This window comes from Streptococcus sp. HMSC065C01, from assembly GCF_001813525.1.
Lineage (GTDB): Bacteria > Bacillota > Bacilli > Lactobacillales > Streptococcaceae > Streptococcus > Streptococcus parasanguinis_V.
The window spans coordinates 134,802-190,461 of sequence record NZ_KV812857.1; the positions used below are offsets into that span (position 1 = coordinate 134,802).

The window sequence follows — 55,660 nt, forward strand, 5'->3', positions numbered from 1 at the left end:
AAAAGTGCCTGAAACAATAACGTTTCAGGCACCCGGAATTATTGAGACCTTAGGCTCAATAATAAGTCTTGGAACTTCGTAGAAGTTCGCTGACGTCCGTACTCACCTAAGGAAAATTTTTAATATGACTTTATCTTCAATTTGAGACCTCTATTCAGAGGTCATTTCTTAAGATTCAAATGCATCCATGCCACCTTGGACGTTGGTCACATCATAGCCTTGCTCTTCCAAAAATTGGCAAGCACGTGCTGAGCGTCTCCCTGACTTGCAGATGACATAATAGGGATGATCCTTCTCTAATTCCTGGTAGCAATTTGCTAACTCAGATAAGGGAAGAAGACGAACCCCATCTAAGTGAAGGGCATCATATTCCTCCTGCTCGCGTACATCAAGAACGTGTATGTTTCCTTTTTGATAAGCTTGGTAAAAGCTTGAAAATGGAATTTCTTTCATGATTTCTCCTTTGTTATGGAAGGGTTAGAATTTCATAATGAAAGCCAATAGCCTCTAAAAATCGGAACAAGTCTTGGGTTTTAATAAAGATCGTTTTTTCGTTGGTATTGGGATGAAAGGTCATGATCTCCTCTGACACAATGTCTTTATCGAAATAGACACGAATATCTTTTTCTTCATTGTTCAATAAACCAAATGGAGAAACCGTACCTGCCGGTAATTGCATTTTTTCAGCTAAAGAATCTGCTGAAGCCATGCGGATCCGGTTGGCTTCCACTTGCTCTTTGAAATCATCCATATCCAATGGCTTCTGGTCATCCATGATGAGCAAATAGTATTGAGTTTTCTTTTTGTTGGTCAAAAACATGGTCTTAGTGCGGACACCTTCTAAGCCTTCAATATAATAATCCGCCTGCTCCGTCGTAAATGCAGGTGGGTGTTCCACCACATCAAATGAAATTCCCAACTCATCTAATTTTTCTTTAACTTGTTGATAAGGATCCATCTTCGCTCTCCTTTATTTTTGAATGATCTCTTGTACTAAGGTTTGCAATTCTGGGACTACTTCTGCCTCAAACCAAGGATTTTTAGCCATCCAGATTTGATTGCGAGGGGAAGGGTGAACAAGTGGAAAATAGGTTGGCAAATAATCTTTAAAATGGTGAACCCGTTCGGTTACCTTGCCACTAACCTTTTCATGAAGGTAGTATGCTTGGGCATATTGTCCAATTAAGAGGGTTAACTCAATATCCGGACACTCCTTGAGAAGTTGAGGGTGCCACTTTTCCGCAAAGCCTTTGCGAGGTGGAAGGTCACCAGATTTTCCATGCCCTGGGAAATAAAAGTCCATAGGAATGACCGCAAACAAACCAGAATTATAAAAGGTGTCTTCGTCAACTCCTAACCATTCGCGCAGGCGGTCACCACTCTTATCCTTCCAGTAAATACCAGCTTCTTGCGTTTTCAGTCCAGGTGCCTGTCCGATAATATTGATGCGAGCAGTTTTTGGTGCTGCAAAGAGTGGCTCGATTCCTTTATCCGTATATGCTTTATTTTGAGGATCTGCCATAATGGCTTGTTTAATGCTTTCAATCGTTGACATAAGTCCTCCTTCTATGGAAAAACTCAGCCAGAAAAACTGGCCGAGTAGTGGATTATTTGATTAGTTCATAGATAGCTTCTGCGTAAATAGCAGCTGCACGATATAGATCTTCGACATCTGCAAACTCATTCGCTTGGTGCATGGTATTGACATAGTCAGGGAACATAGCACCAAAGGCAACCCCACGTTTCAAGAGACGACCAAAGGTACCACCACCGATCACTTGTTCGTGTCCTTTGAGGCCAGTTTGTTTTTCATAAACACGCAAGAGAGTGGATACCAATTCGTCATCCATCGGAACATAGTGAGGAGTGTGACCATGAGCGGACAAGCTTACTGTAGCCACTCCTTCGATCTTTTCAAGAATGGCTTTGATAGTTTCAGGATCTGTACCTTGAGGGTAACGGATATTGAGGGCAATGGTGTTGTCTGCTTGGCTTTCATCAAAATGGAAGACCCCTGCATTCATGCTCAATGGTCCCATTTTAGCATCGGTATAGGCAATACCTAATTTTTCACCAGCAAAATCTTCGTGAAGAAGTGAAGCTGTCACATGAAGATAAGCCTTAGCAGCACCACCAAAATCAAATTGGTTCAACAAGAGAGCCAAGTAGGTCGCACCATTGATCCCATCTTCAGGAGTTGATCCATGAGCAGATTTCCCAACAATCGTCACGGTATAGGTTTCTTCATCGACAGTTGAGATTTCATACTTGAGCTGGTGTTCCTTGGCAAAGGCATCTAAGAGGCCAGCAAGATCTGGAAGTTGACCAGAAACGACTGCAGTCGCTGACTCTGGTACCATGTTTTCACGAAGGCCACCTGTAAAGCTATGAAGATGGGCACTTCCTGTGTTGTCATTTCCAAAATGAAGGTACTCAGTGATGTTTCCTTTTTCCCCATTGATGATTGGGAATTCCGCATCTGGTGAGAAGCCAAAATCTGGCTCAGGAAGTCCGACATGTTTGAAATAATAATCCATGTCGCCCCAGCCTGATTCTTCATCCGTACCGACAACAAAGCGCACGCGCTTAGAAACAGGGAGTCCTAGGTCTTTAATGATCTTCAAACCATAGTAGCAGGCCATTGTAGGCCCTTTATCATCAGACGAACCACGCGCATAGAGCTTACCATCGATAATTTCTGGTTTGTAGGGATCCGTTTTCCAGCCACTACCTGCTGGCACGACGTCCATATGGGCAAAGATCCCAAGCTCTTCTTCTCCTTCACCAAAAATAAAGTGACCGGCATAATTGTCGACATTCTTGGTTTCATAGCCATCACGTTTGGCAATTTCCAAGAATTTTTCAAGAGCTTTTACAGGACCAGGTCCAAAAGGATGCTCTGCATCTGCCTTGCTGTCATCGCGTTCAGAATTGATTTCCAAGAGGCTGTATAGGTCAGCCATCATCTCATCGCGACGTTTTTCTACTTCTGCTTTAAAGTCAACTGTTGTCATGAATTCCTCCTCGATCTTCTATTTGCTAATTGGCTTAGCGTTTGTCAATGATTTCGTCCACTGGTAAGCGATAGCTTGGCTCTACTTTTTCAGCCGCATAGCCAACCGTAATCAAGACTTCCGGACGGAAGCGCTCTTCGATGTCCAATACTTCATTGATTTTTGATTTATCAAATCCCAAGATAATATTGGTTCCAATGCCTTGGTCCGTCAAAGCAAGTACCAAGTTCATCGCCACAAGACCGGCATTCAAAGCCAAGTAATCACTTGTTTGTTGGACATCATAGCGCGCAAATTCAGCAGGAAGATTTTGCATAAAGTATTGCAATTGCTCATCTGTGAAGTTTTTAACTCCACCGACACGCGCAATCTTGCGAGCCCGTTTTTGCAAATCAGTATCTGTAAAGAGGGCGATGGTCACAGGTGCTTCCATGACTTGATCGTAGTTTGCACCATAGGCTAATTTTGCCAATTCAGCATTTTTTTGACGAACGACCACAAATTTCCAAGGCTGGCTATTGTGGGCACCAGGGGCCAAGGTTGCGATCTCAATAGCGGTCCGTACATCCTTTGGATCGACCGGTTGGTCAGTGAAATGCTTGATCGCATGGCGTTTTTTATTGAGCTCTAGAAATTTCATAAGCTTCTTCCTTTTCTATTTCTGTTACCTCTATTTTAACACAAAATGAAAGAGCTTGCAGGGTTTTACAGCCTAAGATTGTGAAAAAAGAAGCGGACATTTTGAAGATCCGCTTCTTTGTTATAGGTTGAATACACAAGAGATCCACCTATGATTCATTGGAAAGATTGAAATAGGCAGCTACTTCTTTGGCATAACCGTATTTCTCAATTAAGCCAGTTAGCAGATCGATGTTATGACCCCGATAGTTATCCTCGCGTCTCAATTCTTCGTACATCTCAATAAAAGGAAGACCTTTGTCCTTAGCATCTTGGAGCTCTGCTTCATAGTCATAGGCCACCTTACGAAATTGCAGGTTGGTCACTCCATCTTCTTCGACATCGATCAGAGCATATTGAGCTCTGTGGTTTTGAATTGGTCCCCAGTCGAAATAAGGCATGCCAATAGTCCCTGGATTAAGGATCTGCTGGCCCTGACTGCCATAGCGAAGCAACTGCTTGTGGACATGCCCGTAGATCGCCATATCCGTCTGATCATCCAGCAGTTGGTCAAAGTTCTCCGTCACATTTGCTGGACGCAAGAATCCACCGTAATTCTTTTCTGGCAAGTTGTGGGTCAGTGAAAAACGAATGCCATTGACCTCCTTCTTCTCTACCAATGGAAGCGAACGAAGCCAATCGATCCGCTTAGGATCTAGTCCTTCCATGAGGTACTGAGTGAGGCGAAGAAGTTGGATCTCCTGCGGATCCTCAAGTCCGTACTCGCCATCCAAGGCCTCTAGGACACAATCGTCCCAATTTCCACGAACAGCCGCTGTAATCGGAATCGCATCTAGCAACTCAAAAAGGTCCTCTCTTCCAGGCCCCGGAAGCAAAATGTCCCCTAAAAGCCAGTATTCCGTCGCGCCTAGAGCACGCGCATCCGCAATCACTGCCTTAAGGGCTGTTGTATCTCCGTGAATATCAGATAATATAGCGATTCTATTGTTCATTATAAACTCCTTATGATTGGTATGGTTCAGAATCCTCCGCCACTTCCACCAAGGGACTTGCTTCTTCTTTCTTTCCTTGATGGAGCTTGGCTTGCACTGCCTCCGCGACTGCCCGTGGGATGCCGACTGTGATGATCTCATCTACAGTAGCTTCCTTGATCTTGGTCAGCGACTTGAAGTGCTTCATCAGCAACTGCTTTCGTTTTGGTCCCAAGCCTTCGATGCCGTCCAGCTGGGAGGAGAAGGAATTCTTGGATCGGAGCTGGCGGTGGAAGGTGATGGCGAAACGGTGGACTTCATCCTGAATTCGTTGGAGGAGGAAAAATTCCTGCGAGGTCCGAGAGAGTTCGATGACTTGGAGAGGATCGCCGAAAAGCAATTCATGGGTCTGGTGCTTGTCATTCTTTTGCAGGCCTGCGATAGGAATGTCCAGCCCCAACTCGTCTTGGATGACTTGCTTAGCGATATTGACCTGGCCCTGACCCCCATCGATGACGATCAGATCTGGTGGCGTCAGGCCATCCCGCATGACACGACTGTAGCGTCTGCGGATGACCTCCCGCATGCTGGCATAGTCATCTGGCCCAACGACAGTTTTAATCTTGTACTTGCGGTAGTCCTTTTTGCTTGGCTTCCCATTAACAAAGACCACCATGGCTGAAACCGGACTGGTCCCCATGATGTTGGAGTTGTCAAAAGATTCAATGCGCACAGGGGTTGGAATTTGCAGAAGTTTTCCAAGGTTTTCAATGGCACCTTGGGTCTTTTCCATTGATTTTTCAAGGAGATTGAACTTCTGCTCCAGACTGACACGCGCATTCTTGATGGCCAGATTGACCAACTGCTTCTTCTCCCCTCGCTGGGGCTTGAGGACCTTGGTATCCACAAGGGCCTTGACCGCTTCCTCATCGATATCCTGAGGGATCAGGATTTCATTGGGGATCAGGTGAGATTTCTCCTGGTAAAACTGCCCCACATAGGTCAAGAAATCCTCGTCTGGATCATTGTAGTAAGGGAAGAGATTGACGTCGCGCTTGATCAGCTTGCCCTGACGGACAAAGAAGACCTGTACACACATCCAGCCCTTGTCCACGTAGTAGCCAAAAACATCCCGGTTCTGCAAATCCTTGGCCATGACCCTCTGTTTGGTCCGCAGGGTCCCGATGGCCTGGATCAGATCCCGGTACTCGGCCGCCCGCTCAAATTCCATGTTTTGCGCAGCGGTATTCATCTTGAGCTTGAGCTCATCGATAATCTTGTCATCCTGCCCTTTGAGGAAATCAGAGACCTCCTGGGCCATGCCCTTGAAATAGGCCTCGTCCTTGTGGCAGACTGTGTGAGCCATGCATTGCCCTAAATGGTAGTAAAAACAGACCTTGGAAGGAGGATTGGTACACTTGCGGAATGGGAAAATCCGATCCAAAAGTCGCTTGATCTCATTGGCCGCTCCCACATCCGGATAGGGACCGAAATAGAGACCGCCATCCTTTTTGACCTGGCGCGTGATGATGAGGCGCGGATAGCGCTCATTGGTAATCTTGATGAAGGGATAGGACTTGTCGTCCTTGAGCATGATATTATACTTGGGCTTGTTCTCCTTGATCAGGTTGATCTCAAGAAGCAAGGCCTCAATATTGGACTCAGTGACGATAAATTCAAAATCCACAATCTCAGATACCAGTGCTTCGGTCTTGGTATCGTGACTCCCTCTGAAATAGGACCGCACCCGATTGCGAAGATTCTTGGCCTTCCCCACATAGATGATGGTACCGTTCTTATCTTTGTGAATGTAACAGCCCGGACTCGTCGGCAAGAGCTCGAGCTTGGATTTAATCAAGTTATTCATACTCTCTATTATAGCAAAAAAGAGAGGGGTTAGCCTCTCTCTAGTATGTTTGTATTATTGTTATCCACCTTCACCAAGTAAAAAATAATTATTAAAAGGTATATCAGATAGTCATCCTCAATCCTTTATCTTCACTTGCCCTTTTTCGTATGCTGAATACCAACTGCTATCTGGACTGACATATTCAGGTAATTCCTTTTGTGGCTGATCTCCTGAAAGAGTTAAAAGTCCATCATATATCATACAAGAATACTTCTCTGAATCTCTTGTAAATTCTTCATTTTCAGGATCATATGAGTAAGTATGCTCTGAACTACCTTCCTTTATGGTGATCTGCTCTCCGTCTATTTTTATCCATGATGTTTTATCTAGTGAGGCCGTTTTAGTTGATTCATTTTTTACTGTCAGATAATAAATTCCATCTTTTGATTTCATCTCATCAAGGGTAGTCGTGATAATCCCTAAAATCATCAGTGCAGGGATTATCAACAGAAACCATTTCCATTTTTTAGATTTATTTTTCATCAGTAACCATTACTCCATTTAATTTTAAATTTCGTTATTTTCATGTTCAAATTTTGCATTTCTACTTTCTCTATTATAGCAAAAAAGAGAGATCTAAGACGATCCCCCTTTACTAGCAATCGATAATCTTTATCCTTTGAGATTTGCCATCTGGAAGAGCGGAATCACATAAGGAACAATAGACATCAGGATAGTGAATAGCACGAAGAACCAGAACCAGAAGGACGCGAGGGCACGCTGGAAAACTCCCGGTTGAGGTTTATTGGCTTGAATATAAGCCTTGATAGTTGGCCATTTAGTCGCAAGAACCACTATCATCACAATGGAACCAATAGCTAAAACACCGATTTGGAGCCAATTCGCTAGTCCTTCATCCACATGATAGGCTACATAATGCAGGCCTTGGGAAATGACAAAGTTATTGAAAATGTGATAGAAAATAGCCCACCAGATATTGTATTCAAAGGCAATGTAGCCGAATCCTAGACCAATGATACCTGCGAAAAAGAGCTGGTCAAAATTAGCATGGAAGAGGCCGAATAAAATAGCCGTCATGACAATGGCAAAGATTTTGCCATACCGTTCCAAGCCTCGCAAGCCAGCCCCACGGAAGAAGAATTCCTCTGTGATAGGACCAAAAAAGCCAGCATACAAGAGCATAGTCCAAGATCGCTCAATCGTATCTCCTAGATCTGGTGTTGGAGAATGAAGGCCAATGGTCTCAAACATGCGCTCAATCACTTGTGTCATCACAGATGAAAAGACTTGAGAAAAGCCAAGAAAGGCGAGAAGAATAAAGAAGACTGAAAGTGTCATCTTACGTCCCTTATGCTTAAGATCATATTTATAAAGGGCCTTCTTGCGATAGGCATTAAAAAGAAAGAGTCCAATGGAAATAGAGATGAGGTAGGGAATACCAGCCCAAACATTCAGGGCGTTTAGTTTCTCCGTTACTTGACTTGGATCTTTTCTGAGAGAGCCTGCTATGGTCAATCCAAGGAGGACTTCCCACAGGACGGTTACTAAGGTCATTACCAAGAGATAAATAGCAAGTGTCCCAGAATACCTTCCTATATCTTTTTTAGGGTCTAATAATCGGTTGTATTGGTTCATTTCTTCCTCCTAGAAAATAGATAAAAACACGCACAGACTCCTTCGTATAAGACAAAGAAAATCAAAAAGGCATGCATAAAGTAGTCTTCTGGTAATGCAAGAATAATCGAATCCACGCGCGGATCAAAGAGCCAAGTATTGTCCCCAGCAAATAAGACTTGATGAAAGAGAGTAAAGAATTGATCAAAGCCAATTATAACAGTCATCACTGCAAGCACTACTGGTAAAACCATCATCCAAAAGAAGAGACTACGGTACAGGGCCAGGTAGCCATTTTTGACGACTGTCCGCATAAACTGGATAAAACCAGGTAGAGTGACCAAGAAAACGACCGTCACCAAATGAAACAGGTACTTGACGGCCTCAAAATGGTGCAAGCCATTTTTGGAAGAGGGGAATTGAGGCATCTTCAACACCCATTGAAAAGGATTGGTCAAGTAGTTCATCAAGACATTAAAATTCTTCATGATGACTGAAGCCGAAAAACCAGTTCGGCTTTGAATCTCCAACCAATGGATCTCCATGGGATAGAGGACCCATGCTAGGCCAATGGTGAGAAGGATTGTAGCTGACAAGATAAAGAAAAATTGGTTGATTGATTTTAAACTTTTAAGCATCAAAATCCCACTCCGCTAAACTGGAAACAACATGTGTCGGTGCAATTGGTAAGGTTGGCACTTCTTCTGGTTTGGTAAAACCAGTCGTCACCAAAAGGGTTGGAATCCCATTGTCAATACCTGCACGAATATCTGTTAGATAATTATCTCCTACCATAACGACTTCTTCTCTTTCAAGACCCAAGTGTTCAATAGCCTTATCCATGATGATGGCCTTTGGTTTTCCAATGATCACAGGCTCGACCCGTGTCGCAGCCTCTACAAGCGCAATCAAGGATCCTGCACCTGGCATCAAGCCACGCTCTGTTGGAATGTTCAGGTCCGGATTGGTCCCAATAAAGTGTGCTCCTTTTTGAATCGCCAAGGTCGCAATAGCAAACTTCTCATAATCCACTTGCCAATCCAGGCCAATCACCACATAATCAGGTGCTTCTTCATCGATGATATAGCCAGCTTCTTCAATAGCGTCTTTGAGCCCCGCTTCTCCGATCACATAGACCTTTTTGCCCAAATTTTGGTCATTCATGTAGTCAATGGTCGCAAGGGTAGCTGTATAGATAGTCGAAACTGGGGTTTTTATATTGAAATGAGTAGCCAGCATATCCCGAACAGTCTCTGGTGTGCGGGTTGTATTGTTGGTCACAAAGAGATAGGGAATCTCACGCGCCTGCAATTCATGAACAAAAGCTTCTCCTGCAGGAATTCGTGATTTTCCTTTGTAAATAGTGCCATCCAAATCAATCAAATAGCCCTTATAGTGCATTTATTCTTCCTTTTCTGTTTCCGTTTCGTCATGTAACTTCTCTGCATCGACTCGTCCACCAGAACCATATAAGAGCAAGGCTCCAGCATAGAGGACAAATTGTAACACCAAACCTGTAAAATTAATCCCTTGACTTCCCGATTGGGTGAACAAGAAGGATGCTACCATGAGGATGACAATGGTCAATAACAAGCCTATCACGGTTGCCTGATCCACACTGATTTGATAAACCGTGCGTTTAGTGCTCCGATTTTTCCCGTCAGACTTAGTTTCTGGTTGCAAATTCTCGACAAAATCCGTCACTAAGGTCGCAGCGAGGCTGACTGTTGTGCTAAAGAGCACGCCTTGAGACAAGCGGTGATAGAAATTGGACCAGAAGGATCCTGATTGGCTAGTAATCCCAATCGAGAAGATCATGACCGGTAAAAGAAAGGCCAAGGTGAAATGGATCCAGACCCGATACCAGCGTATATCTTCTCTTAAAAAGCGATTAAAACTCTCTAAATTCAAGCGATAGCGGAAAAATTTATAAATTTCCTCTACCAGGATGATGCCCAAAGCACAAAGAGTCAAGAGCCAATCTCCCAACATGTACAAAGGGTTCTTTTGACGCTTGGCATAGGCCACAACCCGTTTTTGATAGCTTTCAAGTTCCTGTTTTTTATTTTTTAATCTTCTACTTTCCATAATTCCAACCCTTTTCTTCTACTTCTTCCCACTCAATTTCAGCTTGGGCATTGATCTGACTATCTGAAGTAATTTGGTGCTGAGTTTTCAAGCCCTCTTGTTCATATTGAGAGGTGATGAGACCTCCTGCTAGCACTTCTTTGACATATTTTAGATGAACTTTTTTAGGGATATGATGGGTCAAGAAGTCTGCTCCCATCACCTCAAAAACCCAGTCCAAGTACTTGCTATTGTTGACATGTCCGTTCATATCCAAGTCGTAAAACCGAACTCGGTATTCTTGTTCCACGCCACCTTCTAATTCTTTGAAACGGGGACCGCGGAGCATGGTTTTTGAAAATTCAGAGTCAAAGGCATCCGTGATTTCACTCATAACAGGATGAACCTTGCGTGTATCACGATCCATCAAGACAAAGGTCGCGACCATCTCAATGATAGTATTTCCTGCTTCATCCTTGATATTAAAGGCCCGGTAGCAGAAAAGTCGATTGTGACTCTTGGCATAGGTTTCAATAGTGATTTTCTCATCAAAAACAGGGAGACGCTCAATCTTCATATTGTAATCCGTGATAATCCAGACTAGATTGTAATTCTCTAGAATGTACATATCACTCATGCCCAGCTCAATCGATTGCATGCCTGATACCTGCAAAGACAGCAAGATCAATTGCGGAATTTTTATAAATCCATTGACATCGCTCATATCAAACGGAATTTTCATGCTGTATTCAAATGTTTTTGCCATTTTCTACTCCAAAATAAACTTCTCTGCTACAGTGTCTCCTAAAAAGAGACCTTTCTTGGTCATTCGTACAATGTCCTTGTCAGGTACCAAAAGGCCCTGCTGGATCAATTTCTCAACCACTGATCCATATTGTTGGTCAAAATTCACACCAAACTTTTCTTCGAAACGTTTCTTGGAAACGCCTGTTTTCTTACGCAGTCCCAGAAACATCTCTTCTTCCATCATTTCAGTCTGAGTCAGATGTTCCTCCTGGACACGCGCATTTCCCTCTTCGACCGCCTGCATATAGTGACGGATAGGCCCATGATTCTTGTAGCGAACACCGTTGACATAGCCGGATGCACCAGCTCCTAAGCCATAATACTCTGCATTATCCCAATACATGAGGTTGTGGCGACTTTCAAAACCAGGCTTGGAGAAATTGGAAATTTCGTAATGCTCAAAGCCCGCACGCTCCAACTCCTGAATGATGTATTCAAACATCTCCGCTTCTAACTCCTCTTTTGGTAGAGGAAGCTTGCCCCGTCTCATCCGATTCATAAAGACGGTGTGATTCTCTAGAATCAAGCTATAGAGGCTCATATGGGGAATGTCGAGGGCAAGAGCCTTAGCGACATTTTCCTGGACCTGCTCCATGGTTTGCGTCGGAAGGGCATAGATGAGGTCGATCGAAATATTGTCAAAACCAGCCAGCTTCAGACGATCGATATTGTCATAGATATCCTGCTCTTGATGGCTCCGACCAATCTTTTTGAGCAAGCGATTATCAAAGGTCTGTACGCCTAAAGAAACCCGATTAACCGGTGAATCCTTCAAAACAGCAATCTTATCCGGATCCAAATCACCAGGATTGGCCTCGATGGTCAACTCCTCCATCTGAGAAAGATCAAGTGACTTGGTCAGCTCCTTGAGCAGATACTCTAGCTGATCCGCAGTTAAGGCTGTCGGTGTCCCACCCCCAATATAGAGAGTCCGTAAATTTGTGATTTCTTCCCGACGAAATTCTTGGATCAAATGATCCAAATAAGCATCGACCGGTTGGTTCTTAATAAAAACCTTCGAAAAATCACAATAAAAACAAATCTGGGTACAAAATGGGATGTGGACATAAGCGGACGTTGGTTTTGTATGCATACCTTTAATTATACCATAAAATCCCCCTAAGTCCGAGAAGAAAAGGGTGGATGACGCAAGGATTTCCTTGACAAGAAGGAATGAAAAGAATAGAATAAAACTAATCACATTCGGAGGTAAGGAGATATGAACAACTAAGTTTCGTTAAATAAGATACTTTATTTAGTGGACTGCTTGTTCTATCTCTTTTCGTGTGCCCTCTCGCCTATTGTCCAACTTTTTGTTGGCTTAATAAGGTCTTTTTCTGTTTGGGTTTCACTTGAATACAGCTCTACTAAATAGGTAGAGCTGTTTTTTTGTCCCAGTAGAAAGGAATCTTATGCTAAAACTATCCCACCTCACCATCCGCCACACAAAAGATTTACGCGATTTGGTTCGCGATCTGTCCCTAACTATTCATGAAGGGGAAAAAGTTGCCATTATTGGCGAAGAAGGAAATGGAAAGTCTTCTTTGCTTCATGTCCTTATGTCCCCAAAATCCCTACCAGATTATATGACCATAGAAGGTGAAATCACCACTTCTTTTCACTCCTATGCCTATATTCCCCAGACTTTGCCGGAAGCCTTGAAGGGAAAAAGCTTGGAAGAATATTTTTTTGGAGAGGATGAGCTAGACTATGCCACCCTCTACAGACTGGCTGATCAATTGCAATTTGATAGCGACCGCTTTGCGAGCGACCAAGCTATTGGAAGTCTATCTGGAGGAGAAGCCCTCAAAGTCCAACTGCTTCACGAACTTTGCCGTCCTCATGAATTGCTATTTTTAGATGAACCTTCAAACGATCTGGATTTGGAAACCCTGGACTGGCTCCAGCAGATGATCCAAACGAGCCCCCAAACCATCCTATTTATTTCCCATCATGAGGATTTTTTGACGCAGACGGCGGATACCATTATTCATCTAAGACAGATCAAACACCGCAAGGAGGCTGAAACCATTGTAGAGCACCTAGGCTATCAAGACTACAGTAGCCAGAGGGAGCAACAATTCAAGCAACAGACTCAGCAAGCTGCCAACGATCAACGAACCTACCGAAAAACAATGGAGAAGCATCGCCGCGTCCGTCAGCAAGTTGAAACATCCTTACGAAACACTAAGGATAGCACTGCTGGACGTCTCCTGGCAAAGAAAATGAAGTCCCTCCTCTCACAAGAAAAGCGCTACGAGCGAGAATTCCAATCCATGACTCCCCAACCCTATGATGAGGAAGTCATCAATCTGCATTTTCCTCCCCTCACTCCCTTGTCTCCTCAAAAACGAGTCCTTCTATTAGATCAGGAAGAACTCGCCATTGGTGATCGGGTCCTGGTCAAGAACCTCTCCCTTACTCTTCTAGGACAGGATAAAATAGGGATTATCGGTTCCAACGGTGTGGGGAAATCCACTTTCCTAAAAATGATATGGAAAAGTCTACAGAAGAATGAAAGTATCCGCACTGCCTATATGCCACAAGATTACACTGAAGGCCTCCCTCTGACTCAGACACCGGTTCAATTTCTACAGCATTCAGGCGATCGCGAAGAAATCAACACCATTCAATTGCATTTAGCCTCCCTCAACTTTACCTATTCTGAAATGCACCATCCGATCTCTGAACTTTCTGGTGGCCAGCAAGGAAAACTCTATCTCCTTCAACTAGTGCTCACAAGTCCCCAATTTCTACTCTTGGACGAGCCTACTCGCAATTTTTCCCCCACTTCTCAACCAGAGATTCGACGCCTATTCGCAGACTACCCAGGCGGACTAGTCACGGTCTCTCACGACCGGACCTTCCTCAAAGAAGTCTGCCAAAAGATCTATCGTCTGACCGAAAATGGTTTGGTAGAAATAGAGTCGCTCTAACGTAAAAAAGATTGGCCAAAACCAATCTTTTTTTCTATTTCTTCGCTGCCTCTTGTACCATTTCTTGGGTGCGTTTGTAGGCTGCTTCCACTCCTGCAATGATGTCGCCCCGTAGGCCGACTTGTTCTAAGCGGTTGACTCCTGCGATGGTAGAGCCACCTGGGCTACAAACTGCATCTCGCAAGCGGGCTGGGTGCTCACCTGTCTCTAGGACCATTTGACTGGCTCCTTGGAAGGTCTGTGCCGCCATCTGCAAGGCTTGCTCTCGTGTAAGTCCTAATCCTACTCCTGCATCTGCCATGGCTTCAATCATCTGATAGACAAAGGCTGGCCCACAGCCTGCGACAGCCGTTGCAGGATCCATTAATTTTTCCTCGATCTCGTAGAGAGCCCCCGCTCCTGCTAAGAGCTGCTTGACCTGGGCTATCTGCTGGTCTGTCACTGCTTGGGAACGGGCCAGACTGATAACACCTTGACCAATGGCCACAGGCGTATTGGGCATGATGCGGATGATACCCATCTGGTCGTTCTGGAACACGTCAGCCATCTTTTCTAGTTCCAAGCCTGCGGCCATGGAAACCAGCAAGAAATTAGAGCGTTGAGCCAAGATGCCTTTATACTCTTCTAAAAGTGGGCAAATCTGATAGGGTTTGACCCCTAAAAAGATTACTTCAGCCTCTTGAAAGACTTGTTCAAGCTCAGACGCCGTTCCCCCATACTGGCTGATAAAATCCTGCACCTTTTGTGGAGAACGATTGACCAAGAGCAAGTCTGTGGCAGCCACTTCTTTTGCGACTGCTTTGGCTAGACTAGCTCCCATGTTTCCTAGTCCAATAAATGCTACTTTCATTTCTTACCTCACTTGACCATTTCCACTGACGATATATTTGTAACTGGTCATTTCCCGGAGTCCCATCGGTCCACGCGCATGGAGTTTTTGGGTTGAGATCCCCATTTCACAACCTAAGCCAAATTGACCCCCATCTGTAAATCGTGTCGAGGCATTGACATAAACAGCTGCAGAATCTACCTGCTTGGTGAAGTAAGCAGCAGTCTCAGGATTTTCAGTCACAATGGCATCTGAGTGATGGGTACTATGCGCTTCAATGTGGTCCACCGCTTCCGCGACTCCATCAACGACCTTAACAGCTAAAATATAATCTAAAAATTCGGTATCAAAATCCTGTTTCTGCGCTGCTGTCCCAGAAATGATAGCCTGTGCTTGCTCATCTAGACGCAATTCAACCGATCTTTCCCGTGCATCCACTAAACGCTCTTTAACCAAAGGCAAGAAATCAGACGCGATCGCTCGATCGACCAAGAGGACCTCCATGGCATTGCAGACGGATGGACGGCTTGTCTTAGCATTTTCAATAATGGCGAGGGCTTTCTGGAAGTCAGCCTCCTTGTCCACATAGACATGGACGATCCCAGTTCCTGTCTCGATCACGGGGACAATGGCATTTTCAACCACCGCTTGGATCAATCCAGCACCACCACGTGGAATGAGCAAATCTAGATAGCCCTTAGCCTTCATCATAGCAAGGCTAGAAGCTCGACTCGTATCTTGGATCAGTTGAAGAAGATCTGGATGGAGTCCGCCTTCTTCCAATCCAGCCTTGAGGGCTGTCACGATCGCTTGAGCAGAATGAAAGGCGTCCTTTCCAGTACGAAGGACCACTGCATTTCCACTCTTGATGGCAAGCGCTGCAGCATCTGACGTTACATTTGGACGGCTTTCATAAATGATGCCAATAACACCCATGGCGACTCGAACTTTCTGGATTTCAAGGCCATTTTCCAAGACTTCAGTATCCAGCACTTCCCCAATCGGATCTGGCAGGTCTATTAAAGCACGAATTCCTTGTGCCATACCGGCAATCCGCTCTTGATCAAGAAAGAGGCGATCCAGCATGACTTCAGAAATCTTGCCGCGTGCTGCTTCCATATCGATTTGATTGGCTACTAAAATGGCTTCCGTCGCTTTCAAAAGCTGGCTAGCCATGGCCTCCAAAGCCTGATTTTTAAGAGCTGTACTGGCTGTATTGATGCTTTTCTTAGCTGATCTCGCTAAGGCTAATTGTTCTTGTGTTGTTCCCATACGTTGTCCTCTAGAATTCTGTAAAGAGTAAGTCAATTTCAGGAGTTACCGAGATCCAGTCATCCCGGTGGATGAGGATTCCCTTGGCTTTTTTAGATTGGAGTAGATCGCGCACAGCTGATTGGCCGAGACGGACCTTGCCTTTTCCTAGTAATTGACCAGTCTCTTGATGATAGACGCTGACGATATCATGATAAGAAAAATCTCCTTCTGCCTTGGTCACACCAGAAATCAATAGACTCTTTCCATGATCCAACAGGGCTTCCGCTGCTCCAGCATCCACCCAAACGGCTCCTTTACTTTCTGCATAAAAGGCTAGCCATTGTTTCTGGGTTTTTAAGCCCTTGTCCTCTGCAAGGAAGTAACTGCCATCCGCTTGCTCTTCTGCTGCTTCGATCAAGGCATCAGACTTGAGAGACGAGCAAATATAGACAGGAACCCCTGACTCGGTCGCAAGGGTCGCTGCCTTGAGTTTGGTCAACATACCGCCAGTTCCATTGCTACTGCCAGCACCACCAGCCATCTCGATCATCTCGCGAGAAATGTATTCGATTCGATCCAAGCGCTTAGCTGTTGGATCCTGAGAAGGATTGGCTGTATAGAGACCATCGACATCCGTTAAAAGCACCAAAAGATCAGCTTGAACCATGGCTGCAACCTGCGCACTCAAGGTATCATTGTCACCTACTTTTAACTCGGCAATCGAGACCGTATCGTTTTCATTGATAATCGGAATGGCCCCACGATTGAGCAAGACAGAAAGGGCCTGGTGGGCATTCTTATAGCGGCGTTGATCCGCAAAGTCATCCTGGGTCAACAAAATCTGCGCAGAAACAATGTTGCGTAAGAGCAGGTTGGCTGTATATTCTTCCATCAGTAAGCCTTGCCCAACTGCCGCAGAGGCTTGCTTGTCTGCCACCTTAGTCGGCCGTTTCTTAAAACCAAGGGCGCCAAACCCAGCAGCAACCGCCCCTGATGAGACCAAGATCAACTCATGGCCCGATTCGTGTAAGAGAGCCAACTGCTGGGTAATGACCTTGACCTTCTGTCTGGAGAGACTCCCATCGGGATTGGTCAAAGACGAGGTCCCTACTTTAAAGACGATTCGTTTTGCTTTCATCTCTATTTTTCTTTCTAATACTATTTATTTCGTATGTAATGAAAGTGACTGAATCTCCATTCAGCCATCTTCACTATCCTTTTCGAAGGTCTTCCAGCGTTTTCTCAAAGATCGCTGGCACTTCTGCCGTAAATTCCAAGGTCTCTCCTGTACGAGGATGGGTAAAGCCGAGTGTCCGCGCATGCAGAAACTGTCCTTGTCCTTTGAGTGTCTTCTTAGGACCATAAGCAGGATCTCCAGCTACTGGATGGCCGATATAGGCCATGTGCACCCGAATTTGGTGGGTGCGACCGGTCTCCAGTTGCAACTCTACCAAGGTGTAATTTCCAAAGCGCTCCAAGACTTGAAAACGGGTCACTGCAGGTTTTCCTTTCGCCGTCACTGCTTGTTTTTTCCGGTCCTTTTCACTGCGACCAATTGGTGCTTCGATCATGCCCCGATCGTTCGGAAGATTGCCATGGACAATGGCCCAATACTTCCGGAGAGATTTTTTGTCTTTGAGTTCCTCTGCTAAGGCGACGTGGGCTTGGTCATTTTTTGCGACCATCAAGAGGCCTGACGTGTCTTTGTCAATCCGGTGGACGATCCCTGGACGCAATTCTCCATTGATCCCTGAAAGGTCCTTGACATGGTATAAGAGCGCATTGACCAAGGTCCCGCTGGTATGACCCGCACTGGGGTGAACAACCATACCCTGTGGCTTATTGACCACCACAACATCCTGGTCCTCATAGACGATGTCTAAGGGCAGATCTTCTGCTTCATAGCTGACCTCTTCCACTTCTGGGACTTCATACTGGATGATATCTCCTTCTTTGACCGTATACTTAGCTTTTTTCACGGTTCCATTGACCAGAACTTTTCCTTCTTTGATCTGCTCATTGGCCACAGCTCGTGACAAGGGAGTCAAATCCGCCAAAGCCTTATCCAGTCGCGCACCGGCTACTTCGATTTTAATTTCCATGCGTTTCCTCTTTCAACATCAGGATCAGGAGCAAGAAAACTCCAACTGTCAAATAACTATCTGCTACATTAAAAATGGCAAAATTCATAAAATCCAGGTGGAACATATCGACTACAAAGCCCTGACGCAGGCGATCGATAAAATTCCCCAATCCACCCGCAATCACCAAGGTCAAGCCTGTCACCATCCAAAGCGATCCCTTGAGGTGCTTATAGAGATAGTAAAAGGCCCCCACCATCACGACTAGCGTGATGAGGGTAAAGAACCATTGCTGATTTTCAAGAAGCGAAAAAGCTGCACCTGTGTTTTGAAGATAAGTCAGACTGACCACATGGGGAATAAAAGACTTGACGACACCCAGTGGAATGTTCTTCACCACATACCATTTGACCAGCTGATCCAGTAGGACCAAAAGGACGATCGCTACTGGGACCATTGTTTTTCTCTTCATTTCTTACCTCTTTTGATCAAAATATTCTACCATGACCTCGACAAACTTCTCTGCTACAGGAGAGAGATCCATCTCTTCGCGTTTGACATAGACCATTTTATTGTCTAAGTTGTCTTCCAAAGGAATCACGGTAATGCCATTCACGGACTGGCTATCCAAAAAGCCAGATCCCGTCGCATAAGCATCCGTCCGCTCCAAGATTCCATTCAAGGTAGCCCGGTCGGTCACATTGAACATTTGTGAGCTCGAGCTGGTATCGACAAAGTTCTCTGAATAATAGAGGTACTCATCTTTTTCTTGGGTAAAACGAACAGTTGGCAACTGAGCTAGATCTTCCATAACCAGTTTTTTCTTCTTAGCCAAAGGATGTCCTTTGCGAAGATAAATATGAGTCTGAAAAGGAATCAAATCCACTACTTCAAGCCCTAATTTATCGACCCGTTGCATAATCCCCTTGGTATTTTGACGATTGAGATAAATAATCCCCAACTCACTATGCCCTTGAGCCACTTCGTCCAAAATTTGAACCGTCGTTGATTCAAAGATGCGGAAGTTTTTATTTTCCGGATAGCGGATCGAGAATTCCGTCATCAAAGGTGGCAAGAAGTCATAGTGTTGACTAGAAATAGAGAATTCTTTCTTCTCTTCTTCAGGACTGGCATATTGATTTTGAAACACATCAAACCCTTTGACCACGTCCTGCGCTTTTTCATAAAATTCCATTCCCCGACGGGTCAAAAAAGTCCCAGAACTGGTCCGACGAAAAATCTTGAAGCCCAGTTCTTTTTCCAGATCTCTGACGGAGATGGACAAGCTAGGCTGACTCACATACATTTTTTCAGCAGCCTCACGAAAAGTACCACTATTGGCAATCGCCACTACATATCGTAATTGTTGTATATTCATTCTATTTTCCTTATTACAGTATCGATCTATTATACCATAAATTAGGGGCTGAAAGAAGAGATCCGTTTAAGAGACCTTCATCAAGTGAAAATAAAAAAACTGGAACTAAAACAGTTCCAGTTGATACTTATTCAATCACTTGGCTTTCGGCTACTTTCTTGTACCAATGAGCCGATTTCTTCGGATAGCGCTCTTGGGTTTCAAAGTCTACATAGAAGAGACCATAGCGTTTTTCGTAACCATTAGACCAAGAGAAGACGTCCATGAGAGACCAGATGAAGTAACCTTTGACATTAGCACCATCTGCAATCGCATCAGACAAGACCTCTAAGTGTTGTTTCACATAATCAATCCGTCCATCGTCATAAACCGTATTATCCACAAAGTCATCTTTGTAGCCCAATCCGTTTTCAGTGATGTAGATTTTCTTATAGTTTGGATAATCTGCTTTTACGCGCATAATTTGGTCATACAAACCTTGCGGATAGATAATCCAGTCCCAATCCGTCCGAGGCACATAGTCAGGAGCTACACGACGACCAACACCTTTAATTTGGTACTTAGAGCTTCCTTTTTCCCCTTTACCGTTATGGATGATTTCTGTTTCGCCGTCAAAAGCTTCCATCCAGTCACTCATGTAGTAGTTAATTCCAAGGAAGTCGTTCAAATCTTTTGCTGCTTCAAGCGCTGCAAAGTCTTCGTCACGAAGATCCAAGCTACCACCATTGACAGATAAGATGTGATGAACACCTTCCATGGTTGCATCTGAATAGTGTCCAAGGTAAGTAGCATCCAAGATAAATTTGTTGTGGATGATATCTTCCAACTCAGCCGCCCGAACGTCTGCTGGATTTTCTGGATCCAAAGGATACTTAGTAGGAAGGGCATGGACCACTCCGATTTCACCTGCATAACCTTTGTCTTTGTACAATTTCACAGCACGTGCATGAGAAACCATCATATTGTGGTGAGATTGGAAGACTTTAGCAAGGTCATATTGAATACCTGGTGGGAATTTTCCGACTAAGTACTGACCATCTCCGATAGGTCCGATTTCATTAAAGGTTGTCCAGTAGTTGACTTCTGGAAACTCTTCAAAACAGAAGGCGGCATAATCTACAAAGTGTTCGATATTTTCACGATTCAAGAAGTCTCCATTTGAGTGAAGAGCTTCAGGAGTATCAAAGTGGTGAAGAGTTACGAATGGTTCTACATGACGTTTATGACATTCTGCAAATAAGTTATGGTAGAACTCCACCCCTTTTGGATTCACTTCACCATATCCAGTTGGGAAAATACGCGACCAGGCAATGGAAATCCGAATACCATTGACACCGTATTCTTCAGCTAATTGAAGATCTACTGGATATTTGTGGTAGAAATCACTAGCCGGTTCAGCCGTGTACCAATAGTTGTCAGCCAGGTATTTGTCCCATGCAACAGGTCCTTTCCCATCTGTATGAGTAGCTCCTTCTGCTTGATAGGCAGCTGTAGCGCCACCAAAAATAAAATCTTTAGGAAGTGTTTTTGTCATTTTTTCACCTTTTTCTTGATTGGATCAAAGGAAAAGTGAGTGGAGAGGAGTTAGTGAGCCATCCATCTCCATCTCACTTATTCGTTCTTATTCTTCAAACTGCGCTTGAACAAATGCTAGGGCACCTTGTCCATCACGTGTCAATTTAATGTATTGAGCTCCTTCAGTCTTAGCCAATTTGATTCCAAGTTTATCTGTTTCAGCCTTCATATCTTCATAGTTTGAAGCTACTTGAGGAGCAAGAATAACAAGGTCAAATTCTGGCAACATTTCACGGTGAGCACCGTAACCACCAGCAGCAGCCTTCACAGGAACATTGTATTCTGCAGCAGCTTTATTCAAAGCATTGGCAAGGAGTCCACTGGTACCACCACCGGCACAGAGAACCAAGACGTTTGTTTCTTTTGTGATATTGTTTTGAACTGGTTCGTTTTCAACACCAGCTTTTTCAAGAATCGCATCAGCTTTAGCTGTATTGAAGTTTGCTGCTACTTTTTCTTTCAAGCTGTCGTTTGCTTTACCAGAACGTTCTTCTTCGAGAATTTGTTCATCATAAACTTTCACGAATGGATAATAAATGATTACGTCCACTACCACTAGAAGAGCAGCAAGGATGAAGGAAAGAACTTGGAAGTTTGTACCAAGGACAATTCCGAGAGGACCAGGTGTTACCCATGGAAGGTTAGCGGAGAATGAGTTCATTCCCAAGGTATCAACAAAGAATTTGAAGATCCAGACGTTTGCGATTGGCGCAAAGATAAATGGAATGAAGAAGGTTGGATTCAATACGATTGGAGCCCCGAAGAGAATTGGTTCGTTTACACCGAAGAATGTAGGAACAACAGATGCACGTCCAATCGCACGGTTTCGTTCAGACTTACACAACCACATGAAGAGGAATGGAACAATCAAGGTTGCACCAGTACCACCCATGGTAACGATAAACATTTGAGTCCCAGAAGTGATGACTTTATCAGCATGTTGTCCGGCTTGAAGCAAGTGCAAGTTGTTATCGATATTTGCATATGTGATCGCCGCAATCGCTGGTTCTACGATTGAAGGGCCATGGATACCTACAAACCAGAAGAAGGCATAGGCACCAAAAATAAGGGTAATTCCAAGATAACCATCTGCCGCAGAGAACAATGGAGCTAGAAGTGTTCCAATTGATTCCGCAACTGTTACACCGATAGCACCTTTAACAATCAATTCAAATGCATACAAGAGAACTATTGAAACTGTAAATGGAATCAAGTCTTTAAAAACTTGTGAAATATTCGGTGGAACCTCGTCTGGCATGCGAATCGTCACATTGTTTTTCACACAGACCTTATAAACATTAACTGTAACAAAGGCTGCAATAAAGGCTGTCAACAGACCTTTTGTACCCATGAAGGCTGTAAGAATGCCACCATCTTTACCAGGTTCTGCTGCCATGAGTAGGAAACCAACCATAGTAGCCAGCATGGTAGAAAGGTAGTTAATTTGATTGGTTGCTGGCAGATCCCGGTTCATAGAATCGGTCAACGCTTTAGCAGTTGTTCCTCCAACAAAGAAGGCTAAGATCCCCATTGAGTAGTTGTATGGGGTCATCAAGAAGCTTTCCATGTCTTTTGACCAGTGGAAGCCCCAAGCATTTGGCACGTAAGCAATCAAGATGAAGATAGATGAGAAGAGGATCACAGGCATCCCTGCAATAAAGCCGTCCCGAATCGCTCGCAAATATTTGTTTCGAGAAATCTTTTCAAAGAAAGGTTTCCCTTTTTCAATTAGTTCAATCAGTTTATTCATTATTTTGCTCCTCTTTTATACAGTTCAATCAGATGGTGAATCACGTCTTTTAATAAGATCGTTGTCATGAGATGGTCTTGACCATGCATCATAGTGATGCTATAAGGGATTTCTTCTCCTGCAGCTTCTTGCGCTAGCATAGTCGTTTGAGATTTGTGAGCCTCAGCAATACAGGACCCTGCTTCTTCTACCAAAGATTCTGCTTTCGCAAAATCACCATTTTCAGCAGCTTTTAATGCTTCCATTAATTTTGATCGAGCGTCACCGGCATAAGCGACAATTTCAAACCCAAGTAATTGGACTTCTTCTTTATTCATGTTGGTTCCTCCTTATGATAACCTTATTAAAAATTTTATAATAGACGTTGAATATGCAAGGCTAAATAGACTTTTTCATTAGGAGATATCTTAGCTCCAGTCTGTTCAGCGATGGTTTGGTAGATCTGATGACTAATCTCATAAGCCTTTGGATAACTTAGCTGGATCAGTTGTTCCATCTCGCTCAAGCCTTCAGGATCCTCTCTTCCCTTATCTAGGGAGTCAAGGAAATAATTAAGATGGATCATAAAGCGATCGTAGAAATGACTGTTCTCTTCTTTTCGTTTCAATCCATTTTGAGCTAATTTTTCCTCTACAGCTTTCAAAATCGCTTGGCGATCTTGGACATCAGGATCCTGCTCATGAATGACTTCCCCTTGTGCATTGATGAAGTGATAGGCGATGCGGTTCACTTCGTCATCGGGAAATTGATCCAAGAGCCGCTCTCGAAAGATTTCAATCGCTTCCTTTGCGATTTTATAGGGGATCGGATGCATAGCAGACGCATCAGGTAGATCACTGTGTTTGTATCTTCCCTGTTGAACCGCCTGGTAAGAACAAAAGATGTGATCTGTTAGTGTCACATAGATATATTCTTGAACAGGATAGGCATATTTCTTAGACAAGGTATCAATCACTTCATAAGTGGTTGTGATGAAATCAAGAGGAACATCCTTTAGAAGGGCCATAAAGTTTTCTCTTGATTCATCCGTGTTTAAACGAAATACTTTTTCGACCTTATCATCAGCTACCAGATCATTTTTCTTTTTCCCAAAAGCAATCCCACTCCCAACAACAATTAACTCTTGTTGAAGCTCATTTTGAACCAAAGCAACATTATTGTTCATTGGATGGATAATACGATACATGAGGCTCTCCTTTGCAAAATTTGTTAAAAGCAAATAAAAATGACCACGAAGCAACTGAAAAAACTAGCCTACGCTAATTGTTCAATCTACTTGTGGTCACGCCTAATCTAACTTAGTAACGCTCACTGCTATTTAACTTATGGACTTATTCTATCATAAGTTTTTTATTTTGTAAACCCTTACAGCGAAAATTTTTAAACATTTTTTATAAAAAATAAACAAAGCCTAAAAATAATGAAGAACATTGGAAGGAATTTCTTCCTTCCAATGTTCTAAATGTTGCTTTAGGAGGCAATAACGATTTGTTTCTTACACGCGTTCTGTCCAAGGTGTTGCCACTTTAGCCAAGACCGCATTCAATTCTTCAATATTTTGACGACCTTCTGTACGAAGCCATTCACGAGCAGCTGCTTCTCCATCTTTGATGTAAGCTTCTACTGAACCTGCCCATGTCGCACGTCCACAAAGGACACCGTTGAAGTTAGCACCTGATTCATGAGCAAATTCCAAAGTTTCTTGGAAGAGTTTTGCTGATACACCAGCACTGAGGTAGATGTATGGAAGGTTAGTTGCTTCTTCTTGTTCTTTAAAGAAGGCAGCCGCTTCTTCACGACTATAGACAACTTCACCTTCTCCAAATCCTTCCACGTAGTTGACATTGACAGGAACTTCTACTTTCAATACATCGATATTGAAACGAGGATCTGAGAAGACTTTCATAGCTTCAATGACTTTACGAGGTTTCACTTTTGCATATTCAGCAGAGGTTGCATCTGCAATTCCTTCGTCATAAGCCAAGATTTCAAGGAAGAACGGAATGTCTTCTGCCACACATTCAGAACCGATGCGTTCGATATAAGCTTGTTTTTCTTGGTTGAGTTCATCTGCACTGTCTACATCATAGTAGAGCAAGAATTTCACAGCATCTGCGCCTTGTTCTTTGATGCGTTTTGCTGACCAAAGGTTGAGGCAGTCTGGCAAGCGCTTGGTGCTTGATGTATCGTAACCTGTTTTTTCATAGGCAAGTAAGAGACCAGCATCTTTGTCCAAGGCTTTTGTAGCAGGTAGACCATATTCTGGGTCCAATAACATAGATGAAGCATATTTTGTCAATTCATCAGCTACAAGGACTTTTAATTCTTCCATTTGTGCTACTGTTGGTTCTGTGTCTTGATATTTGGCCATCAAGCGTTTCAAAGCCCCACGTTGGTCGAAGGCCAAAGCTGAAATGACACCGTCTTTTGTACTAAGACGTTCCAAATAGTTGCGTTTTTGTTCTGTTAATACCATTTTATACCTCTTTTACGATTAATTGTTGATACAAGGCATCATAGTGCCCCATGTTGACATGTCCTGTTTGTGCTTCTTGTGCATTTAACATTCCAAGAACATTTGCTTTCTTGAGCAAGTCTGCGTCACTCTCATGATGATAGAGACCAGATGCAATCCCTGCAACAGTCGAATCACCAGATCCAACTGGATTGACGACATCAATCTTAGGAATATCTACCTTATAGAAGACATCGCCGTGCTTCGCAAAAGCACCATTTGCTCCAAGGGAGACAATCACCCATTCGATGCCATCAAAGAGAGCATCCTGAAGAACTTCTTTTAAATCTTCCACATTCTTACTCACTTCTTTTCCTAACAACTGTGATAATTCTTCATTGTTTGGTTTAATGACCGTAGGCTTGACAGCTGCTTGAATGGCAGCTTCTAAAGAAGCTCCCGAGCAATCGAGTACGACTGGTTTTCCTGCTTCGCTTGCAATCTTGACAAGGCTAGCATAGTAGTCCACTGGTAAACCAGCAGGAAGACTTCCAGAGATGGCAACAACCTCTACTTGTTCAACCAAGTGACGATAATGGTCGAGAAAGTCTTGCCCTTCTTTCTCAGAAATGGTTGGACCTTTTTCTAAGATTTCTGTTTGCTTGCCTTCGTGAAGGATGGCGATACAATTACGTGTATCTCCAGCAATTTCAAAGAAACGTTCCTCTATCCCTTCTCCTAAATGATCGAGAATGAATTGCCCCGTTCGACCACCAAGTAGGCCAGTCGCTGCCACTGGATCCTTTATCTCAGAAAGTACACGAGTAACGTTAAGACCTTTCCCACCAGCTGTCTTACTCACCTCAGCCACACGATTGACAGTATCCAACTGGAGTACATCCAAAGGATAAGAAATATCAATCGAAGGGTTCATCGTGACCGTTAATATCATACGTCACCTCTTAGTCGTGGTATTCACCACGGTCCCATTTTTCAAGGAATTCTGTAAAGAAATCAGCATCCGCTTGATGGGCATTATGGGTTTCCACATGTTGGATCTTAGCGATCAATTTTTTATTTTCTTCAGTTGGTTTGTATTCAGCGTGAATAAATGCTTCAATGATATCGCACATGAGCAATTCACCAGTAATTTTACCACCAAAACCGATCACATTCGCGTTCAGTTCTTCTTTAGCATAAAGAGCAGTTGTCATATCGCGTACCAAAGCAGAACGGATACCAGGTACTTTGTTAACAGCATTGTTGATCCCAACACCAGTACCACAGATACAAACACCAAGATCAGCTTGGCCACTTGCTACAGCTTCACCGACTTTTTTACCAAAGATTGGATAGTGGGTACGTGTATGGTCATAAGTCCCAAAGTCGAGTACTTCATATCCTTTTGATTTCAAAAAATCAGAAACAGCCATTTTTTCATTTGTCACAATGTGATCACAACCAATTGCAATTCTCATTTGAATTCTCCTCTCATTAGCACATCTTATTCAACATATCGACACGGATTTGGTGACGGCCACCATCGTATTTACCATTGACGAAGCCTTTGGCAATGTTCTTGGCTAATTCATCCCCAACAATTTCAGCACCCATGGTAATCATACGAGAATTGTTGTGGCCACGTGTCATATAAGCAGATCGTTCATCTGAAACTTCTGCTGCTACCATTCCTTTGATTTTAGTTGCAACCATAAATGGACCAGCACCGTAAGCATCAATCACGATTCCAAGATTTTGATCGTTTTTGTTCACTTCGCTAGCAACTGCAAGTGTCACATCTACAAAATCTTGACCTTCAGCAGTTACATCCACAACATCAAAGTTTTCTTTTACAAGAAACTCTTTCACGAGATCTTTTAATCTTAATCCTGCAGCATCTGCACCAATTACAATAGACATGTCCTGTCCTCCTTTTGTTCGTTTCAGCAAATATCCCTGTTGTTAATTTTTCACAAAGGAACATTTTCTTACTTTTGATATTATATTACACCTATTTTGAACGAAAGTCAACATTAAATTGTTTATTTTCGAACATTTTTTTAAAATAAAAACACCATATCCACAACAGATATGGTGTCAGTTTTCAAACTACATATGACGATTATTTTGCATTTGCAGCATATTCTTCGTTACGTTTGATCATTTGTTTTCTGTACCAAGCGAAGATTCCGATATAGAATGCCAAGAAGACAACTACACCAAGGATAGCTTTGATATCACCAGTTGTTGCGTTACCGATTGTCCAACCGAGCAATTTTTCAACTGGTCCTTCAAGAGTTGAGTGAGTGATCAATTGAGTAGAAGCTACCCCTTTAGGGAAGGCATCAACACTCTTAGCCAATTGAGTTGCAAATGGTGCAATCAATGTTCCTGAAAGAAGGAAGAGTGGCAAGAGAAGGCTTCCGAAGATGATCATACGGATCAATTTACCGCGTGTTACAACCAACAAGGCTGGAGTCACACCCATAGCGATGATACCTGCAAGTGGCAAGATACCATTTCCGACTTTAGAAAGAAGCACTGCTTCGATCAACATGATTGGTGCAAGTACGTTGGCACAAGCCCAAATTTCAGCACGACCAGCGATAAATGGCCAGTCCAAACCGATGTTGAATTTACGTCCTTGAAGACGTTTAGTAGCAACGTTTGTAATACCTTGTGACAATGGTTCTACCGCTGCGATGAACCAAGAACCGATCAATGAGAACAATTCCAAGCAGACACCGGCAGTCAAACCAAGGCTCAACCAACCTTTAATAACCAATTCCCATTTGTCAGCATCTTGCACGCCAGCAACTGGATGTGGAGTACCCATGATACCGATGACGATACCAAGAAGGAAACCGATAAAGAATTTAGATCCCCAGAAACCGATCTTCTTGTTCAATTTAGCAGCGTCGAAGTCGTATTTATCAAGACCAGGGAAGAATTTGTCAAAGATTTTATCCAAGACCATGATGATTGGGTTCATCATGTAGTTCATGTGAGTTGAAGTCATAGGTGATGAACTTGGAGCATTCAAAAGATCATCAAATGTTGGTTTCATCAAGTCTGAGTTGATGATTTTCATAATCCCTACAAGGACAACTGCAAGAGTTGCCAAGAAGAGTGATAAACCTTGGCTCACACCGTTGTTGTCTGCATACCATTTGATCAAAAGACCAGTGATAGACAAGTGCCAGATATCGAAGATATCGACGTCAAGTGTATCTGTTTTCTTGATCGCAAGCATGATAACGTTGACAATCAACATAATCAACAAGAAGTAAAGTGTCCAGGCAGACCCCCAAGTGATGGTCGCAAGAGGTGCCCAACCAACGTCAGTGATATTCAATTGAATACCTGTGTTCTCAACGAATTTTGCAAGAGACGCTGAGAAAGCTCCATTCAACATACCGATGATAGCACCGATACCAGTAAGGGCGATGGCAAGTTTAATACCACCTTCAAGGGCTTTAGAGAATTTCACTCCAAACAAGAGAGCCAATAAAGTCAAGACGATCAACATGATGATCGGAGCACCCATGTCTAGGATGGGTTTGAAAAATTTATTGGCAAAATCAATAATGCCATTCATAATAAATCCTCCCGATTTATAATTTGTTATATTAGACTTTAATCGTTCCCAATTTTATCATTGGATAACGCTTACAAACTGTTTTAAAAAAATATTAACTTAATCCATGTTCTTTAATGGCAGCTTCGATGTTATCAAAGACTGGCGCACTCATCGCTGGAATACGGAATAAAATTGGTCCTGCTTCTACCACTGGAATACCAGGATCAAATCCCAAATCAGTTGCAGCAATTGGAGTAAAGATATCATAACCTGAAATCAAATCTTCATTGACATCTTTGACCATGACAGCGTCACAACGCACATCATAACCACGGTTTGACAACTCTTCTTCCAACGCATTCTTAATTTGGTGGCTAGAGTTAACACCTGCACCACAGGCAGCTAAAATTTTAATCATTTGGATGTCCTCCATTATAAATATTTACGAATGTTTTAGGAAATAGTTTCCGTAATGTATTGATAAAGCTTATCTTCACTATCTAATTTTGATAGAGCTTCGAGATTTCCATTGGATGTAAAGAAATCCATCAGCTGGGCCAAAATATTGGTTTGGCTAGAGCTTGAATTGTTGATAATGAAGAATAAAAGTGAAACTTGGACTTCCTTATCTGGAGCAATCATATTATGGAAGGTTACGGGTTGATCCAAACGAACCACGACCACATTCTCAGTGAGATTATGGACAATGTCTGTGTGCGGGATCGCCACATTTGGTAAGTCCTTACCAAGAAATTCCATGTCTAATCCAGTCGGGAAAGACTTTTCACGCTCAATCAAAGCGGAACGATAGGTTGGTGTCACAATCTGTCGCTCTTCCAATAAGCTTGCTACCTGCTCAAAGAGATCTGTTTGATCCTTGGCATGTAGGCAAAATACAAGATCTTTGTTAAAGAGTTGATTTAATCCCATTGTTGCCACCTCCTTATCTAACTATTTATTTATAGCTTCAGTATATCACTATATTGATTGATTGTCAATCATTTTTTGTCTAAATTTGTTTAATTTTGTTTGTATATCTCTCTAAAGCGCTTCCTAACCGTCATTTTCTAACATCCTTAAAAAAGTAAAAAGTGGTCTCTTTTTTGAGACCACTTGATCTTAAATGATTTTCGTATACAAGGCGTATTTGTCTTTGATTTTCTTTGGAATACTATCATCGGTAATAATGGCATTTAGATCTTCCACACGATAGAAACTGTAGAAGGAATAACTATCAAACTTGCTGTTATCAGCTACCACATATTTCTCTATCGCATTGTTCAGAATAATGGCATTGCCATTTCCTTCTTCTTCATTAGCAGTAGATACACTATGGCCATCGATTCCATTCACCCCGATGAAGGCCTTAGAAACCTTGATTTCTTTCAAAAGTTTATTGGCAAATTGACCGACAAAGGTTTGTGTCTTTACCCTGTAGCGACCACCAACTAAGATCAAGTCATAATTCGGGAAATCCTTGAGCTTCTCAAAAATGGGGAGGGAATTGGTGACGATGCTAATTTCTTTCCCTTCCAAATAATCTCCGATAAAGTCTGTTGTTGTACCAGAGCCAATAAAGACGGTATCCCCATTTTCGATCAAGTCTGCACATTTTTTGGCAATGCTTCGTTTCTCATCAATATTGATCAGATTTTTTTCACTGTGAGAAGCTTCTAATAAGCTATCTTTGACTTTTTTGTGGGCCCCACCATGTACACGAACTAAAAGACCTTGTTTTTCAAGATCAATCAGATCTCGACGAATGGTCATATCTGTCACCCCAAAAAGTTCCTTGAGCTCTTTGACCGATACCACACTTTTTCGATCCAGTTCCTGAAGAATTTCAACATGTCTGCTATCTTTCATGGTACTACTTCCATTCCTACTATATTTGTCTCTATTATACTACATTTTTCAAAAAACACAAATTCAAACATTATATTAACAAGAGTAAACATGATATTTTTAAATAAATAAAAGAAAAAAAGCCTTCCGTTAATCCGGAAAGCTTTGATTTATGCTATTTCTAGCTTCCTCACCTTTGGATCAAGGCTCGGGATAAAAAGGTTCACTGAACCTTTTTATTTTGCGATTGGGTAAACAGAAACTTGTTTAATGAACACTATACAATATTTTTAGAAATAGGATTAAAAGCCTTATTAATTCAAGGTTTTCATGACAAAATAGTTATAAAAAAATGTAATGTTTATAAAATGTGGGTATCATTTTGGGTATCATTCGCACTGAAAAATGTAATAGTATATTTGCTGTTATAACCGACATTTTGAAAAATATCTGTTATAACAGACAAAATTGCAAAATTTAATTTATTTCTAATTCTTCCGCAAAATCATTTAATTTTTCGGCTGTAAGTAAGGCCATTTTATCCATACTGGTTTTCCCTTTTCTAAGGTCTGCTACTGTAGACCAAGGAACGCCTGCGCCTTTAGCAATTGCGCTTGTGCTTATCTCGCTGTTTAATAACTTTTCTATTTGTTCTCTCATTTAACCATCCTCTTATTTCCGTCTGTCTTTTAAAATCAGCAGAAATATAAAAAATACGATTGTAAAAATTGGTAAATATTTCATTTTATTGCCCGATATGATATAATCATGGTAGGTGTAAGGGGCTTTCGCCCCGACCTACCAGAGCCTTATCTGAACCGCTTTGCTTTGCGTGGCTTGCGTTCTTTTGGCTCTTTTTTTATTGCCATGATAACACTTGCAATTCCTGTTAATAAGGTTCCAGTTGCTACCATTAGTTCAGCAATCTCTGATATTTTCATATCTTCCTCCTTTCTGATTATATTATATCACGGTATGCCGTGACTGTCAACACTTTTTATCAAAAAATTGAAGATTTTTTTTATTCTGGAACTAGTTTTATTGGAGCAAAAAAGCCCTCCAAGATGGAGGGTGACAACTATGCTTTATTTTCTAACGCTTGAACTCGTGAAACGATAGCTGCAAGCTCTTCTTTTGAAGCAAAAATATTTTCTGCTTGATGGCCAGTGATGAATGAGTCACCGCCATTTTTTAATTTCTCATCTATCAGGGCATCAATTCCAAGTTCTAGATGCTTCTCCTTGATGTTGGTTGTCATCTGAGATTGAAGGACGTTATAAGTCACAAATGTTTGATACGATTGATCTGATGTCAAATAGTTTGTTAAGTCAACCGTACCTGAATGTGTTTGTAGTCTGCTTTCTAATGTTTCAATTCTCTTGATGATTTGACTATCATTGTATGGTTGAATTTGATGTCTAGCTATGTATGTAGCTATTTCTTCCTGAATGTTGACTTTGTCAATTTCAACAATGTTACTTATTTGATAATTTTCAATAGATTGAATTATATCAATTTTAGCACTCTTGTCACTAGGGAAGACGAAACCATCACATTCAACCTCGACTTGATAGATGCCAGCTGGTAGAATTTTTTCAAGTTTGAACTGAATTTTAGAATTTTCTACAACAGTTTCAATTGTCTTCTTTCCTTTGGCATTTGCTATTTTGATCTTAGCGCTTTTACCATCAAGAGTGCTGAATTTGTTGCCATCATAGTCTAATAATTCATATTCGAAGATAGATGAGGAGTCACCTTGTTTGATGACTTCCCCGCCCTTCGTTTGTTTCAGATTAGTTGAATTTTTTCCGCTCATCTAAATCCTCTTATTCTATAAATCACAGAGGTCTATTTAAAAGATCCAAAGTCTGTGATGCGTTGTCCATTTTCGGATTGTCCTACAGCTACATATCTACGATTTCCAGAACCGCCAATGTATGTGATCCAAATATAGCCATCATTGTCAATCCATCCATCATAGTTGATTTCTTGACCTACACTATACACAGCTACAATCTCAGCTCCAAGACCGGCTTCAGCTCGTACATTTAGAGCAGATACTTCAACAGTGAATGTTCCTGTTTCTGGATGGAATCCACCTGATTCAATTGTCAATGGTTCTGATGGTTCTGGCTGTTCAAATGCCACAGATGTGTCATCAGTTGGGAAATAGAACCATCCAACAATCCCATCAAAATTGCGTGTGTTGTAACGTGCTGGACCTCCAACATAGAGGGAATCAGCATTGCCATCAATGTTCTGTTCAATAGTTCTCATAGTGACCCCATCGCTATCCTCAATCACAATCCCTGTGTGACCATAAGGATGACCGCATAGATAAGTTGTATCCATGACGAAGATGGCCCCTGCTCGTGGGTTGACTCCTACTGCATCATATACTACTTCATATCCTAAACCAGCGGCTGAATTAAGTAGGTCAATAGCGTTCCCCCAGAGAGCTTTTCCAAAAAAGTTGATAGAAATTGAATTTGGCAGGTCCACACATTGGGTTCCGTATGCACCATCTGCATCAGCTCCTACACCTTGATTGGCCAAAGATTCTGAATAACTTATAATGTCATTTGTTGCTACCATTTTTGAACCTCATTTCTTCCATTGTTCATTGGCTTTCTTGACAGCAGCCTCAATGAATGTGTTTAATTGGTCATTGGTCAAATTGATGTTATATGCTTCTAGTCCCTCGATCAAGCTAGTTTTAGCATGCTCCATCTTATCCTTGCCGTGGATGTCCAATGTTCCTGCTACTTGTTCAGTGGCATGCACAGCGTTGTTTGCAAGGATTTCAGCCACTTCAAGAGCTTTCTTTCCTCCACGAGTCAAGAGATATTTTTTGACTGCCTGAACAACAATTCCAACCAAAATTACAAGAATACTCATTGCGCTAGTTGTTACGATATCAGTTATTTGATTCATTTTTTCTTTTCTCCTTTTTTGATTAGTTTACTAGGCTCTTCCAAGCCATCTTTTAACTGAAATTTCTCATGATCAATATTTTGTTTCACAAGGCGATCTAGGCCAGGAATTTCAACTCCCAGAGCTGAAAGGCTGGCAAGGATGCTGGAACCGTAGGCTGCCATCATTGCGACAATGAAGGCATCAACTACGGGTCCAAGATTCATGTATAGAGCGAATGGATAGCCAATGGCTGTGATTAAAATCATAGCTGTGTGACTTACTAGCCCTTTTCTCCATTTTCTACTTGAGAACTCATGATAGGCCCATGCTCTAGCCACCCCTAAAACGATATCTAGAGCCACAATGGCCATCAAGAGAAATACAATCATGTGTTCATCAATTCCGTGATCATAGAAGTCACGTACTACTTCAATAATTCCAAAAATTCCATCTGGTTCTTGATACATCAATCACACTCCCTTCAATTAGGATTCAGGATGTGCTACTGGTTGAGTTTCAAGATCTCCTGATGGCTTGTTTTGCTTCTCTTCTTTGGGAACTTCCCAATTGTAGATTGCCAGTTTCCCATTTTGGAGAAGTGGGCCTTTCAAGTCTTTGATGGATTCGCCATTGTAGGTGAAATCATAGTTGACTTGAACAAGAACACGTTTCCCTTCACTGAATTTTTCAGTGTGGTCTGGATCAATCAAGGTGAAGATGTCATGTTGCTTGTAGGTCTTGCCTACTTGAGCAGCTTCCACAAGCTCAAGTGCTCGCTTGTAGAGAGTTGGATCAAGTGGATTATCTTGATTGGTCACAGCTACAAGGACAGACCAATCAGCAAGAGCTTTGTTATTTTGGATTAGGACATCTTTCTTTTCGTTCTCTTGAGTGAGTTCTTGAATTTTCTGGATAGCGTTCTTATTGGCATCAACAGACTTGTCAAGCTCTTTCTTGAGCGCTACGATAGCGCCAGAAGGGTCTAATTCCATTCGTACAAGGTTTAGAACAGCTTCCACAAGGGTTGATTCTTCATCTGCCATGCGATTGTTTGGAAGAGATTCCTCAAATACCCGATACGGATAATCTTGCTTGATGGAAACCTTTGTGGCATTCGCTACGGGATCATAGGCTTTGAACTGTACTTTATAATTCATTAAGCATTTACCTCATTCTTGTTTTTAACTTCTTCAAATAGGTCCTTCAAATATTTGTCAGACTCAAGGACGGAGCGATAGATTTCTAGCTCATTGATGAGCTGTTGTTTTTCCTGCTGTGATTCAGTCAATCGTGCCTTGAACTCAGCTTCATTGATTGATTTACTAGCCAATTGATTTGCTAGATCTGTGATGATTGATACATAAGTGTTTTCTTTCATTTTTTTGTAACCTTTCTACTTAAAGCCATACTTAGTTAAAACACCAGAAATGTGTCTTGATACAGTCTTGTCTTTGAAATCCCAATTATATTTTGAAAGTTGACCGAAACAAGTTAGGATATCCCAGACATAGGTCCCAAGGTTTACAGCGCTTTGACCAATAAAGATATTGTTGATCCAAGCACCACTGAAGTGCCTATCTTCCCGTCCTAAATTATGCCGGACTCCTTTTTCATTCATTGGCATAAAATAGGCACTGCCATCTCTTGTGTTATTATGAAAAACCCAAGGGCTACGATAATCGCCATTTGAATAGATTGCTAGACGATCACCAATAATTTCATAAAATGATTCTTTTACTCCATTTTTTGAGCCTGACCACAGACGAGTTCCGGCAAATGTTTCATTGTCAGTTTTTTCAGACTTATCATGGTTAGTCCCTATCACAATCATAGCAGCGTTTGAGTCCCTAAATTGTTCAGCGACAAAACCGCTTTTTGTCATTTTCATAAATTGTGAAGAACTTGTGTCATCAATTCTTCGAATGGTTCCTGTATTAGAATACAGATTTAATGTCCCATCGCTTAAATCGAAAACAGTTGTCCCATTATTGGCACTCAAGCGGCCCCCTTTAATGTGTTCGGCAGTGAAGTCAATTGAGCCTAATTGAGTGATGAAGGCTTTCTGTGATGTCAATTCCCTGATGAATGCTTGGTTTGATACAAGCTTGTTGATCATGGCAGAATCCACCAAAAGCTTATCCGCTGTGACTGCATTGCTGGCCAGAATTTGAGTCGTTACTGATCCAGATTCCATGTGACCAGTTCGGACGCTCTGAGATGCCAGATGCCTGCTTGTGATTGAGCCATCAACTACCATGTCACCTTTCACTTTGATCAATTTTGCGATCAAAGCAATAGCTTCTGGTTCTTGTACCAGCAAGGAGCTGATGGTCCGACCATTGATGGTCTTACCTGTACCAAATGAAATTTGGCCATCAGTGATGTTGATGTCTGTTTTCTTGAGAACCCCATCAAACTGGCTGACAATTGTTGTCACTTGTCCATCAACTGTGCTTTGATAGTTCGCAAAGCGCCCGTTGATGCTATCCTTGAAATCATCCAATTTGTCATTGAGGACAGAATTTTGACTGGATAGCCTCATTCCAAATTCTGTAGAGAATGTTGAGAATTGGCCATCAATACCTTGTTTAAACTCAGCAAGTTTTGAACTAATTTTAGAGTCAGTTGATGTTGAAATACTTTCAAATTTTCTATTAATGCCAGCGACATCTTCAGTGTATTGTGATTTAGCAACATAGCCTTGCTCAAGAATCTGCCTTGTTGCTTTTACAGCGTCTACAGCAGCTTTCTCAGAGTATGTCAGCATGCGCTGTTCAAGTTCACCATTTGGACCAGTCTTGGTCTCTAATTTCGTTAATTGAGTAGATAGACCTTGAACTGTCTTCTCAAACGTAGCTTGTGCTTGTTCTATTTGATAATTTTGATCTTCTGGGGCTGGTCCTGCATCCGTTCTGGTGGTGCTTTGTGTTAATTCCACCTTTTTGAATGAAATTGAACCTGCTTCACTATATCCAATAATAATGCGCCAATAATCAAACTCATCGCTTTTTTCTAGTGCAGGGACAGAAACCTTGTACAACTGCCAGTCATCTGTTAATTGAAATTGAGCAGAAATTCTTTCTCGATTACCTCCAGATTTTCTATTCTCACGTAATGAAACCCACATTGTACCAGATCCACGGTTTCTTTTAGCGTAGAACGAAAGTGTGTAAGGCTCGCCTTTCTCTAGATAATCCAGAGCGGTTGTTTTTGTTGTGGCCCAGCTTGGTGCAGTGCTAGAGAATAACTGTGCTTGCTTCCAAGTGTTGGTACTTCCTGAGATGGTATAAACACCATTTTCTGCTGTACCGGTAGAATTACTTGAATCACCGTGAGCGAAGAACCACAGACCACGAGTGAAATCATAGTCTTCAGCGTAGTTTCTCGAACCTACTTTCAGACTTGTGAACTCTTCTTTGATACCATTCACTGTCTGTTCAACATAAGAGCGATCTGCTTTGCCATTTGCCACGTTGGTTAAGTCAGAAATGGCTTTCTCAGTAGTCTGCTCAAATCTGGATTGTGCGCCTTTAATTCCAACAAATTGGCTTTGCGTCTGAGCCTTGAAGTCATCGACCAACTTCTGGATATCAGCATCACTGGTCTTTAATCGGTCAGTGGTAGCTTTCAGACCTTGCATCTCGACTTCAATGCCATTGTATTGAGCTTTAAACTCTTCTACAATTTCATTCTTGTTTGCTTGGTTTGCTGCTGCTATCTTCTCAGTGACTTGTGCTGAGATTTCTTCTTTGACTACTTCTGCTTGTGCTTTTGCTTGCTCAATGCCATCAGTGATCTCTTTCTCCAAGGCTCCTGCCTTGTCTTCAAAGGCCCTATTGGCATTGTCAACCAACACTTTCAATTTCTTGTAGTATTCATCATCCTCTTGAGTCTTTTGGACTGTATCAAGGATTTCAGAAGCTACATCAGAAATTCCATTTGAGCCTGACATGCCCCCACCGTGACCAGCCTTGTCATCGAATGTAAGAGAGATATACTCTTCTGACAGAGCATCATAGACATAGCCCACAGTTTTCTTCTTCAACATGACATCATGCTTCAAGCTCATGATGGTCACTGTGTCACCAAGATGCACAGTTTGACCATCTAGCTCATAAGCTTCAACTTTGATCTGATCAGTGGACTTGTCAATGTCACCATTCTTGAATTTGGCTTCACCCCATTTTCTCAATTCTTCCTCTGTAGTAAGATCATTGTTCTCATACTCAGCTTCATTGATATAAGGGTAATTGCCAATGAGGGGGCTGTCCACAGTTACTTTCAAAACTGTGTCTTCTTCTGCTCCCTCTGGCTTGAAGGTTGATTTCAGATGCAGTCTTGTGATGATGCTGGAACTACTCTTGTTCCGTTCATACTGTTTCAGGTTTTGATGTGTGGTGATTACCACACCACGATCAATTCCCCGACTCTTTGGAATGTCAATCAGGAAGTTATCACGAATCATCTCGCCTTCCCAAGCACCAACAATGGAATGTTTCCCATCCATTAAGATCTTATAGAGCGTTTCATCTTCTGTAGTGTTGAAAGTTCTATTGTCCATGATGTTACTTGTGAAAGAGAACTTCCCAAGTGGTGTCTTGACTGCTGAAATCATAGCATTCAAGGCGATCTGACAAGTTGAATTTGAAACCTTGATAGGACGAACAGAGCGCTTGAAGATGTCTTCTGTGATGTGCTGGCAAGTCAGGTTCACTGTGTCATCTTGCTCGCTGATTTCCTTAATCCGGAACAGTTGCCGGCCAGTGATAGGAGTTGGAGCAATGATGAGCATGTCTTCCTGAAATTTCTTATAAATTTCAGTGTCCGTGATTGGGTAGTCAACCTTGAGTGTGTAGCTTACATTGATTACTTCTTCAACTTCTGCTTTTTTGGCTTCATGGAGTGGCTGGCCATTCCATTTTACTGTTTGAACATTTCTGTCTAATAGATATAGAATTATAACCACCCCCAATTGGTTTCAAAAACAAGCGATTGAATGCCAGGTCCTAAAACCACACCGATAGTTTTCTGGGCTTGGTTAGCGTCAATTGTGATGAAATCTCCTGACCACTTCACCAGATTCCCTCTCTTGTCCAAGAAGCTTGGATTCTGTGGATCATTTACCATCACAGCGCTCTCAGAGAGCTGTTCAAGCTTGATGGTTTGCTTTCCAATGGTGAAGCTGGTCTCTGATGAGCTGTTTCCTCTAATTGTGATTTTAGGAAAAGCCAATGAGCTGCCTTGTAGCCTGAGAACACCATTTGAAGCGAGAGTTTGAACATCGTTGTTCTTCATGTATTTTGTAGGGTGACAAATGAATGTCACCTCTAAAGAATACATTTTAGTTTTATCTCTCTGAGTGTCAGACACCTTTGTCTGATAACAGAACCATCTTGTAAGCTTGTTCTGTTGGTTCTCAAGCCAGAAGTTTCTTTTGGAAAGGAATTGGACAAATTCAAGGACTTGCAATTCTGTTGGGTTGATGAGTTGAAGAGTATATTTCTTTTCAATCGCTTCTCTGTGAGGATTCGACTGAACAATATATCCACTAACTCCATCATGGCTCAATAGCTTATCCTTTGAGAGACCAACTTGAATTGTAGGGCCTTCCAGTACAATCACATCAAATGGAAATGATGAAGTTCCAACTCCATCAATGATCAATTCGTTGTATTTTACCATGCAGGCGCTCCTCTCAATTCTTTCTGTCTTCTCAATTCAGCAGCTATCTTCTGAGATACCTTATTAGCGATCTTCTCAATATCAGCTTCTTCTCTGATGATGTTGTCAGAGATGTTGATGTTGATCACGGTTCCTTGTGGGTCCATTGTTTGGGCGATGCCCCGGCCAATGGCGCTCAGGTTCCGTTCATTCAGTGGTAGGACTGCTTCTTTCCCTGCTTCACCACCGACCATCAGACTATTTCCATTCATGCCAAATGCTGTGGGCTTGGTTAAGATCCCACCTTTGGCATACCATTCAATGCCAATGCTTGGAATTCCTTTACCTTTCAGCCAGTCCATTGGGTTCAGTGATCCACTTGCTTTGAAGTGAGGTAGTGGGATGTGTGGCCACTTGAATTGGAAATTGAAGAAGCCTTTAATTCCATCAATAGCTTTTCCTACAAGGTCTTTGGCCCCGTTAATAGCACCGCCAATGGTGTCTTTGATCCCGTTCCAGATCCCTGATGCGGTTGAACTGATCCCGTTCCAGATTCCTGAAATCGTGCTTGAAATTCCATTGAATACACTTGAGACCGTGCTTGAAATTCCATTCCAGATGCCTGATAGGGTTGAGCTGATACCATTCCAGATGCTTGAAGCAGTGCTTGAAATAGTATTCCAGATGTTAGATAAGATCTGAGCCATCGCATTGAATACAGATTCAGCAATGCTCTTGATACCATTCCAGATACTTTCAGCAATTCCCTTGATGGATTCCCAAGCCCCAGACCAGTCGCCATTGATGATCTGCATCACAGTCTTAATGATGCCTAATACCACATTGATGGCTGTTTCTACTACGGTTTTGATGGTGTCCCAAACCGTGGAAATTACGGTTGAAATGTTATTCCATGCAGTTTCAATGAATGGACCAAGAACATTCATGACTGTTGTCACTACTGCTGAAATAGCGTTCCAGACTGTTTCTGCTGTCTGTCTGATCAATTGTTGGTTGTCATTCCACCAAGTTGTTAGGGTTCCCCAAATTTGCATCACAAAGTCAGAGATAGCTTTGACAACAGTGTTGATGACTGACATGATAGCGTTCCAGACTGCTTCAACAGCGTTCCTGAATCCCTCATTGGTTTCCCATAAATACTTAATAACTACTATAATTCCAGCAATTGAAGCAGCTACTGCTATGACTGTTCCAATTATTGGCAATGCAGCAGCTATCAGTCCACCTATAGTGGTTTCAGCTGCCATTGCAGCCGCTTGTAATGCGAGGAATATTGGGGATAGTACCCCAGCTACTGTCACAATACTTCCAAATACAACTACAAGTTCTTTAATTGGCCCAGGTAATTTATTTACCCATTCTGCGACATTTTTAAAAAGGCCTACAAGTACATCAAGCACTGGAGCGAATGTTTCAGCAATAGCTCCACCAACTTCAGCCATAACGATTTTCAAACCATTTTGGGCTGTGGTGAATTTGTCAATAGGATCCAGAGTGCTTTCATAAGTTTGTGAAACCAGCCCGGCAGACACTTGTGAAGTGTAGCCTAGCTCTTCCATGTTGAATTTCCCACGTTTGATTGCATCAATCATTTGTGGGGCTTTCTTAGCACCAAAGATCTCCATAGCGATTCCCATCGCTTCGGTCTCTGACTTGCTGTTCTTGATGGCTTCAATGGTTTCTTTCAAACCTTGCTTCATGGTTTTGCCTTGCTTGGTATAGACACCGGCTGCCTTAGTCAGTCCAGAAAGTGCTGCGGATGAATCAACCCCGTTTTTCTCGAATTGACCAATCAAGGTGACTGCTTCACCAAATTCAAGGCCAAGCATCTTGATTTGAGGCGCTCCATCAGTTGCCTTTTTCATCAACTCATCAACAGAAACCCCTGTATCTTGAGCGACATAGGTCACATTATCCAAAATTTCTGTCAGGTCATCTATAGATAATCCATAAGCCTCCATTGCCTGTTTTGATTGGATTGTAGCATTTGTGACATCTGTCCCATTGATCTCAGAGAACTTGATCATGTCTTCTGAGGTCACTTTGAGAGCGTCACCGGTCAATTTGAATTGAGTGTTGACTTCACCAACCGCATTCCCAATGGTACTGAAATCAGTAGGAACTTCAGTAGCTATGCCATTAGCAATGCCCTGCATTTCTTCAAGAGCTTTCCCACCAGCACCAGTCTTAGTGACAATGGTGTCCATTCCTTCATCAATTTCCCGGAATGCTTCAAGAGCGCTCTTCCCAAAATCAACCAACTTTTGACTGATTTCAGATAGCTTCTCAGAGAATTGATTCAGTAATTCAGCTTTCAGAAGCTTGTTTGTCTCTTCAAGACCGCCACTGGCTTTCTTTCCTGACTCACCAAGATTTTCCATTTCATTGGCAAGACCATTGAAAGCAGCCTTGGACTCATTCAGTTGAGTCTCTAGCTTATTGACCTCTGTTGAGTTCTCGCCATACTCTTGTTTTGCAAGAGCAAGCTGTTTCTCAAGGTTCTCAACCTGTTGAGCGACAATCTCACTTTGTTTTCCAATCTTCTGTTCAGCAAGTGCCAGCTTATCTGCTTCACTAGCATTGGAACCCATCTGACTTTCTTGAAGCTTGAATGAGCTGACAACTTTATCACCTTCACTGGCTAGACGCTGTTGCTCGTTTTGAAGCTCTTTCAGTTGTTCACGGTTGGACTTGGTAGCATTCCCATTTCCATCCAATGCCTTATTGACATTCTCAAGTTTGTTTTCATAACCCTTCAGGATGTTCTCTGTTTGGACCACTTCCCGTTGAAATGCACGGTATTGATCAGCACCAATGTCACCGCTTTTGAACTGAGCTTCAACTTGTGCTTGTGCCTGTCTCAATGTTTCCAATTTCTCCTTGGTTGTTGAGACTTGCTTTTGAAGCACTTCTTGCTTCTGAGCCAATAGGGTCACATTCCCTGTGTCAAATTTCAGAGCCTTGTCAATACTCTTCAATTCTTTTGTTGCTTCAATAGAGGCAGAATTTACTTTTTTCAGGGCATTTTGAAGGGGCTGTGTGTCCCCACCGATTTCAATTTTAATTCCTTTAATATTACCGGCCATATTTCCTCCTTTCACATAAAAATATAAAGAGCGCTTAGAGGATTCTTGTGATCAATTGTCCATCTATTCGATGAACTTGACCTCAGATTCTTCCTCTCAGCACTCTATTTCAGACTAAAATGAGTCAAAATCTGACTGTGTGGCCTTGCGTGTTTCTGATTTGTTCTCAGTACGCAAATTCACATAATCTGTTTGATAATCCAGAGCCATTCCAATTGAAATGTGCTTTAGATCATCAATTGTGAGACCAGTTTCTTTACAACAAGAGAGATAAGATTCTACTGTAAAGATTTCATCACTGGCTGATTCTGACTCATCTGGTTTTTTTTTGACGTCATTGTGTCATTGATCATTTCCATTAAGATTGGAGCGATGTCCTGTAAAGGAAATTCCTCCATCTCCATGAAGAATTGTTCATAAGGTTTGATGTGTGGATTTCCTGATTTTGTGAAAACCCAAAACAAACGATTGAAGAATGTCATGTCAAAATTGGCCAACATATTGATGTCAACTTCATTGTTGCCATTCTCAGCCATTTGCATGATATTTTGGTTTGAGATCATTCCAAATAGATCTTGGAAGAAATCTTTCCCAAACTCACTCTTGTAAGCAATAGGAGTGTAAGCATTGGTAACAAGCTCATACTCCTTTTCACTAATGATCACACTCTTACGCATTTAAGACCTCCTTAATTACAAAGTTTGAGTAGGTTCATAAACCTTTTCAAACCATTTCTTATAAACTTCTTGATCATCCGCTGATGTGATGGAACGTTTAACCACTTGATCACCGGGACGAGGACTGGAATTGAAGCTCAATTCACGTTCATTCACGTTGGTTCCGTTCTTGGTAGCTGATCCATTAGATGGGCGACTTGCTGAACAGTAATACATGACGTGACGTGTCTTGTTAGCATCACCAGAGAATTCAAACATGATGGCAAAGTTGGTTGTCTTCGCATCTGCCTTTTCTGTGACCACTCCTGTTGTAGGGTCTTTGATGTCGCCCAAGATTTTTGTGGCAAAGGCTTCAATGATGTTTGGAACTTTGAGTTTACCTTCATATCCCTCATTTGAGTTAACGAAGTAATAATCAATGTTATCAGCTTTCACTGATCCTGAATCCCCTTTAGGGTCCAGCGTCAATTCCATCGCTCCAGGGAAGCGGAATACTTGACCATAAGTGATCACTCCTGCTTCACTGATTGATTGGATTGGTGCCACATGGACATTTTCAAGTCCAAATGTAACTTTGTTTTCAGTCATTTCTTTCCTCCTCAATATAGATAGACTTCATAAGACTTCACAAACAGTCTTTCTGATTCAATAAAATTCTCTTCTTGAACATCATAAAAGAGCTTGTGGTCATTCCACAGCTCTTCCAATCGTTCTTCTAGCTCCTCATCTTTTCGTTCAAATGCCAATTCTACAGTGACAGCACGGATCATGTATGATGCTTGATTGTCTGTTCCTGTGATAGATGGCAAGCTTTCAAAATAGACAAGGTAAGGCAGCGTGGGGACATTTCCTTCCCTGAATGCCTTGTAAGTGACTGGCAAGCCAGCCTGTTCCAAAATATCTGCAAACTCTGACAGCTTCATCTTCCAAGCTCCTTCAATTTCTTTTCAAAATTCTCAATAGCGTGATCTTCTGCCGGCTTGATGTGTACAATGCCGGAAACCCGTCCCCCGTTCCTTTTGATATGTCCAAATTCAAGCAAATGAGGGAGACGGTAATTTGTGTTATGCACTACAAAGTTACCTTTCCCCATTTTCTTCTTCTTCCACGTTTTAGCATACTTCCCAAATCGTTTGGGACTTGTCGCTTTCAATTCTTGGACGGTCTCTTCTGCTGTTTCTTCTGCTATTTTGTCAACTTTCTCTTCAACCTCTGTGGAATAATCTGCTAATGCTTGAGCGATTTGACTGGCTAGATCTTGGCTCATGTCATTTTCTCCACTAGAGTCAATTCAAGGATGTTGAGGTTGATTGGATATGTTTTCAAAATCCGGTACTCCTTACCGCCAAATTCAGCAAACTCCTGATTGTTGTATTCAAAACTGTGAATGTCAACAATCAGATTTGGCCGGATCCCAGCCTGATTGGCTTGGTAAAATTCGGATCGTGTAATAGATTTCTTTTTACAAAAAATTGTAGTCTTTACTTTCTCAGTCAGATCTTGCTTGAGCTTGTCCTTACCTGTAATTTTAAAACCTATCAATGTGATTTCATCATTCCACATCTCACACCTCTTTCTTGGAAGAGATTTGCAGATTATGCAAGCGCCATTGAAGGTGACGTGGTAGATCAACACCACCTTCATAGCGATAAGCAGCAAAGTCAACAATGAACATTTCATGGTCAGCACGATCTGGAACCAATTCAACACCCAGATTGTTTGTTAATTCGCTGATGACGCTTGAGACAATCTTCTCTAGTGTTTTATCTCGAAAATTTGAAGCAATTCCTAATTTGATTTTAAGTAATTCCACTAACTGACCAGTGTCCATGCTATTCTTCCTCTTTCTTAGTTGCTTTCTTGCGCTTTGGTTTCTCTTCAGTAGCTTCTTCTGCTTCCTCAGTAGCTTCTTTCGCTTCTTCAGTAGTTTCTTCTACTTCCTCAGTAGTTGTTTCCACTTCTTCAGCAGCCTCTTCTGCTTTCTTAGTAGCTTTCTTTACCACTTCATCAGTGATGAAGATTGAACCTGCTGAATTAAAGCCTGTCAAGAGTCCTTTAACAAACTCTTGATCAGGTTCATAGCCTTTGCGTGGAAACACATCATCAATTTGATATTCATGTTGTTCTTCATCACGCATGTCCTTGAATGGACGGATTACTGTATAGGGCATGTGATACCTCCTTACGCTACAACATCAGTGTATGTGCCAAAGAAGCCAGCAGCTTCATCTACTTTCTTGACATCCAAACGGATGAAGAGTCCAAGCAATTGACCATAAATGTCATTGTTAACCCATTTAACTGATACTTGAAGGCGGTCAAACAATTTAACGAATTCAGCAACATCTCCAATAAAGAACTTCATGTCACCTTCATTGCCAAAGAGAGTGTCATCCACTGGATAAATAGTTTTACCACCGAAAGAATAGCCTGTAGGGGATGTAACATCTGGTTGAAGCATGTATTTCCCATTTTTATCCTTGACCTTGTCAAGTGCTGCAAACATTGATTGAGTTACAACAATGCTTGCTTTGTAGATTGATTTTAGTTTCTTGTTGTAAATGTCCTTAATACCATCAAATCCAGCGGCATCTGCTTGAGTTGCTGTTTTGAGGACAGCAGTTAGCAATGACAATTCAGTGTTTTCGCCTTGGTTGAATACTTCGTCTTCTACGATTGCCATGATGTCATAGTCTGCATCATCAATCATTTCTTGAGATACAGGGATGTAGCCACGGTAAGTCTTGATTGAGTAATCAATTTCGCTGATGCTTGGTTTTCCAAGTTCTGGGTTGGCTTTCAATTCATCAGTTGAAACCATTTTGCTGTCTGTCTTCTTGATAACTGGATATTTACCAGAACCACTATTTACTTGAACACGTTGGACAAGATCCAAAAGTGGATTGCGTGGCTTATCAAGGAAGTGAGGTTTCAACACTTCAGTTGGGATCAAAGCAGCGCTTCCAGAGTCTGTTGTTTTAAGACCTACGATGTCACGAGTTTGACCAGTGCGAATGAATTTAGCAATTGCGTCACGTTGTTCCAATTTCTTTCCTCCACGTTGCTCCCCGTCTGGATAAGTTGGGGCTTTCCGATTTTGTTCATCAACTTGTTTTTGAAGTTCTTCAATTTCTTCTTCAAGTTTTGCTTTTTCTGCTTGTTTTTCTTCCAATTCTTTTTGGATGTCTTCAAGGCTCTTCTCAACCGTTGAAACTTCTTCTTCCGTTTCAGCACGGTCCAATTTTTCCGCTTCGATTGCAGAACGGTCTTTCAATTCTGTGATTGCTTCTTCCAATTCAACAACCTTGCTTGCTTTAGTGCGCATACGTGCGCCCAAGATCAATGCTTTGTTCATAGATTGTATTTCTCCTTAATTTTCATTTTGCGTTCATTTAACGCTTCAATATTGGCACGTTTCAGACATTCAAAGTCTTTCTTCCGTGCAGCAATTTCAGTCTGTGGATATGCTGGGAACGTGCAAGGGCTGACCTCAAAGATTTCAAGTTCTAACACGGTATCAAGATAAGAACCATCTTCACGCTCAATAGTGTCCACCTTGATTGGCATAAATCCAAAACTGCATCCAACAATATCCCCACGCTGCACACGGGCATAGGCTCCCATAGCGTCAGGATCATTCCTGTTGATGATAATGTCACCATAAAGGCCTTTGTCATCAACTTTGAGACTCACTGTGCTGTTCCCTGTGCGTCCTAAAACTAGGTTATGATCATGATTGAATAATGCACGGATGTCAGCATTCTTGATTGCTTCTTCCACTCCTGCACGTTTGATCACTTCAAAATAGCCTGGCCACAGCTCAGTTTCTTCATCAAACCGGATGAAGTAGCCACTCAAGATCAAGTCACCAGATTCTTGTTCTTCTCGTGTCTCGAATTGAGTAGCGATGTATGAATTACGTTTCTTCATTGGCATTTCCTCCTTCCTTATTTAGTTTGTTCTGATTGCCTAACTCCCCTTGTGGAAGGTAGTTTTCGAGAACAATAATTTCATCCATTTCAGGATCCGGAGTCATACCCACCCAATCTCTCCACTCGTTTCTACGCATTGCAGCGCTGTTTGTCATTTGTTGAGCAACCGTTGAAAGCTCTGTAATGTCGTAAGAATACAGTGAACGTGGATTGAATTTGAAGTAGCGTGTGGTTGAAGTCAGTAGGTCTCTTGTGAGCGTCTGAGTGATCGTTGTTGCGATGCTCATGATGGTAGTGTTTACAAAGTTGTTGTATTCTTCTTTGTTAAAATCTCCCACACCTAACACAAAAGCCGGAACTCCTAACATTCCAGCTACTGTCTTCTTATCAATTTCTACTGACTCATTCAAAGCGATGTCATTCAAACTTAATGGCTTCACTTGTTCCACTTCCAGCAAAGCTTCTGGAACGATCCAAGGTTCACCGGATTGGCTTGTTGTCAGATATTTCTTAGCAATTTTTTCCCGGCCTTCCACTGTTCCAAGTTCCTCACTTGATGAATCTACCTTGATAATAAGGCTTGGAATGTTTTTTCCATTCATGAAGCCTTTCTTGGTCTGTGTAGCCATGTTCAAATTGCGAACAATATCTTTCAAAGCAAATCTAAAACCGGTCCCAATATAAGGCCGGTCTGGATCTGGATTGATGGCAAAGTGGACCACTTCATCTGGATTGAAATCAGTGTCCCTGAAATGGATCATGTATGCCAGATCATTACTTTTGAACGACACTTCTGACATTGGGAATGGTCTTAGATTGCTGATATAGTCAGTCATTGGATCATATTCCACATGTAGCACAGAATTCCCATCACCAAACAGGAGCAAGTCCCTTACAATCTTGAAGATCCATGATTTTCTTGTCATGTGATCGCAAGGATTGATGTCGATCTTACGGGCTAACCCATCCTTGATTCGTACATCACCGGATTCTGTATTCTCCATGAGCTGGATCGTCATGTTTGAAACCATATCAGCAATTTTATTGACAGCCATGATCACATCTGGATTTCTTGCCAGTGGAATATAGCCATCACCGTCATACATGATGCCAAGATCTGAATTCCCAAAGCTTGTGAACATCGTCTGCGACTTGCCACGCTTGAATAATTTGTCAAAGATTCCCATATTTCTCACCTCCTTTCTATCTAATCAAAGTAAGCCATCACATTCTTATTCTTACCAAGGTTAGCAAGTGCCTGTATACAAGCAAAAACGCTCGCATCGAACAAGTCAATTCTTGCTGTACCGCCATCCCCGTCTAACTTCTCATACTGGACAGCATCATCCACTTTCTCGATGGCTCTGACATTGCTGACACAATACTCATAAGCGTCCGAATGCACATAATAAAATTCTTTATTCTTCACTTTCAATTCAATTCTTCTGAATCCCTCTGATTTCAAATAGAATAGCTGAGGCTGGTCAATCATTTTGAATTTAGCCTGCTTCATTTTTAGCATAAACTCTCTACCAAATTTCCTATCCATACCGACAGCAGCAATTTTGAAGCCTTTCTGTCGCATTTCTATGAACCATTTAACAATGTCATCATAGAGAACGGTTGGGGTGTTGCTCATGGTCAGCCATCCATCTGATTGCCACCCAAATAGTGGGATGCCATCATCATTGGCTTTCTTTTGAGCGTTTACACGAGGAAAGAAAGCGTGTGTGATACAGATGTCAACATCTTTTTCACCATCGTTATATACACCATAGAGAGCAGCAGCGGTCAAGTCATGCAGTCTTGAAAGGTCAGCTCCTCCATACCAGCGAATAGGAAGCCTTGCAAGCTCCTCAATTGTCCAGTCATAACAGTCATCACTAGCAATGAACTCATCAGGATTGAAATAAGCGTTCATTGAGTTGGTGAAGACATTCAGTGTCTTATTGAAGAACTCATTCCTGGTCTGTGGATCATTCAAGGCCTGTTCTGCTTCTTCCTTGAGGGCCTTGAGCGATACAGTCACACCCCATGACGGATTAGCCATCTTCAACACATTCTCATCCAAGTAGTCTCCCACATCTCCATCTGTTGCCTGATTGGCTTTGCAGATGAAGATGAAGAATGAATCATCTTTGACCAACTCTTTCAGGACTTTCTGACAGTATTTCAGACGGTTAGCAAGGAAGCCTGTTGGAATGTCCCCGGCTGTTGATATAACAAAAAGCATACTGTTCCGGTATGCTGACATTGTTTTCTTCATAAGACCGTATTTCTTGGAATTTCTCATGGTGTGGGCTTCATCTAGGATGATGACATTCCCATTGAGAGAGTCAAGCCTGCTTTCATCATTGGCCAGTGCTTGGATAAAGAATGAACCCTCCTCGCCAAAATTGGCAGTGATTGAGTGTTCTTGGTTGTTATCTTTGATACGGATGTTCTTGTCATTCCATCGCTCAACATTGAACCTCAAGAATCCAAAGGCTTCCAAGGCTTGCTTGACAGAATTGGCTACAATATAGCATTTTGAACCGCTATCTGTATCAAGAATCTGATAGGCCAGAGCGATTGCAGCCGTGAAGGAAGTTTTGCCATTCTTTCTGGCAAGCATGATCAAGGCTTCTTTGAAGCGTCTCTCATTTGTTCCCTTGATATAGAATCCAAAGAGATTCACGACAACAAAATGTTGCCACGGTTGCAAGATCAATGGCTTGTTACGGATAGAGACCGCAAACATATCATCACCCTGCTGATGGACAATTGTATGTTCAATGAAATGAACGACAAAATCAACCATGTCTTCATCCATCTCAAATTCTGGATTGTCTAAATCTCTCAGAAAGCGTGATGCAGCCAAAATGTTTTCTTCACAATGCTCTTCCTGATGGTCCAGAACGTGTTGAGCGTATTTTTTAGCTTTCTCCACGTTACCCATCAGACTTCACCCGTTTCTTTTTGATCTGGTCTTTAAATTTCAGAACCTCAGTAAGAACTGATCCATTGTCTTGCTCTACCACTTCACCAAGTGATTTAGGGTTCATCATCAATTGATTGGAATAGCTGAGTATGTCTTTTCTTAGAATTTCCATCGCTGTCAGGATGGGGACCTTGCGTTCATTCTCAGCTCCTGCCTTGTTCACATAGACATCTGTGACAGGGTAGCCCATATCAGCATAGTCTTGAGCAAGTTTCTGATATTGAAATAGCATTCCTGAAAAGATGTCAATGATCATGTCAAATTCTTTGCGATAAGTCCCAAGCTCTTTCATCTGTTTGATGACTTTTGACTTGATTGACTTGGCTGTGACTGGTTTTGCCAAAAACTAGGCCTCCTTCCTGAAATCCCTTTAGTTTTTATCCCCTTTTTGTCTGAGCGGTCCCGACTTGGAAAAAGTTCCCTTCACCGGTTCCCAGACGATCGAAAAAAATTTTTTTCGATGGGGGGGGATATTCGAAAAAATCAAAAAAATGAAAATTTGAAAAATATGATTTTTACAAAATTTCGTTTTTTTGATTTTTGTAAAAATTTAAAAATTCCTTTTTTCGTTTCTTTTGCCAGAAAATTCCTTGACCAATAACTTTATCATTAGTTCTGTCGTGAAAAGTATTGTGTCGTTTGTTGGTAAGCGGCAGACAATTCCATTCTTGGAATTCTAATTCAGGATATTCTGATACTGGAAAAATATGATGAACCATTTCAGCCGGTTCTGATATTCCATATCTCAAACTCTCTTGACATAGATAATTATATTTTCTTAAGATCTTATCTCTGAACTTCTCCCACTTCTTTGTCTTCAAAGAAGGTCTGACAATTTTGTTATACATTTAATCCTCCTCACACAAAAAGGACAGACCAAACTGATTGGCTGTCCCTCTCATACTTGAAAGCTATGCTATCATAATATTTTATTTTAAGTGAGAAAACAAGAGCTTATTTTCTCATCTTTTTTATAATTGTGTTCCTTCCCATCGCACAAGGATTCCTGAAACGGTTGAGCTGAATGTTTCATCTTTACAAATTGAATATCCTACAATCTCATATTTCAAACCCGGATTATTCTTGATGTCCTTGTTCAATTCATTTACTGCACTTTTTAGTAATGGAATATCTATATATTCCTTTATCGTCATACTGTTGTTCATTTCTTTTCCTCAACTTCCTTCAGTCTCAATCCTATAAAATGATATTCTAGTGTTGGGTTCTCGAAAATGTTCCCAATGATTTCAGCTTTATCCAATACATCTGGTTCATAAGGTGAAATACAATCTGGGTCCATGACATTTAGACATTCAAGATAGAAACCATTTCCAGAGAGTACTTCCTTTTCTTCATAGTAGCGATACTTCCCGAAGCGGACAATAGCTTTGATGGAATCAATTTGAAGGACATCCCCTTCATAAATTTCCTTACCTTTTTTATCAACCGAACCTGTTGATTGACTTACTGTGTCTGGTCTTACTAGATCCCAAGAGCCAATAGTTATGTATTGTTCATTCGCCTCTATAACTTGATTGATAATAAATGCTTCTCTTCCATCTTCAATCAAATATCCATATTTCCAGTTATCTTCCTCATTTGGCTCAGCAGATAGCCCTCTAAACTTCAGCTTCATTCTTCTACCTCCTCAACTTCAATTCCGGGACAATTAAACACCCATCCGAATTCGGCGTCTTCGAGTTGTTTTCTGGTGTGTTCTGTACGAAATTTCTTGTCTAGTTTTATCGACGATAACATCCAAGCGTTAAGGTGCTTAATCAAGGTTAAGTAACTATATGAATCTTCAATGAATTTAAACCTTACATAATATCGCTTTTCTTCTTCAATCGTGTAGCTGTCAAGCCAAGCTCTGGCATATGTATCACTATTGTCACGGATCCACCTCAAAACCTCTTCATGGTCACCCTCAAAATCTTTAATTATAGCCTGTCCATAGCATGTGAAAGGGTTAGTGCTTCCATAAAGCGTTCCCCCACGGTTTTTAAAATACTCAATCCAATCAGCTATGATCTGAGGTATAGCCACTTTCTTTTCAAAATGAATCAAACTATTCGGGATTGCTACTGTGAGATCATTTTCCAATTTGACAGTTGATCTCATTAATCTTTCATCTAGTTCAGTTCTATCAAGAACTTTTACTTTTAAGATTGCATCTTTTAGAGTCATATTTACCCCTCACTTTCACATATCTTATATTTTGTTAAGCTCGCCTTGTTTCTGAAATCCTTTTAGAATATGGCTTCCATTCGTTTCTCTTTTCTTAGCTTATGCTTAACTCATTATGTTAATCTCAAAATTATAAAAATTAAATAACAAAGTTTCTCAAGGCATCATCTAATTCAGCTTGTTCAATTCCAATGTATCTCAGTGTTATTGCTGGAGATGAATGATTGAACATCTTCTGTAGTGTGCCTACATCCTTTGTCTTGTTATAGTATTTATATCCAAACGTTTTGCGCATTGTGTGGGTTCCCACATTGTCAATGCCCAATTCCTCAGCAGCTTCATGGATGATCTGGTAGGCTCGTTCACGAGTGATGGCCTTGTTTCCTCCTTGCCTGCTCTTGAATAAGAAATGATGGAATGGCTTCCCTTCAACATACTTCCTCATTTCTCGCTTCAGCTCTTTCGTCATTCTACGAGAAATCTGTTTGCCAGTCTTTCTTTCTCGTAGCTTGATGTGCCATCCCTGAACATCTTTGACTTTGAGTGTGAGGATGTCACCAACACGCAAGCCTGTATTGAGACCAGTGATAAATAGCATGTAATACATTTCATTCCACTCTCTCAGGTAGTCCTTCATGGCTTGAATGTCATCTGTGTCCTTTATGGGTGAGACCTCTTCCATACGCTTCCCCCTCTCTATATTAAAATTGATTTTCATAAGGAATTGGGAGTACAGGAATCGAACCTGCATCTGCTGTTTTCCGCCAGCATGCTCTAACCGTTTGAGCTAACTCCCTAACCACTATTAGGAGGCCCTCTCATCCATGATGTGATTATCATGAACAAGATTATAGTATTTTATTTTATGTGAGAATACAATAACTTATATTCTCAATTTAGAGTACACCTTTCATCCTTGCGTAGGTTTCCAAGATCCCGGCACGCTTCCTGTAAATCGTAGCGTTGCTGACAAATTGCTTTTCTGCAATTTCTTCCCAATCAAGATTTGCTTGTCCCCATCTTAGATAGAAAATATCAAGCTGTTCTCCTGTCAGTTGCTTCTTGAAGGATTCAACAGTCTCTTTGAACAGCTCAAGATTCTTCAGAGTCACATCAGTAGCGAATTTCATCACTGTGTTTTCTGTAGGCTTGCTGATGCCAGACTTACCACCACCAACTAGATCATCACCGTTCTTTGCCATCAATTCTGCTTTGCGTGTCCAGATTGCCCGGTCAATTCCACGAAAATTGAATAATTCTTGATCAAGGTTAAACAATTCTCTGTTGTTTAATTTTTTCATTCAATAACCTCTCTTTGATAGATTTCAACTATCCCCTTGCCTTTTAATTTCTCACAGTGAGCAAGTGCTTCATGTCTTGTTTCAAATTCGGCTTCAGTATATTCAGCTAAATGCTTAGGATCAATCCAGCTTGCATGACCGTGATACTTTCTTACAACATACATCTTCATTTCTTTCTCCTGCTTTTGAATACTACACTAAAGGCCCACAGGAAGCCAGCGAACCAAGCAAAAGCTAACAGCAAATAAATAAAATTTTGAAATTCCATAACAAATCCTACTTATCCCATATCATTTTAGCTACTACTAAAATCAGAACAGAAATTACTAGATCAGCTATTGCAGGCAGAAAGACATAGAACCAGCTCCAAGAGATTAAACCTAACAATTTCAAAGCTATTAATAATAAAGTTAACCAACCAATAAATCCCATTAATCTACCTCCTCAAATTTTACGAACGTCATCCAGTGAGTTGTTCCTCTTCGTTGCCCAAACAAGGGTTTAAATGGAATGACCTCAAGTATTTCTTTTACATTTACCTGGCAATCTGACCACTTGAAAATTAACGTTCCCCCTGTTTTTAAAACCCGCATGCACTCTTCAAAACCTTTAGCCAAATCTTCAGACCAAGTTTCTTTATCAAGTTGGCCATATTGGGCTTTCATTATCGAATTAGGTCCAGCCCATTTCAAATGAGGTGGATCAAAAACAACCAAATTAAAAGTATTATTTTCAAATGGCATATCACGAAAATCACCGATAACATCAGGATCTACGTGAACTTTTTTACCATGTATTTCAAACTTTTCTTTTCTGATGTCCATGAAAGTTGTATGACTCTCGTTTTTGTCGAACCAAAACATGCGTCAAGTAATTTAACTTCTTCTGTCATTTTATCCTCCCAAATTGCTAAACGGGACTTCCCATTGATAATCATCGTATTCATAACAAATATTTTTGATAATTTCACCTTTTGAAATTTCAATTTCCTGTGTGAATCCCATGCCACACTCAAATGTAAAAATTTTAATATCAACATCAAACTTACTTGAAATTTCTTGATAATTTTCTGGAATAGCACTCCATGCTTGGTTGAAATTATCCAGTTCAACGGTACAAAATTCTTCTTCAAGCCAAACTTCTATTTGCTTTTTATCAAAAAACGCTAGTCTTGTTCCATTGATGTAAAAATAGGAAGCTGTGCTGTTGAATGTAAGTAGTTCGCCATCCCATTTATCTTCTAGTGTCACAGTGTCGTTTAATAGCATTTCTTTCAATGCTGATGCAATATTTTCGCTTTTTCCTCTTAATTTAAGAGATCCTTCGGCCCAATTTGGCATTATCTTTTTCCTCCTTGTTTTTTATATATTCGGCAAATCCTCTTCTTTTACGAATGAGCCATCAATCCATTTTCCTTTTCGATCTTTGATTTCGTTATAGGCCACAGTGAAACATTCTAGAAATTCATAACCCAAAATATTGCTGATTGATTCCAAGTAAGCAATAATGCGCACAAGGTTATGACGACACATTTTTTTAATTGCTAAATCTTGAGATAGCTGAAACTCTGAAATGTTAGCATTTAGCAATTTGAAACAGTCCATTGCTTCTTTTCGTCTAATGTTATTAGCCTCTTCAAAAATGCTCTGTACATCCTCTTTGATCAGCAATGCTAAACCTACAACTACTACAGCACAATCACCAATGCTGTCTTTTGTTAGTGCTTCATTCTTTTTCAAGAATCCTGCACATAACTCACCAAATTCCTCACTTAATTTCAATGACTGCTTATCTAGCCGGCCCCCGTTTTCTAGATCTCGATCAATAAACCATTTTTTTACTTTGTTTAAAATTAAATTTTCCATTTTTACCTCTTTCTATTTTTTTATGAGTTTTAAATTACCAGTTTCTTTGCCTCTTCTATTTAGATCTGCATAGAATTTCAATAGCAATTTATCTTTCCCTGTGATTTTGCTTAATTTCTTTAATGAACCAGTACATAAATAGCGCCCGTTTTCATAGAGCTTATAATCAGCCAACTCATCCGCATCACCCATGAGAGAGTTCTCTCTGATTTGAAAATATTGGCAAATCAGTTGTATGTAATGTTCGTGTACTTTTATTTTGCCAGTTAATAGACTGCTTATTGTATTCATTGAGTAGCCTATTTCTTCGGATAATTTTCTAGCTGTTAAGTTACGGCTTTTCATTAAGAGCCTGAGTTGCTCTTTAAA

The 55,660-nt window shown here is 41.5% G+C and carries 68 protein-coding genes and 1 tRNA gene (1 of these 69 running past the window's edge); 1 reads left to right on the plus strand and 68 read right to left on the minus strand.

Annotation, left to right across the window (positions count from 1 at the left end; genetic code table 11):
• Nucleotides 1-168: 168 nt before the first annotated feature.
• The 14 genes from HMPREF2918_RS06180 to hemW form a co-directional block, all read right to left on the minus strand.
• Complete coding sequence (locus HMPREF2918_RS06180; protein ID WP_070594894.1) at nt 169-453, minus strand: rhodanese-like domain-containing protein; 285 nt, start codon at nt 451-453, stop codon at nt 169-171.
• A 13-nt stretch (nt 454-466) separates the two neighbouring features.
• Nucleotides 467-958 (minus strand): prolyl-tRNA synthetase associated domain-containing protein, encoded by a 492-nt coding sequence (locus tag HMPREF2918_RS06185; RefSeq protein WP_070594895.1) that lies wholly within the window; start codon nt 956-958, stop codon nt 467-469.
• A 12-nt stretch (nt 959-970) separates the two neighbouring features.
• The gene (locus HMPREF2918_RS06190) at nt 971-1,555 is read right to left on the minus strand and encodes a uracil-DNA glycosylase family protein (RefSeq protein WP_070594896.1); all 585 of its coding nucleotides are present in this window, start codon (nt 1,553-1,555) and stop codon (nt 971-973) included.
• A 52-nt stretch (nt 1,556-1,607) separates the two neighbouring features.
• Nucleotides 1,608-3,014 carry a dipeptidase PepV gene (pepV, locus tag HMPREF2918_RS06195; protein WP_070594897.1) on the minus strand — a complete coding sequence of 469 codons (1,407 nt, stop codon included), beginning with the start codon at nt 3,012-3,014 and terminating at the stop codon, nt 1,608-1,610.
• A gap of 34 nt (nt 3,015-3,048) precedes the next feature.
• Nucleotides 3,049-3,654, minus strand: a complete 606-nt coding sequence (locus tag HMPREF2918_RS06200; protein WP_070594898.1) for a nitroreductase family protein — start codon at nt 3,652-3,654, stop codon at nt 3,049-3,051.
• Between the two features lie 148 nt (nt 3,655-3,802).
• Nucleotides 3,803-4,645, minus strand: coding sequence for a metallophosphoesterase family protein (locus HMPREF2918_RS06205; RefSeq protein ID WP_070594899.1), 843 nt, complete (start codon nt 4,643-4,645; stop codon nt 3,803-3,805).
• A gap of 10 nt (nt 4,646-4,655) precedes the next feature.
• A complete protein-coding gene (uvrC, locus tag HMPREF2918_RS06210) occupies nt 4,656-6,491 on the minus strand; it encodes an excinuclease ABC subunit UvrC (RefSeq protein WP_070594900.1) in 1,836 nt (611 codons plus the stop codon).
• Between the two features lie 117 nt (nt 6,492-6,608).
• Complete coding sequence (locus HMPREF2918_RS06215) at nt 6,609-7,016, minus strand: hypothetical protein (RefSeq protein ID WP_070594901.1); 408 nt, start codon at nt 7,014-7,016, stop codon at nt 6,609-6,611.
• 129 nt (nt 7,017-7,145) lie between these two features.
• Nucleotides 7,146-8,129 (minus strand): CPBP family intramembrane glutamic endopeptidase, encoded by a 984-nt coding sequence (locus tag HMPREF2918_RS06220; protein WP_070594902.1) that lies wholly within the window; start codon nt 8,127-8,129, stop codon nt 7,146-7,148.
• Nucleotides 8,126-8,746: a TIGR01906 family membrane protein gene (locus HMPREF2918_RS06225; RefSeq protein ID WP_049498257.1), complete on the minus strand. Its 621-nt coding sequence runs from the start codon at nt 8,744-8,746 to the stop codon at nt 8,126-8,128. Before HMPREF2918_RS06225 ends, HMPREF2918_RS06220 begins: the two co-directional genes overlap by 4 nt.
• Nucleotides 8,739-9,509: a TIGR01457 family HAD-type hydrolase gene (locus HMPREF2918_RS06230; RefSeq protein WP_049498256.1), complete on the minus strand. Its 771-nt coding sequence runs from the start codon at nt 9,507-9,509 to the stop codon at nt 8,739-8,741. Before HMPREF2918_RS06230 ends, HMPREF2918_RS06225 begins: the two co-directional genes overlap by 8 nt.
• A complete protein-coding gene (locus HMPREF2918_RS06235; protein WP_049474586.1) occupies nt 9,510-10,196 on the minus strand; it encodes a hypothetical protein in 687 nt (228 codons plus the stop codon).
• On the minus strand, nt 10,186-10,941 hold the full coding sequence (locus HMPREF2918_RS06240) for an acyl-ACP thioesterase domain-containing protein (RefSeq protein ID WP_049491865.1): 756 nt from the start codon (nt 10,939-10,941) through the stop codon (nt 10,186-10,188). The genes HMPREF2918_RS06235 and HMPREF2918_RS06240 overlap by 11 nt, the downstream gene beginning before the upstream one ends.
• A gap of 3 nt (nt 10,942-10,944) precedes the next feature.
• Nucleotides 10,945-12,075: a radical SAM family heme chaperone HemW gene (gene hemW / locus HMPREF2918_RS06245; protein WP_024055621.1), complete on the minus strand. Its 1,131-nt coding sequence runs from the start codon at nt 12,073-12,075 to the stop codon at nt 10,945-10,947.
• A gap of 319 nt (nt 12,076-12,394) precedes the next feature.
• On the opposite strand from hemW, the gene HMPREF2918_RS06250 reads away from it, so the two are divergent.
• Nucleotides 12,395-13,918 (plus strand): ATP-binding cassette domain-containing protein, encoded by a 1,524-nt coding sequence (locus tag HMPREF2918_RS06250; RefSeq protein ID WP_049498255.1) that lies wholly within the window; start codon nt 12,395-12,397, stop codon nt 13,916-13,918.
• 34 nt (nt 13,919-13,952) lie between these two features.
• Here HMPREF2918_RS06250 and proC read toward each other — a convergent pair whose 3' ends face one another.
• From proC to HMPREF2918_RS06505, 54 genes are all read right to left on the minus strand, one after another.
• Complete coding sequence (proC, locus tag HMPREF2918_RS06255) at nt 13,953-14,768, minus strand: pyrroline-5-carboxylate reductase (RefSeq protein WP_049498254.1); 816 nt, start codon at nt 14,766-14,768, stop codon at nt 13,953-13,955.
• 3 nt (nt 14,769-14,771) lie between these two features.
• Complete coding sequence (locus HMPREF2918_RS06260; RefSeq protein WP_070594903.1) at nt 14,772-16,019, minus strand: glutamate-5-semialdehyde dehydrogenase; 1,248 nt, start codon at nt 16,017-16,019, stop codon at nt 14,772-14,774.
• A gap of 10 nt (nt 16,020-16,029) precedes the next feature.
• Entirely contained in the window at nt 16,030-17,139 is a 1,110-nt protein-coding gene (gene proB, locus HMPREF2918_RS06265) for a glutamate 5-kinase (protein ID WP_049498252.1), read from the minus strand.
• Between the two features lie 73 nt (nt 17,140-17,212).
• Nucleotides 17,213-18,103 carry an RluA family pseudouridine synthase gene (locus HMPREF2918_RS06270; RefSeq protein WP_003001835.1) on the minus strand — a complete coding sequence of 297 codons (891 nt, stop codon included), beginning with the start codon at nt 18,101-18,103 and terminating at the stop codon, nt 17,213-17,215.
• The gene (gene lspA / locus HMPREF2918_RS06275; RefSeq protein ID WP_003001852.1) at nt 18,093-18,554 is read right to left on the minus strand and encodes a signal peptidase II; all 462 of its coding nucleotides are present in this window, start codon (nt 18,552-18,554) and stop codon (nt 18,093-18,095) included. The genes HMPREF2918_RS06270 and lspA overlap by 11 nt, the downstream gene beginning before the upstream one ends.
• A gap of 3 nt (nt 18,555-18,557) precedes the next feature.
• Nucleotides 18,558-19,460 carry a LysR family transcriptional regulator gene (locus HMPREF2918_RS06280; RefSeq protein WP_003011186.1) on the minus strand — a complete coding sequence of 301 codons (903 nt, stop codon included), beginning with the start codon at nt 19,458-19,460 and terminating at the stop codon, nt 18,558-18,560.
• Nucleotides 19,461-19,587: 127 nt separating this feature from the next.
• Nucleotides 19,588-20,994 (minus strand): 6-phospho-beta-galactosidase, encoded by a 1,407-nt coding sequence (gene lacG / locus HMPREF2918_RS06285; protein WP_070594904.1) that lies wholly within the window; start codon nt 20,992-20,994, stop codon nt 19,588-19,590.
• An 87-nt stretch (nt 20,995-21,081) separates the two neighbouring features.
• Nucleotides 21,082-22,785 (minus strand): lactose-specific PTS transporter subunit EIIC, encoded by a 1,704-nt coding sequence (locus HMPREF2918_RS06290; RefSeq protein ID WP_070594905.1) that lies wholly within the window; start codon nt 22,783-22,785, stop codon nt 21,082-21,084.
• A complete protein-coding gene (locus HMPREF2918_RS06295) occupies nt 22,785-23,102 on the minus strand; it encodes a PTS lactose/cellobiose transporter subunit IIA (RefSeq protein ID WP_009731211.1) in 318 nt (105 codons plus the stop codon). The genes HMPREF2918_RS06290 and HMPREF2918_RS06295 overlap by 1 nt, the downstream gene beginning before the upstream one ends.
• A gap of 35 nt (nt 23,103-23,137) precedes the next feature.
• Nucleotides 23,138-23,971, minus strand: coding sequence for a PRD domain-containing protein (locus tag HMPREF2918_RS06300; protein WP_045759555.1), 834 nt, complete (start codon nt 23,969-23,971; stop codon nt 23,138-23,140).
• 309 nt (nt 23,972-24,280) lie between these two features.
• Nucleotides 24,281-25,261 (minus strand): tagatose-bisphosphate aldolase, encoded by a 981-nt coding sequence (lacD, locus tag HMPREF2918_RS06305; RefSeq protein WP_049491998.1) that lies wholly within the window; start codon nt 25,259-25,261, stop codon nt 24,281-24,283.
• A gap of 1 nt (nt 25,262) precedes the next feature.
• Nucleotides 25,263-26,192: a tagatose-6-phosphate kinase gene (locus HMPREF2918_RS06310; RefSeq protein ID WP_049492002.1), complete on the minus strand. Its 930-nt coding sequence runs from the start codon at nt 26,190-26,192 to the stop codon at nt 25,263-25,265.
• A 10-nt stretch (nt 26,193-26,202) separates the two neighbouring features.
• Entirely contained in the window at nt 26,203-26,718 is a 516-nt protein-coding gene (lacB, locus tag HMPREF2918_RS06315) for a galactose-6-phosphate isomerase subunit LacB (protein WP_003002763.1), read from the minus strand.
• Nucleotides 26,719-26,734: 16 nt separating this feature from the next.
• Nucleotides 26,735-27,160 carry a galactose-6-phosphate isomerase subunit LacA gene (lacA, locus tag HMPREF2918_RS06320; RefSeq protein WP_003007724.1) on the minus strand — a complete coding sequence of 142 codons (426 nt, stop codon included), beginning with the start codon at nt 27,158-27,160 and terminating at the stop codon, nt 26,735-26,737.
• Nucleotides 27,161-27,362: 202 nt separating this feature from the next.
• Entirely contained in the window at nt 27,363-28,838 is a 1,476-nt protein-coding gene (locus HMPREF2918_RS06325) for a PTS transporter subunit IIC (protein ID WP_045759559.1), read from the minus strand.
• A gap of 94 nt (nt 28,839-28,932) precedes the next feature.
• Nucleotides 28,933-29,238: a PTS sugar transporter subunit IIB gene (locus HMPREF2918_RS06330; RefSeq protein ID WP_003002828.1), complete on the minus strand. Its 306-nt coding sequence runs from the start codon at nt 29,236-29,238 to the stop codon at nt 28,933-28,935.
• A 35-nt stretch (nt 29,239-29,273) separates the two neighbouring features.
• Entirely contained in the window at nt 29,274-29,750 is a 477-nt protein-coding gene (locus HMPREF2918_RS06335) for a PTS sugar transporter subunit IIA (protein ID WP_003007730.1), read from the minus strand.
• A 189-nt stretch (nt 29,751-29,939) separates the two neighbouring features.
• The gene (locus HMPREF2918_RS06340; RefSeq protein WP_003007732.1) at nt 29,940-30,686 is read right to left on the minus strand and encodes a DeoR/GlpR family DNA-binding transcription regulator; all 747 of its coding nucleotides are present in this window, start codon (nt 30,684-30,686) and stop codon (nt 29,940-29,942) included.
• 456 nt (nt 30,687-31,142) lie between these two features.
• Nucleotides 31,143-31,325: a DNA-binding protein gene (locus tag HMPREF2918_RS06345; RefSeq protein WP_070594906.1), complete on the minus strand. Its 183-nt coding sequence runs from the start codon at nt 31,323-31,325 to the stop codon at nt 31,143-31,145.
• A gap of 149 nt (nt 31,326-31,474) precedes the next feature.
• Nucleotides 31,475-31,606, minus strand: a complete 132-nt coding sequence (locus tag HMPREF2918_RS11660; RefSeq protein ID WP_256263199.1) for a hypothetical protein — start codon at nt 31,604-31,606, stop codon at nt 31,475-31,477.
• 137 nt (nt 31,607-31,743) lie between these two features.
• The gene (locus HMPREF2918_RS06350; RefSeq protein ID WP_070594907.1) at nt 31,744-32,481 is read right to left on the minus strand and encodes a hypothetical protein; all 738 of its coding nucleotides are present in this window, start codon (nt 32,479-32,481) and stop codon (nt 31,744-31,746) included.
• 32 nt (nt 32,482-32,513) lie between these two features.
• Nucleotides 32,514-33,260, minus strand: coding sequence for a CHAP domain-containing protein (locus HMPREF2918_RS06355; protein ID WP_070594908.1), 747 nt, complete (start codon nt 33,258-33,260; stop codon nt 32,514-32,516).
• A gap of 9 nt (nt 33,261-33,269) precedes the next feature.
• A complete protein-coding gene (locus tag HMPREF2918_RS06360) occupies nt 33,270-33,599 on the minus strand; it encodes a phage holin (RefSeq protein ID WP_070594909.1) in 330 nt (109 codons plus the stop codon).
• Nucleotides 33,596-34,048, minus strand: a complete 453-nt coding sequence (locus HMPREF2918_RS06365) for a phage holin family protein (protein ID WP_070594910.1) — start codon at nt 34,046-34,048, stop codon at nt 33,596-33,598. The genes HMPREF2918_RS06360 and HMPREF2918_RS06365 overlap by 4 nt, the downstream gene beginning before the upstream one ends.
• Before the next feature lie 18 nt (nt 34,049-34,066).
• Entirely contained in the window at nt 34,067-34,738 is a 672-nt protein-coding gene (locus HMPREF2918_RS06370; protein WP_070594911.1) for a hypothetical protein, read from the minus strand.
• Nucleotides 34,738-34,959 (minus strand): hypothetical protein, encoded by a 222-nt coding sequence (locus HMPREF2918_RS06375; protein ID WP_070594912.1) that lies wholly within the window; start codon nt 34,957-34,959, stop codon nt 34,738-34,740. Before HMPREF2918_RS06375 ends, HMPREF2918_RS06370 begins: the two co-directional genes overlap by 1 nt.
• 15 nt (nt 34,960-34,974) lie before the next feature.
• Nucleotides 34,975-38,547, minus strand: a complete 3,573-nt coding sequence (locus tag HMPREF2918_RS06380) for a phage tail spike protein (protein ID WP_176745989.1) — start codon at nt 38,545-38,547, stop codon at nt 34,975-34,977.
• Entirely contained in the window at nt 38,538-39,263 is a 726-nt protein-coding gene (locus tag HMPREF2918_RS06385; protein WP_070594914.1) for a phage tail protein, read from the minus strand. Before HMPREF2918_RS06385 ends, HMPREF2918_RS06380 begins: the two co-directional genes overlap by 10 nt.
• Nucleotides 39,257-42,349 carry a phage tail tape measure protein gene (locus HMPREF2918_RS06390; RefSeq protein ID WP_070594915.1) on the minus strand — a complete coding sequence of 1,031 codons (3,093 nt, stop codon included), beginning with the start codon at nt 42,347-42,349 and terminating at the stop codon, nt 39,257-39,259. Before HMPREF2918_RS06390 ends, HMPREF2918_RS06385 begins: the two co-directional genes overlap by 7 nt.
• A 278-nt stretch (nt 42,350-42,627) precedes the next feature.
• Entirely contained in the window at nt 42,628-43,026 is a 399-nt protein-coding gene (locus HMPREF2918_RS06395; protein WP_070594916.1) for a hypothetical protein, read from the minus strand.
• 15 nt (nt 43,027-43,041) lie between these two features.
• A complete protein-coding gene (locus HMPREF2918_RS06400; protein WP_070594917.1) occupies nt 43,042-43,614 on the minus strand; it encodes a major tail protein in 573 nt (190 codons plus the stop codon).
• An 11-nt stretch (nt 43,615-43,625) separates the two neighbouring features.
• Nucleotides 43,626-43,949: a hypothetical protein gene (locus HMPREF2918_RS06405; protein ID WP_070594918.1), complete on the minus strand. Its 324-nt coding sequence runs from the start codon at nt 43,947-43,949 to the stop codon at nt 43,626-43,628.
• Entirely contained in the window at nt 43,946-44,293 is a 348-nt protein-coding gene (locus HMPREF2918_RS06410; RefSeq protein ID WP_070594919.1) for an HK97 gp10 family phage protein, read from the minus strand. Before HMPREF2918_RS06410 ends, HMPREF2918_RS06405 begins: the two co-directional genes overlap by 4 nt.
• The gene (locus HMPREF2918_RS06415; protein WP_070594920.1) at nt 44,290-44,589 is read right to left on the minus strand and encodes a phage head closure protein; all 300 of its coding nucleotides are present in this window, start codon (nt 44,587-44,589) and stop codon (nt 44,290-44,292) included. Before HMPREF2918_RS06415 ends, HMPREF2918_RS06410 begins: the two co-directional genes overlap by 4 nt.
• Before the next feature lies 1 nt (nt 44,590).
• Complete coding sequence (locus tag HMPREF2918_RS06420) at nt 44,591-44,857, minus strand: phage head-tail connector protein (RefSeq protein WP_070594921.1); 267 nt, start codon at nt 44,855-44,857, stop codon at nt 44,591-44,593.
• Nucleotide 44,858: 1 nt separating this feature from the next.
• On the minus strand, nt 44,859-45,197 hold the full coding sequence (locus tag HMPREF2918_RS06425) for a hypothetical protein (protein WP_070594922.1): 339 nt from the start codon (nt 45,195-45,197) through the stop codon (nt 44,859-44,861).
• Nucleotides 45,198-45,208: 11 nt separating this feature from the next.
• Complete coding sequence (locus HMPREF2918_RS06430) at nt 45,209-46,381, minus strand: phage major capsid protein (RefSeq protein WP_070594923.1); 1,173 nt, start codon at nt 46,379-46,381, stop codon at nt 45,209-45,211.
• Nucleotides 46,378-46,956, minus strand: coding sequence for an HK97 family phage prohead protease (locus HMPREF2918_RS06435; RefSeq protein ID WP_070594924.1), 579 nt, complete (start codon nt 46,954-46,956; stop codon nt 46,378-46,380). The genes HMPREF2918_RS06430 and HMPREF2918_RS06435 overlap by 4 nt, the downstream gene beginning before the upstream one ends.
• A complete protein-coding gene (locus tag HMPREF2918_RS06440; protein WP_070594925.1) occupies nt 46,943-48,145 on the minus strand; it encodes a phage portal protein in 1,203 nt (400 codons plus the stop codon). Before HMPREF2918_RS06440 ends, HMPREF2918_RS06435 begins: the two co-directional genes overlap by 14 nt.
• A 20-nt stretch (nt 48,146-48,165) precedes the next feature.
• Nucleotides 48,166-49,896, minus strand: coding sequence for a terminase large subunit (locus HMPREF2918_RS06445; protein ID WP_070594926.1), 1,731 nt, complete (start codon nt 49,894-49,896; stop codon nt 48,166-48,168).
• Complete coding sequence (locus HMPREF2918_RS06450; RefSeq protein WP_049483858.1) at nt 49,889-50,281, minus strand: P27 family phage terminase small subunit; 393 nt, start codon at nt 50,279-50,281, stop codon at nt 49,889-49,891. Before HMPREF2918_RS06450 ends, HMPREF2918_RS06445 begins: the two co-directional genes overlap by 8 nt.
• 172 nt (nt 50,282-50,453) lie before the next feature.
• The gene (locus HMPREF2918_RS06455; protein WP_070594927.1) at nt 50,454-50,786 is read right to left on the minus strand and encodes an endonuclease; all 333 of its coding nucleotides are present in this window, start codon (nt 50,784-50,786) and stop codon (nt 50,454-50,456) included.
• A 123-nt stretch (nt 50,787-50,909) separates the two neighbouring features.
• Nucleotides 50,910-51,104 carry a hypothetical protein gene (locus tag HMPREF2918_RS06460; protein ID WP_083307800.1) on the minus strand — a complete coding sequence of 65 codons (195 nt, stop codon included), beginning with the start codon at nt 51,102-51,104 and terminating at the stop codon, nt 50,910-50,912.
• A complete protein-coding gene (locus tag HMPREF2918_RS06465; protein ID WP_070594928.1) occupies nt 51,101-51,574 on the minus strand; it encodes a YopX family protein in 474 nt (157 codons plus the stop codon). The genes HMPREF2918_RS06460 and HMPREF2918_RS06465 overlap by 4 nt, the downstream gene beginning before the upstream one ends.
• Nucleotides 51,571-52,125, minus strand: coding sequence for a DUF1642 domain-containing protein (locus tag HMPREF2918_RS06470; protein ID WP_083307801.1), 555 nt, complete (start codon nt 52,123-52,125; stop codon nt 51,571-51,573). The genes HMPREF2918_RS06465 and HMPREF2918_RS06470 overlap by 4 nt, the downstream gene beginning before the upstream one ends.
• 139 nt (nt 52,126-52,264) lie before the next feature.
• Nucleotides 52,265-52,807: a site-specific integrase gene (locus HMPREF2918_RS06475; RefSeq protein WP_049483908.1), complete on the minus strand. Its 543-nt coding sequence runs from the start codon at nt 52,805-52,807 to the stop codon at nt 52,265-52,267.
• Between the two features lie 42 nt (nt 52,808-52,849).
• Nucleotides 52,850-52,922: transfer RNA gene (locus HMPREF2918_RS06480), tRNA-OTHER, on the minus strand.
• 99 nt (nt 52,923-53,021) lie between these two features.
• On the minus strand, nt 53,022-53,426 hold the full coding sequence (locus HMPREF2918_RS06485; RefSeq protein WP_070594929.1) for a transcriptional regulator: 405 nt from the start codon (nt 53,424-53,426) through the stop codon (nt 53,022-53,024).
• Nucleotides 53,423-53,596 (minus strand): hypothetical protein, encoded by a 174-nt coding sequence (locus tag HMPREF2918_RS11370; RefSeq protein ID WP_176745990.1) that lies wholly within the window; start codon nt 53,594-53,596, stop codon nt 53,423-53,425. The genes HMPREF2918_RS06485 and HMPREF2918_RS11370 overlap by 4 nt, the downstream gene beginning before the upstream one ends.
• A 106-nt stretch (nt 53,597-53,702) precedes the next feature.
• Nucleotides 53,703-53,858 (minus strand): hypothetical protein, encoded by a 156-nt coding sequence (locus HMPREF2918_RS11375; protein ID WP_176745991.1) that lies wholly within the window; start codon nt 53,856-53,858, stop codon nt 53,703-53,705.
• Entirely contained in the window at nt 53,858-54,289 is a 432-nt protein-coding gene (locus tag HMPREF2918_RS06490) for a class I SAM-dependent methyltransferase (RefSeq protein ID WP_141751590.1), read from the minus strand. The genes HMPREF2918_RS11375 and HMPREF2918_RS06490 overlap by 1 nt, the downstream gene beginning before the upstream one ends.
• 30 nt (nt 54,290-54,319) lie before the next feature.
• On the minus strand, nt 54,320-54,766 hold the full coding sequence (locus HMPREF2918_RS06495) for a hypothetical protein (RefSeq protein ID WP_070594930.1): 447 nt from the start codon (nt 54,764-54,766) through the stop codon (nt 54,320-54,322).
• A gap of 21 nt (nt 54,767-54,787) precedes the next feature.
• Nucleotides 54,788-55,291 carry a MazG-like family protein gene (locus HMPREF2918_RS06500; protein WP_070594931.1) on the minus strand — a complete coding sequence of 168 codons (504 nt, stop codon included), beginning with the start codon at nt 55,289-55,291 and terminating at the stop codon, nt 54,788-54,790.
• Between the two features lie 12 nt (nt 55,292-55,303).
• Nucleotides 55,304-55,660 carry the 3' portion of a helix-turn-helix domain-containing protein gene (locus HMPREF2918_RS06505; RefSeq protein WP_070594932.1) on the minus strand. It continues 33 nt past the right edge of the window, so only the last 357 of its 390 coding nucleotides appear in the window; its start codon lies off the right edge, out of view; it ends in the stop codon at nt 55,304-55,306.

Coding starts and splice junctions, on each gene's coding strand:
- HMPREF2918_RS06410 (WP_070594919.1), bottom strand. CDS start 44,293: ATGAGCCAAGATCTAGCCAGTCAAATCGCTCAAGCATTAGCAGATTAT.
- HMPREF2918_RS06325 (WP_045759559.1), bottom strand. CDS start 28,838: ATGAATGGCATTATTGATTTTGCCAATAAATTTTTCAAACCCATCCTA.
- HMPREF2918_RS06360 (WP_070594909.1), bottom strand. CDS start 33,599: ATGAATCAAATAACTGATATCGTAACAACTAGCGCAATGAGTATTCTT.
- HMPREF2918_RS06290 (WP_070594905.1), bottom strand. CDS start 22,785: ATGAATAAACTGATTGAACTAATTGAAAAAGGGAAACCTTTCTTTGAA.
- HMPREF2918_RS06295 (WP_009731211.1), bottom strand. CDS start 23,102: ATGAATAAAGAAGAAGTCCAATTACTTGGGTTTGAAATTGTCGCTTAT.
- HMPREF2918_RS06395 (WP_070594916.1), bottom strand. CDS start 43,026: ATGCGTAAGAGTGTGATCATTAGTGAAAAGGAGTATGAGCTTGTTACC.
- HMPREF2918_RS06355 (WP_070594908.1), bottom strand. CDS start 33,260: ATGGTAGCAACAAATGACATTATAAGTTATTCAGAATCTTTGGCCAAT.
- HMPREF2918_RS06475 (WP_049483908.1), bottom strand. CDS start 52,807: ATGGAAGAGGTCTCACCCATAAAGGACACAGATGACATTCAAGCCATG.
- HMPREF2918_RS06470 (WP_083307801.1), bottom strand. CDS start 52,125: ATGACTCTAAAAGATGCAATCTTAAAAGTAAAAGTTCTTGATAGAACT.
- HMPREF2918_RS06375 (WP_070594912.1), bottom strand. CDS start 34,959: ATGAAAGAAAACACTTATGTATCAATCATCACAGATCTAGCAAATCAA.
- HMPREF2918_RS11370 (WP_176745990.1), bottom strand. CDS start 53,596: ATGAAGATGTATGTTGTAAGAAAGTATCACGGTCATGCAAGCTGGATT.
- HMPREF2918_RS06490 (WP_141751590.1), bottom strand. CDS start 54,289: ATGTTTTGGTTCGACAAAAACGAGAGTCATACAACTTTCATGGACATC.
- HMPREF2918_RS06460 (WP_083307800.1), bottom strand. CDS start 51,104: ATGAACAACAGTATGACGATAAAGGAATATATAGATATTCCATTACTA.
- HMPREF2918_RS06455 (WP_070594927.1), bottom strand. CDS start 50,786: ATGTATAACAAAATTGTCAGACCTTCTTTGAAGACAAAGAAGTGGGAG.
- HMPREF2918_RS06205 (WP_070594899.1), bottom strand. CDS start 4,645: ATGAACAATAGAATCGCTATATTATCTGATATTCACGGAGATACAACA.
- uvrC (WP_070594900.1), bottom strand. CDS start 6,491: ATGAATAACTTGATTAAATCCAAGCTCGAGCTCTTGCCGACGAGTCCG.
- lacB (WP_003002763.1), bottom strand. CDS start 26,718: ATGAGAATTGCAATTGGTTGTGATCACATTGTGACAAATGAAAAAATG.
- HMPREF2918_RS06185 (WP_070594895.1), bottom strand. CDS start 958: ATGGATCCTTATCAACAAGTTAAAGAAAAATTAGATGAGTTGGGAATT.
- HMPREF2918_RS06405 (WP_070594918.1), bottom strand. CDS start 43,949: ATGAAGCTGTCAGAGTTTGCAGATATTTTGGAACAGGCTGGCTTGCCA.
- proB (WP_049498252.1), bottom strand. CDS start 17,139: ATGAAAGCAAAACGAATCGTCTTTAAAGTAGGGACCTCGTCTTTGACC.
- HMPREF2918_RS06485 (WP_070594929.1), bottom strand. CDS start 53,426: ATGAAAAAATTAAACAACAGAGAATTGTTTAACCTTGATCAAGAATTA.
- HMPREF2918_RS06440 (WP_070594925.1), bottom strand. CDS start 48,145: ATGGGAATCTTTGACAAATTATTCAAGCGTGGCAAGTCGCAGACGATG.
- HMPREF2918_RS06435 (WP_070594924.1), bottom strand. CDS start 46,956: ATGAAGAAACGTAATTCATACATCGCTACTCAATTCGAGACACGAGAA.
- HMPREF2918_RS06330 (WP_003002828.1), bottom strand. CDS start 29,238: ATGATTAAAATTTTAGCTGCCTGTGGTGCAGGTGTTAACTCTAGCCAC.
- HMPREF2918_RS06350 (WP_070594907.1), bottom strand. CDS start 32,481: ATGAGCGGAAAAAATTCAACTAATCTGAAACAAACGAAGGGCGGGGAA.
- HMPREF2918_RS06495 (WP_070594930.1), bottom strand. CDS start 54,766: ATGCCAAATTGGGCCGAAGGATCTCTTAAATTAAGAGGAAAAAGCGAA.
- HMPREF2918_RS06310 (WP_049492002.1), bottom strand. CDS start 26,192: ATGATATTAACGGTCACGATGAACCCTTCGATTGATATTTCTTATCCT.
- HMPREF2918_RS06335 (WP_003007730.1), bottom strand. CDS start 29,750: ATGGGATTAAATCAACTCTTTAACAAAGATCTTGTATTTTGCCTACAT.
- HMPREF2918_RS11660 (WP_256263199.1), bottom strand. CDS start 31,606: ATGAAAATATCAGAGATTGCTGAACTAATGGTAGCAACTGGAACCTTA.
- HMPREF2918_RS06465 (WP_070594928.1), bottom strand. CDS start 51,574: ATGAAGCTGAAGTTTAGAGGGCTATCTGCTGAGCCAAATGAGGAAGAT.
- HMPREF2918_RS06230 (WP_049498256.1), bottom strand. CDS start 9,509: ATGCACTATAAGGGCTATTTGATTGATTTGGATGGCACTATTTACAAA.
- HMPREF2918_RS06385 (WP_070594914.1), bottom strand. CDS start 39,263: ATGGTAAAATACAACGAATTGATCATTGATGGAGTTGGAACTTCATCA.
- HMPREF2918_RS06345 (WP_070594906.1), bottom strand. CDS start 31,325: ATGAGAGAACAAATAGAAAAGTTATTAAACAGCGAGATAAGCACAAGC.
- lacG (WP_070594904.1), bottom strand. CDS start 20,994: ATGACAAAAACACTTCCTAAAGATTTTATTTTTGGTGGCGCTACAGCT.
- HMPREF2918_RS06215 (WP_070594901.1), bottom strand. CDS start 7,016: ATGAAAAATAAATCTAAAAAATGGAAATGGTTTCTGTTGATAATCCCT.
- proC (WP_049498254.1), bottom strand. CDS start 14,768: ATGAAAGTAGCATTTATTGGACTAGGAAACATGGGAGCTAGTCTAGCC.
- HMPREF2918_RS06500 (WP_070594931.1), bottom strand. CDS start 55,291: ATGGAAAATTTAATTTTAAACAAAGTAAAAAAATGGTTTATTGATCGA.
- HMPREF2918_RS06280 (WP_003011186.1), bottom strand. CDS start 19,460: ATGAATATACAACAATTACGATATGTAGTGGCGATTGCCAATAGTGGT.
- lacD (WP_049491998.1), bottom strand. CDS start 25,261: ATGGTATTAACAGAACAAAAACGCAACTATTTGGAACGTCTTAGTACA.
- HMPREF2918_RS06415 (WP_070594920.1), bottom strand. CDS start 44,589: ATGTGGAATGATGAAATCACATTGATAGGTTTTAAAATTACAGGTAAG.
- HMPREF2918_RS06225 (WP_049498257.1), bottom strand. CDS start 8,746: ATGCTTAAAAGTTTAAAATCAATCAACCAATTTTTCTTTATCTTGTCA.
- HMPREF2918_RS06235 (WP_049474586.1), bottom strand. CDS start 10,196: ATGGAAAGTAGAAGATTAAAAAATAAAAAACAGGAACTTGAAAGCTAT.
- HMPREF2918_RS11375 (WP_176745991.1), bottom strand. CDS start 53,858: ATGGGATTTATTGGTTGGTTAACTTTATTATTAATAGCTTTGAAATTG.
- HMPREF2918_RS06200 (WP_070594898.1), bottom strand. CDS start 3,654: ATGAAATTTCTAGAGCTCAATAAAAAACGCCATGCGATCAAGCATTTC.
- HMPREF2918_RS06430 (WP_070594923.1), bottom strand. CDS start 46,381: ATGAACAAAGCATTGATCTTGGGCGCACGTATGCGCACTAAAGCAAGC.
- pepV (WP_070594897.1), bottom strand. CDS start 3,014: ATGACAACAGTTGACTTTAAAGCAGAAGTAGAAAAACGTCGCGATGAG.
- HMPREF2918_RS06180 (WP_070594894.1), bottom strand. CDS start 453: ATGAAAGAAATTCCATTTTCAAGCTTTTACCAAGCTTATCAAAAAGGA.
- lacA (WP_003007724.1), bottom strand. CDS start 27,160: ATGTCTATTGTAATTGGTGCAGATGCTGCAGGATTAAGATTAAAAGAT.
- HMPREF2918_RS06420 (WP_070594921.1), bottom strand. CDS start 44,857: ATGGACACTGGTCAGTTAGTGGAATTACTTAAAATCAAATTAGGAATT.
- HMPREF2918_RS06445 (WP_070594926.1), bottom strand. CDS start 49,896: ATGGGTAACGTGGAGAAAGCTAAAAAATACGCTCAACACGTTCTGGAC.
- HMPREF2918_RS06270 (WP_003001835.1), bottom strand. CDS start 18,103: ATGGAAATTAAAATCGAAGTAGCCGGTGCGCGACTGGATAAGGCTTTG.
- HMPREF2918_RS06250 (WP_049498255.1), top strand. CDS start 12,395: ATGCTAAAACTATCCCACCTCACCATCCGCCACACAAAAGATTTACGC.
- hemW (WP_024055621.1), bottom strand. CDS start 12,075: ATGCATACAAAACCAACGTCCGCTTATGTCCACATCCCATTTTGTACC.
- HMPREF2918_RS06370 (WP_070594911.1), bottom strand. CDS start 34,738: ATGAATTATAAAGTACAGTTCAAAGCCTATGATCCCGTAGCGAATGCC.
- lspA (WP_003001852.1), bottom strand. CDS start 18,554: ATGAAGAGAAAAACAATGGTCCCAGTAGCGATCGTCCTTTTGGTCCTA.
- HMPREF2918_RS06240 (WP_049491865.1), bottom strand. CDS start 10,941: ATGGCAAAAACATTTGAATACAGCATGAAAATTCCGTTTGATATGAGC.
- HMPREF2918_RS06365 (WP_070594910.1), bottom strand. CDS start 34,048: ATGTATCAAGAACCAGATGGAATTTTTGGAATTATTGAAGTAGTACGT.
- HMPREF2918_RS06340 (WP_003007732.1), bottom strand. CDS start 30,686: ATGAAAGATAGCAGACATGTTGAAATTCTTCAGGAACTGGATCGAAAA.
- HMPREF2918_RS06220 (WP_070594902.1), bottom strand. CDS start 8,129: ATGAACCAATACAACCGATTATTAGACCCTAAAAAAGATATAGGAAGG.
- HMPREF2918_RS06400 (WP_070594917.1), bottom strand. CDS start 43,614: ATGACTGAAAACAAAGTTACATTTGGACTTGAAAATGTCCATGTGGCA.
- HMPREF2918_RS06390 (WP_070594915.1), bottom strand. CDS start 42,349: ATGGCCGGTAATATTAAAGGAATTAAAATTGAAATCGGTGGGGACACA.
- HMPREF2918_RS06425 (WP_070594922.1), bottom strand. CDS start 45,197: ATGCCCTATACAGTAATCCGTCCATTCAAGGACATGCGTGATGAAGAA.
- HMPREF2918_RS06300 (WP_045759555.1), bottom strand. CDS start 23,971: ATGTATCGTATTATCCATCCAATGAACAATAATGTTGCTTTGGTTCAA.
- HMPREF2918_RS06260 (WP_070594903.1), bottom strand. CDS start 16,019: ATGGGAACAACACAAGAACAATTAGCCTTAGCGAGATCAGCTAAGAAA.
- HMPREF2918_RS06190 (WP_070594896.1), bottom strand. CDS start 1,555: ATGTCAACGATTGAAAGCATTAAACAAGCCATTATGGCAGATCCTCAA.